The sequence below is a fragment of the Phenylobacterium sp. genome (assembly GCF_030697925.1).
Classification (GTDB): Bacteria; Pseudomonadota; Alphaproteobacteria; order Caulobacterales; family Caulobacteraceae; genus Phenylobacterium.
Genome location: NZ_JAUYOJ010000025.1, coordinates 1 through 48,996, shown reverse-complemented (window position 1 = coordinate 48,996; position 48,996 = coordinate 1). Strand labels below are relative to the sequence as shown.

Below are 48,996 nucleotides of genomic sequence, written 5' to 3'. Positions count from 1 at the left end.
GCCGGCCTGGACCGCGGCGCCCAGCGCCACGACCTCGTCCGGGTTCACGCCGGTGTGCGGCTCGCGGCCGAAGAACTCCTTCACCGTCTCCACGACCTTGGGCATGCGGGTCATGCCGCCGACCAGGATCACTTCGTCGATATCGGACTTCTTCATGCCCGCATCCTTCAGCGCCTGCTCGCAGGGGCCGACGGTCTTGGCGACCAGGTCCTCGACCAGCGCCTCCAGCTTGGAGCGCGACAGCTTGATGTTCAGGTGCAGCGGGCCCGAGGCGTTCATCGAGATGAAGGGCAGGTTCACTTCGTACTGGGCCGTGAAGGAGAGCTCCTTCTTGGCCTTCTCGCCTTCTTCCTTCAGGCGCTGCAGGGCCAGCTTGTCCTTGCGCAGGTCGACGCTGGTTTCCTTTTTGAACTCGTCGGCCAGGTAATCGACGATCCGCAGGTCGAAGTCCTCGCCGCCCAGGAAGGTGTCGCCGTTGGTCGATTTCACCTCGAAGACGCCGTCGCCGATCTCCAGGATCGAGACGTCGAAGGTGCCGCCGCCCAGGTCGTAGACGACGATCTTCTTGCCTTCGTTCTTCTCCAGCCCGTAGGCGAGCGCCGCGGCGGTGGGTTCGTTGATGATGCGCAGGACCTCAAGCCCGGCGATCTTGCCCGCGTCCTTGGTGGCCTGGCGCTGGGCGTCGTTGTAATAGGCCGGGCCCGTGTTGACTGCCTACTCGACCTTTTCGCCCAGGTGCTGCTCGGCGGCTTCCTTCATCTTCTGAAGGATGAAGGCCGAGACCTGCTGGGGCGAATAGTCCTTGCCCTGGGCCTTCACCCAGGCGTCGCCCGTGGGACCCTTGACGATCTCGTAGGGCACCATGTGCTTGTCTTTTTCGACCACCGGATCGTTGTAGTTGCGGCCGATCAGCCGCTTGATGGCGAAAAGGGTGTTGGACGGATTGGTCACGGCCTGGCGCTTGGCGGGCTGGCCGACGAGGCGTTCCCCGTCCTCCAGGAAGGCCACCACCGAGGGGGTGGTGCGTACGCCTTCGGCGTTCTCGATCACTTTGGGCGTTTTGCCGTCCATTATGGCCACGCACGAATTGGTCGTGCCCAGGTCGATGCCGATGATCTTGCTCATATCGAGTCTTGCTCGCTCCTGAATGGCGGACGTCGTCTGAAGGGCCTTCGGATGAAGCACCCCGTTTCTTCTCAACGTCCCCGGTTCGAATAAGGGCTCGGCCGGTTAACCCACGGGGAAACCGGCGTCGAGTCGCGATATGGGATCGCACGCGCCCCCTACAAGGGTAATGACCCTAATCAATACGGGGTCTTGATAGATCAATGTTCGGCCAAGCTTCTAGAATCCTTGCATAAGCTGGCGCGGAATGAGGCGCGGCCCCGCCTCGGCGCGCCAGGTAGGCATGCTGCACCACCATCGCCTGCTGCTCGATATTCAGCGTGGAAAATTCCCGACCGTCGGTCGGATCATAGTCATAGGCCGCCGGACCGTCCCCGCAGCGCAGTTTGGCCAGCGGCAGGTTGACCCCGGCCTGAGCCTGCCAGACGTGAACCAGCTCGTGGACCAGCACCGAGCGGATCCACAGCGGCGCTCGCGAGAAGTCGGCATAGGCGCCCATCGCCGGCCAGACCACCAGTCGCCCGTTGGGGACGAACGGCCGGTTCCAGATCGGGATGGCGAAGATGCGGATGCGGGCTGTGTCCAGGGCGGCGCCGAAAACCTCGTCCGAAAGCCGCCGCTCGCCGTCGGTCAGGGCTCGCCATCGCAGCGGCTTCATGAGCGAAATGCCGTCCATCGCCCCTATATGGACCCTGATGAGCCCTGCTTCGACCACCGGTTTCCGCCTGCTGCCCGGCGCCCTGGACCTGCCCGCCCAGCAAGCCCTGCTGGACGAAGTCATGGCCCGCGTCCAGGCCGCCCCCTTCGTCCTCCAGATGACCCCCGGCGGCAAGCCGATGAGCGTGGCCATGACCAGTTTCGGGGCGCTCGGCTGGACCACCGACCACTCCGGCTATCGCTACGAGCCACGCCATCCGGCCACCGGCGCGCCCTGGCCCGACATCCCCCAGGCCCTGCTCGACCTCTGGGCGGAACTCGCCGATCCGAGGACCCCGCCCGACGCTTGCCTGGTCAACTTCTACGACGCGCAGGCGCGGATGAGCCTGCACCAGGATCGCGACGAGGCCGACTTCGGCTTTCCGGTGCTCTCGGTCTCGCTGGGGGACACGGCGGTGTTCCGGGTCGGGGGTCTGAAGCGCGCCGATCCCACGCGTTCGGTGCGGCTGGCCTCGGGGGACGTTTGCCTGCTCGCCGGAGAGGCCCGGCTGATCCATCATGGGGTGGACCGCATCCTGCCCGGATCCTCACGGCTGATTCCGGGGGGAGGGCGGATCAATCTGACCCTGCGCCGCGCCGCGCCGGCCTGAGGCTGTCCGTGGCCCAACCCACCCCCAACACGCCTTTGACTCCGCCTCCCCGCCGGACGCAAATGGAGATGCTTACCGCAAGAGGTCACTGGTCATGGTCGTGCTCACCCCAACCCGGCCTGAAGGCGCCGAACCCGAGGATTTCCACCTCTCCCGCCGCGGGCTCGCCGCCGCGGTGCTGGCGAGCTACGCGCTCGCCGCCCGCTCGGCCCAGGCCGAACCCATTGTCACCGACGCCGCCGGTCTGATCACCGAGATGGTGATGGTCGAGACCCCCGACCGCGCCATTCCCGCCTTCGTCGCCCGCCCGGACGCCAAGGGCCGCTTCCCCGTTGTGGTGGTGATCCCCGAGGTCTTCGGCCTGCACGAATACGTCCGCGACATCTGCCGCCGGCTGGCCAAGCTGGGTTATGTGGCGATCTCGCCGGACCTTTTCGTGCGGCAGGGCGATCCGTCCAAGGCCGCCGACTTCGCCGAGGTGCGGAAGATCGTCGGCGACGCCTCCGAGGCCCAGATCATGGGCGACGTCGCCGCCACGCTCGCCTTCGTCAAGACCCAGAAATTCGCCGACAAGGGCAAGATCGCCATCACCGGCTTTTGCTGGGGCGGCGCCCTCGTCTGGCTGTCCTCGGCCCGGTTCAAGGACCTCAAGGCGGGCGCGGCCTGGTACGGCCGCCTGTCGGCCCCCAAGCCCGGCGAGTTCCTGGGAGAGCCCAACCGCACCTGGCCGCTGCAGGTCGTCGGCCAGCTCAACGCCCCGGTGATCGGCCTCTATGCCGGCAAGGACGGCGGCATACCGGTCAGCGACGTGGAGGCCATGCGCGCGGCCCTGGTCGCGGCCAAGAAGACCCGGTCCGACCTGGTGCTCTATCCGGACAGCCAGCACGGCTTCCACGCCGACTACCGCGCCAGCTACGACGCCACGGCCGCCGCCGACGCCTGGAACCGCATGCTGGCCCATTTCGCGGCCAACGGCGTCAAGCCGAAGAGCTATCGGGCGGGGTAGTCCGCACTCAGTAAGGCGGTTGTTCCGGCGGCGGCGGCAGGGCCTCGATCAGGTCGCCGACCTTGTCTTCCGGCGGCGGCGCCTTGGGCGCGGCGGCGGCCTTGGCGGCGGCGAGCGCCTTGGCCTCGGCTTCCAGCTTGGCCATCTCGGCGGCGCGGACTTCCTCGGTCTTCTCGGTGGTGTCCTCTTCGTCGGCCTTTTCCTCGGGCGGCGGGGGCGGCGGATCGGTGACCAGCAACTCGCCCACCGGCTGGGCGTCGGTGGCTTCGAGGGCCGAGGACGCGCCGCCCGCCGATTCGCCGGGCAGCCGCGGCTTGTCGGGCACGTTGCGAAGGCCCAGCGCGAAACCGCTGACGGCGCAGACGGCGATGATCACGGCCACGACCCGCAGGGCGCTTTGAGGCATGCTCCACATGGCCGCGAACCTAATCGGCTCTGGGCCCGTCCACAATCGGCGACAGCGCGATAGCCGAAAGTGGACGCCGGTTTCGGCGGCGGTCGCGCGCAAGGAAGCTGTGAAAACGCCGCAGCGGAATGGAAGCAGAGTAAACGCCTCTTAACCCTCTAGGCCCCAGATATGGCGTTTCCAGAACGGGGAGCGGCGGCATGGCGCGGATGGCGCGGAAAACGGGTTTGGAGTTGGGGCTGCACATCGCGGGCCTGGCCTGGACCCATCCGACCACCGCGCGGCTCCGGGGTGGGCTGATCGCCGCCGCCGGCCTGGCCTTCGCCGTCGCCCTGGTCACCTACAACGCCGCCGACCCCAGCCTGAACGCCGCCTCGGCCGTCGCCCCGCTCAACGCCCTGGGCGGACCCGGCGCCGCCGCCGCCGACGCCGGCATGCAGTCCCTGGGCCTGGCCGCCGGGGTCGCCGCCCTGCTGATGGTGCTGTTCGGCCTCTATCGCGCCGCCTCGCCCCAACCCGACCAGACCCGGGGCCTGGTGCGGCTGCGCGCCTTCGTGGGCGCCCTGGGGGTCCTGGCCCTGGCCGGCCTGCTCTCGGCCCCCGCCCCGCCGGCGGCGTGGCCGTTGGCCAAGGGTCTGGGCGGATTCTGGGGAGATGGCCTGCTGCGCGGCCTGGCCGGCGTCTTCGCCTACGCCCACGTGCCGCTCGGGACCGTGCTCTCGGCCGGCCTGCTGGCCGCCGCGGCCGCCACCGGCCTGGGCTACGCCATCGGCGTGCGCCGCGACGAGCTCGCAGCCGCCCTGCTTTGGATCCGCGAAGCCACCCAAAAACGCCCGGCCCCGCCGCCGGCCAAGGCCGAGGCCCGCCCCTCGGTGGCCCGCCGCGCCCGCGCCGCCAAGGGTGAGGGGATTGCCGCCTCGTCCCTGGCCGAGCCGCCTCCCCCGGCGCCCTCCGCCGGGCTGCCGACCGCGCCCGTCGCGATCAAGGCGCCCAAGGCCGGCCCCAAGGATTCCGGCCGCGAACAGCGCGAGGCCCAGGGCGCCTTCGACTTCGTCAAGCCGGGCGGTTTCGCCCTGCCGGAGCTGGCCATGCTGGCCAAGCCCAAGCCCCGCGCCTCGGCCTTCGACGAGGGGGCCTTGCGCCAGAACGCCCAGCTGCTGGAAAGCGTGCTGGCCGAGTTCGGGGTGCGCGGCGCCATCGACCAGATCCGTCCCGGCCCGGTGGTCACGCTCTATGAGCTGGTCCCGGCCGCCGGGGTGAAGTCGGCCCGGGTGGTGGCGCTCAGCGACGACATCGCCCGCTCCATGTCCGTCGCCGCCTGCCGCGTCAGCGTGGTGCCCGGCCGCAACGCCATCGGCATCGAGCTGCCCAATGCGCGGCGCGAGACCGTCTATCTCCGCGACCTGCTGGCCAGCGCAGAATACGAGCGCTCGACCCAGGCCCTGCCCATGGCGCTGGGCGAGAATATCGGCGGCGAGCCCTATATCGCCGACCTGTCGAAGATGCCCCACCTGCTGATCGCCGGCACCACCGGCTCCGGCAAGTCCGTGGGCGTCAACGCCATGATCCTGTCGATCCTCTATCGCCTGCCGCCCGAGCAGTGCCGGTTCATCATGATCGACCCGAAGATGCTGGAGCTCAGCGTCTATGACGGCATCCCGCACCTGCTGGCCCCGGTCGTCACCGACCCCAAGAAGGCCATCGTCGCGCTCAAGTGGACCGTGCGCGAGATGGAGGACCGCTATCGCCTGATGTCGAAGATCGGGGTGCGCAACGTCGCCTCCTACAACGAGCGCGCCAAGGAGGCTTCGGCCAAGGGCGAGCATTTCGAGCGCACCGTCCAGACCGGCTTCGACGACAACGGCCGGCCGATCTACGAGAGCGAGCGAATCGATCCCAAGCCCATGCCCTATCTGGTGGTGGTGATCGACGAGGTCGCCGACCTGATGATGGTGGCCGGCAAGGAGGTCGAGAGCGCCGTCCAGCGCCTGGCCCAAATGGCCCGCGCCGCCGGCATCCACCTGGTGATGGCCACCCAGCGTCCGTCGGTGGACGTGATCACCGGCACCATCAAGGCCAACTTCCCGACCCGGATCAGCTTCCAGGTCACCTCCAAGATCGACAGCCGCACCATCCTGGGCGAACAGGGCGGCGAGCAGCTGCTGGGCCAGGGCGACATGCTCTACATGGCCGGCGGCGGGCGCATCACCCGCCTGCATGGCCCGTTCGTCTCCGACGAGGAGGTGGAGTCGGTGGCCAAGTTCCTGCGCAGCCAGGGCGAGCCCCAGTACCTCGAGGACGTCACCGCCGGCGGCGACGAGGACGAGGACGGCGAAGGGGGCTTCGGCGAGGAGGGCGGCGGCTCGGGCGACGACCTCTACGACCGCGCCGTGGCCGTGGTCACCCGCGATCGCAAGGCCTCGACCAGCTATGTCCAGCGCCGCCTGCAGGTGGGCTACAACCGCGCCGCCTCGCTCATCGAGCGGATGGAGCAGGAAGGCGTGGTCAGCCCCGCCAACCACGCCGGCAAGCGCGAAGTGCTGGTGGGCGCGGCGCCCTAGAGGCGCGCTCATCCCTCCTCCTTGTGGGGAGGGACCGGTCGCGCAGCGACCAGGGTGGGGAAGTCCGGCCGTCTGGGTGGAAGCTTCAGAAAGCCCCACCCTCGATCCCTTCGGGATCTTCCCTCCCCACAAGGAGGAGGGAAAAATCGCTACTCCGCCGCCGCTCGCGCGCCGAGGCGCTGGTTGAGCGCCTCGTACTGGGCCCACAGTTCCTTGGGCAGGCGGTCGCCGAACTTGCGGTAGGCGTCCGGGATCAGCGAGGCCTCCTCGGCCCAGACCTCGGCGTCCACCGAGAGCAGGGTGGAGAGCGCCGCGTCGGCCAGGTTCAACCCCGACAGGTCCAGGCTCTCCTTGGTCGGCAGGCGGCCGATGGGGGTATCGACGGCCTCGGCCTCGCCCTCCAGCCGCTGGACGATCCACTTCAGCACCCGGCTGTTTTCGCCGTAGCCCGGCCACAGGAACTTGCCGTCGGCGCCCTTGCGGAACCAGTTCACGAAATAGATGCGCGGCAGCTTGGCGGCGTCGGCGCCGGCCCCGACCTTCAGCCAGTGGCCGAAATAGTCGCCCATGTTGTAGCCGCAGAACGGCAGCATGGCGAAGGGGTCGCGGCGCAGCTCGCCGACCTTGTTCTCCGCCGCCGCCGTGCCTTCCGAGGCGACGTTGGAGGCCAGGAACACCCCGTGCGCCCAGTCGAAGGCCTCGGTCACCAGCGGCACGGCGCTGGCCCGGCGACCGCCGAACAGGATGGCGGAGATCGGTACGCCGGCCGGATCGTCCCACTCGTCGGCGATCACCGGGCACTGGTCGGCCGGCACCGCGAAGCGGGCGTTGGGATGGGCCGCGGGCTCGCCGCCGGGGGTCCAGGCCTGGCCCTTCCAGTCGATGAGTCCCTCGGGCGGGGTGTCGGTCAGGCCTTCCCACCAGACGTCGCCGTCGGGGGTCAGGGCCACGTTGGTGAAGACGGTGTTGGCGTGCAGGGCCTCGACCGCGTTGTGGTTGGTGGCGTGCCCGGTGCCGGGAGCCACGCCGAAGAAGCCGGCCTCGGGATTGATGGCGTAGAGCCGGCCGTCGTCCCCGAACCGCATCCAGCAGATGTCGTCGCCGATCGTCTCGGCCTTCCAGCCGGGGATGGTGGGCTGCAGCATGGCCATGTTGGTCTTGCCGCAGGCGCTGGGGAAGGCGGCGGCCACGTAGCGGACCGCGCCGGCCGGCGAGGACAGCTTGAGGATCAGCATGTGCTCGGCCAGCCAGCCCTCGTCGCGGGCCATCACCGAGGCGATGCGCAGGGCGTAGCACTTCTTGCCCAGCAGGGCGTTGCCGCCATAGCCCGAGCCGTAGGACCAGATCTCGCGGGCCTCGGGGAAATGGACGATGTACTTGATGTCGTTGCAGGGCCAGGCGACGTCGGCCTGGCCTTCGGCGAGCGGCATCCCGACGGAATGCAGGGCCGGGACGAAGAAGCCGTCTTCGCCCAGCTCCTCCAGGGCGCCCTGGCCCATCCGGGTCATGACCCGCATCGAGATGGCGACATAGGCCGAATCCGTGATCTCGACACCCAGGGCGGAGATCTTCGAACCCAGCGGCCCCATGCAGAACGGGACCACGTACATGGTCCGGCCGCGCATGCAGCCTTCGAAGAGGTTCTCCAGATCGGCCCGCATCTCGTCGGGATCGAGCCAATTGTTGGTCGGACCCGCGTCGGCGGGGTCCTTGGAGCAGATGAAGGTGCGGCTCTCGACCCGGGCCACGTCCTTGGGGTCCGAAAGCGCCAGGAAGCTGTTGGGCCGCTTCTCGGTGTTGAGCGGTTTGAGCGTGCCCGCCTTCACCATTTCGGCGGTCAGCGCCGCCCACTCGGCGTCCGAGCCGTCGCACCAGTGGACCTTGTCCGGCTGGGTCATCGCCGCGACGCTGTTTACCCAGGCCAACAGGCCCGCATGCTTGGTCGGAGCCTGGTCGAGCCCCGGAATGGCCTTGCCCATCTAGGCTTCGCCCCTCTTATTCCCACGCCATCACAAGGGCCCACGGCCCGCCGAAGGGGGTGTCGCGGGCGGTGTCTGGCCGGTGATAAGTATGAATAATCGGGGGCACAAGCTTAACGCGGCAACTTACCCCGTCGGCGCGAAATGATACCGGTGTCACAGAGATCACTCGCCGGATGACGGGCAGTTTCACCAAGCTTCAGCATGTCGAAATCTGAGCCTGGGTGTCTGGGCGACTAGCCCGCCTCGGGCTCGAGCACCGCCTCGACCGTGCAGATCACGCCCTGCGGCGGGAAGGCGACATGGGCCGAACCGTTCAGTTCGCGGGCCAGGCCCCGTTCGATCAGCCGCGTCCCGAAGCCGCGCCGTGGCGGCGGCGTCACCGGCGGCCCGCCGGTCTCGGTCCAGGTCAACCGCAGGCGCCGCGAGCGCGGGCCGCACACCACGTCCCAAGCGATGCTCACCCGGCCCTCGGCCGTGCTGAGCGCCCCGTACTTGGCCGCGTTGGTGGCCAGTTCGTGCAGGGCCATGGAAATGGCGAGCGCCTCGCGCGGCGAGACCCCCACCTCGGGGCCTTGCCGCAGCACGCGCCGGTCGCGTCCGGCGAAGGGCTCCAGGGTGGCCGCGGCGATCTCGTCCAGGTCGGCGCCCTCCCAGGTCCGCCGGGTCAGGACGTCGTGGGCTCGCGACAGCGACAGGATCCGCGCCTCGAAGTCCACCCGCACGTCCTGCGGCGAAATCGCGCCGCGCAGGGTGTGGCTGGCGATCGACTGCACGGTGGCGAGCGTGTTCTTCACCCGGTGGTTCAGCTCGTTGACCAGCAGGCGCAGCCGAGCCTCGCCTCGCCGCCGCTCCAGGGCCTGCCAACCCTGGTCGACCACGGCGGCGACCAGGGCCTCGTCGTCATCCGTCCAGCGGCGCGGTCGCGCCATGTGGGCCGACACCGCGGCCACGATGCGCCCATCGCGCATCAGCGGGACCATCAGCACCGCGCGGACTTTGAGGGGGGCGAAGGCCGCGACGGCGTCGCGGGTCAGGCGATCGGCCGCCACGTCGGCCACCCGCAGGGTCCGCCCGGCCCGGACGGCCTCGGCGGCCTCGGCTCCGAAGTCGCTGAGCGCGTGACGCCCGGAGATCGGCGGCAAGCCATCGTGACGCCAACCGTCGTCGATCTCGAAATGCTCGCCGTCGGGATCGAACTCCTTGTAGCCGGCCCGGTCGGCGCCAAGCCGGTCGCTCAGAAGGGCCGAGGCGACGCGGCGGATCTCGCCGTCGCTCGCCGCCGCCCGCAGGCGTTCGGCCAGTTCGACCTGGAAGGTCAACCGCCGCTCCGCCCGCACCTTGGCCGTGGTCTCGGTGCAGGCGCAGAACAGGCCGCCGACCCCGCCGCTCTCATCGCGGATGGGGCTGTAGGAGAAGGTGTACCAGGTGTCCTCGGGATAGCCGTTGCGCAACATGATCAGATGCAGGTCTTCCGACCATGTGGCCCGGCCGGAGAGCGCCTCGCCGATCAGCGGGGCGATGTCGCCCCAAATCTCGCTCCAGATCGCCTCGAAGGGGTGGCCCAGGGCGTCGGGGTGCTTGATCCCCAGGAACGGGGCGTAGGCGTCGTTGTAGATGAAGACCAGGGACGGGCCCCAGGCCAGGAACATCGGGTGGGCGGAGTTCAGCATGATGCTGGCGGCGGTGCGCAGGCTCTGCGGCCAGCCGTTCCAGGGCCCAAGGGGCGACCGAGCCCAATCATAGGCGCGCACACGTGCGGCCATCTCCCCGCCGCCGGTCAGGAAGTCATCGGGCCGCGCCGCCGTCGCATGTGTCCCCGCCACGTCCATGCGGAGTCAACGCGTGAACCTTCAATGGGTTGATGCCCGCCGGTAACTCCGTCTCAAGACGGTCGGGCTCACTATCCAGGTCAATGACGAGCGGGGGGAACCGCAAGCGTGACCAATCTGCTGGACGAGGGGCTCGACGGGCTTGCGGCCGCCGTCCACCGGGGCGTCCCGATGCGGATGGTCATCGCCGTCGCGGTGGGCGCTCTGGGCGCCATGAGCCTGCCGGTCTGGTTCTGCGTGCTGTGGGGCGCGGGGATCATCGCTGGCGAGACCTGGTGTTATTTCGTCACCCGGCGGCAGTTCGCGGGCGAGCGGGCCGGAACGGCGCTGCGCCTCAACTACGTCGCCTGCCTGCTGATCGTGACCTGCTGGTGGATCGTGTTCGGCGCCGCCCTGTGGTCGTCCGGACGGGTGGAGAACGCCGCGGCCGCGGTCGCCGTCTGGCTGGCGGTGGTCTACCACGCCCAGACCCACGCCTATCAGTCGCGCATGGGGCTGGTGGCCGGCGGGGTGCTGCCCGGCGCCTTCATGCTGGCCATTCTGGCCTTCGCCCCCAATCCCCTGAACCTCGACCTCGTCTTCATCACCCCCTTCCTGGTGCTCGGGATGCTGTTCTCGGGCGACGGCGCCATGCAGATGCTCAAGGCGCGCGGCAGCTTCAACGAAGCCCAGCGCAAGCTCGCCGAGAGCGACGGTCAGTATCGGATGCTGGCCGATAACCTCACCGACGTGATCGCGCTCTCGACCCTGGATGGCCGGCGGATCTATCTGTCGCCCAGCATCGAGGGGGCCACCGGCTACACGGCCCAGGAGCTGTTCGAGACCCCCACCTACACCTACCTGCACCCCGACGACGCTGTGTGGCTGCCCAGGGCCATCGCCGACATGGCCGCCGGGCCGGGCAAGGTCACCCTGGAATACCGGATCGTCCGCCGGGACGGCGCGGCCATCTGGGTGGAAACCACCTTCTGCGTGGTGGTCAACGACGACCCCGAGGCGCCGCCGCAGGTGGTCTCGGTGTCGCGCAATATCGACGCCCGCAAGCAGATGGAGACCGAACTCAAGGAGGCCCGCCGCCGCGCCGAGCAGGCCGCCGCGGCCAAGTCCGACTTCCTGGCCAACATGACCCACGAGCTACGCACCCCGCTCAACGCCATCATCGGCTTCTCGGGCGTCCTGCGGGCCTCGCCGCGCCTGGCCGGTGACGATGTCCGCCATGTGAGCCTGATCCACGAGGCCAGCGGCTCGCTGCTGGAGCTGGTCAACAGCGTGCTCGACTTCTCCAAGCTGGAGGCCGGCGCCGTCGAGGTGGAGGCCCGGCCCTTCGATCCGGCCGCCCCCGTCCGCGCCATGGCCGCCCTGATGAGCGAGCAGGCCCAGGCCAAGGGCCTGACCCTCACCGTCAACACCGAGGGCCAGCTCCTGCCCCTGCTGGGCGACGCCGGCCGCATCCGCCAGGTGCTGCTGAACTTCGTCTCCAACGCCATCAAGTTCACCGCTCGGGGCGGGGTCGCCGTCACCGTGCGCCAGACCGCCGCGCCGGGTGATTGCGGTCGCCTGCGGATCGAGGTCGCCGACACCGGCATCGGCCTGCGCGACGACCAGATCGAGCACCTGTTCGAGCGCTTCACCCAGGCCGACGCCTCGGTCTCGCGCCAGTACGGCGGCACGGGCCTGGGCCTGGCCATCTGCAAGCGCACCATCGAGCTGATGGGCGGCGCGATCGGCGCCACCTCCACCCCGGGCGCGGGGTCGACTTTCTGGTTCGAGCTGGTCCTGCCGCGCACGGACGAGCCGGTGGTCGGAGAGCCCCAGATCCAGCCCGCCGAGACCCTGGAACGTCCGCTGCGCCTGCTGCTGGTGGAGGACGTGGCGGTGAACCGCGAGCTGATCCAGGCCCTGCTTGGCCCGTTCGGCCTGGAGATCGAGACCGCCGAGAACGGCCAGGAAGCGGTTGAGGCCATGGAACGCCGCGCCTTCGACATCGTGCTGATGGATGTCCAGATGCCGGTGATGGACGGGCTGACCGCCACCCGGGCGATCCGCGCCCTGCCCCTGCAGCGCGCCCGCTCGACCCCGATTATCGCCATGACCGCCAATGTCCTGCCCGAGCAGATCGACCGCTGCCACGAGGCCGGCATGGACGACCACCTGGGCAAGCCCATCGAACCGGCCAAGCTTCTGGAGGCCCTGGCCGTGTGGTCCGCGCCCCGCGAGGACGCCGATCCGGCGATCGAGCAGGCGGGCTGACGGAACGCGACCCTCGTCTCCGCCGTTGTTGCGCCCTATTGACGCCCGTAGCGCCCTTTAAGGCCTGCGCGCAGCGAACTTGGAGCGACCATGACCCAACTCTCCCGCCGCGCCCTGGCGATCGGCCTGGCGGCCCTGCCGCTGCCGGCCCTGGCCCAGCGGCCCGCCGCCGCCCCGCTGTCGGCCGCCGACAAGGCCCTGGTCGACCGCGCCACCGCCTATCTGCAAGGCCTGACCGAAGCCAAGGGCCGGTTCGTCCAGACCGACCCGCGCGGTGTCACGACCCGCGGCGAGCTCTATCTGAAGCGTCCCGGCAAGGCGCGGTTCGACTATGAGCCGCCGTCGGGCCTGCTGGTGGTGTCGGACGGAGGCAAGGTCTCCATCCACGACGCCCGCCTGAAGACCTTCGAGTCCTATCCGCTGATGGCCACGCCGCTATCGTTGTTCCTCGCCCGCCAAGTCCGTCTGGACCAGGGGGTGGTGATCAGCCGGGTGGCCCGCTTCGCCGACGGCTTCGCCATCACCGCGCGCGACGGCAAGAAACAGGCGGAGGGCCAGATCACGCTGACCTTCACCGACAAGCCCCTGCGGCTCGCCGGCTGGACGGTGACCGACGCCCAGGGCGCCTCCACCCGCATCCAGCTCACCGAACTGGCTCCCGCTCCGGGCCTGGCCCCGTCGCTCTTCGTGCTCAACGATCCCCGGCCGAAGAACGTCGGCCGTGCCAAAATGTGACACAATCACAACAGGCAATATCTTACGGGTTAGGTCTTGATTTTTCCAAGACCAAGTGTCATTAATACAACTATGAGGTTCGCGCGATCGCGGACCTGATCCGTGCCGGAACCTATCCCCTCCCGGCGGCGGCATGAGAGACAACTAACGCCCGGGCTTCTCCAGTGCCCGGGCGTTTCTTTTGCGCCCGAGCCCCACTAGACAGTCCTCATGCGCCTCCGACTCTGCACCTGGAACGTCAACTCCGTCCGCCTGCGCGCCGAACAGGTCGCCCGCTTCGTCGACGAGCAAGCGCCCGATGTCCTGTGCCTGCAGGAGATCAAGTGCCAGGAGGCCGAGTTCCCCCGGGCCATCTTCGAGGAGATGGGCCTGCCGCACATCAAGATCGCCGGCCAGAAGGGCTGGCACGGTGTGGCCATCGCCTCGCGCCTGCCCATCGAGGACGTCGCCCCACTGGACGTCTGCCGCGAGGGCCACGCCCGCTGCGTCTCCGGCAAGGTGGCCGGGGTCGAGGTGCAGAACTTCTACATCCCGGCCGGCGGCGACATCCCCGACCGCGAGGTCAACGCCAAGTTCGACCACAAGCTCGACTTCTATGAGAAGCTCAGCGCCGAGATGGCCCGCCGCGACCCCAAGGACCCCCTGGCCATCGTCGGCGACCTCAACGTCGCCCCTGGCGAGTTCGACGTCTGGAGCCACAAGCAGATGTCGAAGGTCGTCAGCCACACCCCCATCGAGCTGGAGGCCTTCGCCGCGCTGAAGGCCAGCCTCGGCTTCACCGACCTGGTGCGCGAGGCCGTGCCCGATCCGCAGAAGCTGTTCTCCTGGTGGAGCTATCGGGCGGCCGACTTCCGCGCCTCCAACCGCGGCCTGCGGCTGGACCACATCCTGATCTCGCCCGGCCTGCGCGAGGCGGCCTTCCGCCCAGGCGCCGCGGCGGCCCGGGTCCACGACGACGTCCGCGAATGGGAACGCCCCAGCGACCACGCCCCGGTCAGCGCGGACTTCGGGCTCTAGCGACCCGCCACCACGCACTTCGGGATTCCGCCCGGCGTGCTCACCGTCACCGGCTTGCCGACCCCGGTCTTGAAGTAGAATTCGCCCCGCTTGGTGGCGACCTTGAGCACGGCTGGGGCGGTGAACTGGCAGAGCGGCGCGAAACCGGTTCCGCCGCCGTCGCTCACCACGTTGCATTCCACGTGGCCGAAGCGGCGATCGAAGGTCACCTCGTTGAAGATGAAGGTCTTCTTCGGCTTCACCTCCAGGGCGTCGAACTCCGCCTTGGTCAGCGCCGGGCACGGCGGGCCGGTGGTGGCCGAGGGCGTGGTCGCCGCCTCGGATTCGGCGATCTTCCGCACCCGGTTCTGGTAGGAGGTGACGGCCACCACCGTCATCCCGATCACCAGGGCCCCGATCATCATCAGGGGAAAGGTCCGGGCTAGGGTCAGCCGGTGGAGCATTAGCGGCCCGCCTTGTCGAAGAACAGCTGTCTGCGGACAATGATGGGAGGACCGCTGTCAGGCTGAAACTTCAGATACAGCTTGTAAGTCTGCCCTGGGGTGGTGTCGCTGCGGGCGGGGCAGCCTACCGCGTCTTCACCCGCCACGACGCGATAGGCGATGATCCTGCCAATCCGTTCGCGGCCCTTGAAGACCCTTGTGACGCGTCCTGTCGCCAGTCCGATCAGCAATTCGGGCTGGTCCGGAACCGGCTGCAGTTCCTGGGTGAGCGCATCGACGGTCAGAACCATGTCCGCCGCTCGGAAAGCGTTGGGCTCAGTCCGCTTGGTCTCGACAATTGAGCATGCGTCGGCGCGGGTTGCCATTATAGCAACGGCGCCCGCCAGCAAGCACGCGCCGAGCCTCACGGCGCGAGCCGATACCCGCCCGCCTCGGTCAGCAGCAGCCGCGCATTGCCGGGATCGGGCTCGATCTTCTGGCGCAGGCGATAGACGTGGGTTTCCAGGGTGTGGGTGGTGACCCCGGCGTTATAGCCCCAGACCTCGGCCAGCAGCTCCTCGCGGCTCACCGGCTTTTCGCCAGCCCGGTAGAGGTACTTCAGGATGTTGGTCTCTTTTTCCGTCAGCCGGATCTTCTTCTGGTTGGCGTCGACGAGCATCTTGGCCGAGGGCCGGAACTCGTAGGCGCCCAGGTGGAAGACCGCCCCCTCCGACTGTTCGTGGCTGCGCAGCTGGGCGCGGATGCGGGCCAGCAGCACCTGGAACTTGAAGGGCTTGGTCACATAGTCGTTGGCCCCGGCCTCGAGCCCGGAGATCGTGTCGTCGTCCGTATCGGCCGCCGTCAGCATGATGATCGGGGCCGTCACGCCCTGGGCGCGCATCTGCCGGCAGGCCTCGCGGCCGTTCATGTCCGGTAAGTCTACGTCCAGCAGGATGAGGTCCGGGCGATTCTCGACCGCCGACTTCACGCCTTCGCTGGCGGTGGCGGCCTCGATGGCCGAGAATTCCTCGGAAAGTTGAAGCTGCTCGGCGATCGCGCCGCGCAGGTCTTCATTGTCGTCCACGACGAGTAAGGTCTTGCGTTGAGCCATGAGCCGGAACATGCACCGCATCGCCCCCGCGCGCCAACCTTTGGAAGCCCGGCAGACCATGATCTTCACGGCCATGTCAGATGGAACCTTCGATCTGGGCGGCCGAACGGCGCCCTGCGCGCTGGGCATGGGCGGGGTGATCGCCGCCAAGGACAAACGTGAGGGCGACGGCGCCTCGCCACTCGGAACCTGGGCCATCCGCCGCGTGCTCTATCGGCCGGATAAGGGCGAGGCCCCGGAAACCGGCCTGCCCACCAAGGCCCTGGCCCGCGACGACGGCTGGTGCGACGCCCCGCTTGACCCGGCCTACAACCGCGCGGTGAAGCTGCCCCACCCGGCCAGCGCCGAGCAGATGTGGCGCGACGACGACATCTACGACCTGGTCTGCGTGCTGGCCCACAATGACGACCCGCCGGTCCCCATGCTGGGCTCGGCGATCTTCCTGCACCTGGCCAAGCCCGGCTATCCCCCTACACAGGGCTGCGTCGCCCTGGCGCGGGAGGACCTGCTGGAACTGCTCGCCAAGGCCAAGCTGGGCGACTCCATCGCCATCATCAGGGCCTAGCCCGCGCCCCGAACAGGGCCGAGCCCACCCGCACGCTGGTGGCGCCGAAGCGCACGGCGGCCTCGAAGTCGTCGCTCATGCCCATGGAGAGCCTGGCCAGGCCGTTGCGCGCGGCGATCTTCGCCAGCAGGGCGAAGTGCGGACCGGGCGGCTCCTCGGCCGGCGGGATGCACATCAGCCCCTCGACCTCCAGGCCATGGGTCCTGCGGACCGCGGCGATGAAGGCGTCGGCCTCGCCGGGGACGACCCCGGCCTTCTGCGGCTCCTCGCCGGTGTTGACCTGCACATAGAGCCGGGGCGAGCGCCCCTGCTTCTGGACCTCAGCGGCCAGGGCGGCGGCCAGCTTCTCCCGGTCCAGGCTCTCGATCACGTCGAAGAAGGCCACCGCCTCCTTGGCCTTGTTGCTCTGCAGCGGCCCGATCAGCCGCAGCTCGATCCCCTCGCGCCGCTCGGCCCAGCGCTCCATGGCTTCCTGCACGCGGTTCTCGCCGAACACGGTCTGGCCGGCCGCCAGGATGGGCGCGACCTTCTCCCAGGGCTGTTGCTTGGAGACCGCGACCAGGGTGACATCGGACGGCTCGCGGCCCGACGCCTTCGCCGCGCGGGCGATCCGGTCTAGGACGTCGGCGAGGGCATCGGGAGAGACGGTCATTTCAGGCGGCTTCTGGACAGTGGCGCGGACGGCGGCAGCCTTAGGCGCGCGGGCGGCCTGGCGAAAGCCCTCCCTGCTGTTCTTCACCGACCCGGAGCGCACGCCTGACATCGAGGCCGCCATGCGCCGCCTGCCTCGGGGGTCGGCCGTGGTCTACCGGGCGTTCGGGGCGCCCGACGCCGAGCCCCGCGCCCGGCGGCTGCTGGTCCTCGCCCGAACGCGGGGGCTGAAACTGCTGATCGGCGCAGACGCGGCCCTGGCCCTGAGGATCAGGGCGGACGGGGTCCACCTGCCCGAGCGCCTGGCCGCGCGGGCCCGAGGCCTGAGACATAGGGGCCTGCTGGTGACGACCGCCGCCCACGCACTGCCGGCCGCGCGGCGCGCCCTGGCCTGGGGCGCGGACGCGGTGGTGGTCTCGGCGATCTTCCCCTCAGCCAGCCCCTCGGCCGGACCGCCCATGGGGCCGGTTCGGCTGGCGGGCCTGGTCCGCGCCACCGGCGGGCCGGTCTACGCCCTGGGCGGCGTCAATGACAAAACGGCCCGCAGGCTGCTGCCCACGGGCGTGGTCGGGATCGCGGCCGTGGAGGCCCTTAGAACTTGAAGGCGGTCTCGAGCCGGACCCGCGGCGCGGCGTCGACCGGTTGGGTCTTCTTGTATTCCGGGGTTTCCTGCTCGCCGAACGCCACCGCGCCGCCGACCCGAAGGCTAGGCGTCACGCGGAAATAGGCCCCCGCCTGGATATCGTTCAGCTGCATGTCGCGCTCGGCCCGTTGATTCAGGTTGAGCGTGACCCCCCAGCGCCCCTTGCGCGAATCCCACAGCGACTTGGTCCCTTGCGGGGTCGCGGTGGTCTCACTGCGCACGGTGAAATCGGCGGTCTTGCCCTTCGCCGCCTGGGCATGCGCCGCCGAGGCCCCGCTCGCGAGGAGCGCCGCACCGACCAACGAAATGACCAACCGCTTGGACATGACCACCTATATAGCCCCTAAGCCCCGGCCCCGCCATTACACAGCGGAACCGTTGGATCGATTAAAGTCGCGATGGACGCCAGGTCAACAGAATGCGGCCCCCGCGCCCGGTCTGTGGACAGATCGCCCGGCGCCTGTGGCGGCAGGGCAACGCGATTCCTGTTTGGCGGTTCCACGGGCGTTGTTATAGAGGCTCCTCCGGCTCGGGGGGCGGCGCCGCGGCGCTGATCCGACGCGGACTAACGACTGGGAGCACTATATGCCGTTTGTACGCGGTGAGTTTATGCGTGGCGTGACAACCGGAGTGCTGTTGCTCAGCCTCGTGGGCCTGACGGCCTGCTCGAGCCTAGGCGGCGGATCGCGCACTTTCCAAAGCCAGGAAGAAGGCGGCGGCTTCCGCCTGTTCGGCGGCGGCAAGAAGTCCAGCGGCCCGGCCGGCGGCGCCCCGACGATCGGCGTCAACGGCTATCTGTGGCGCGCCACCCTGGACACGCTCTCCTTCATGCCGCTGGCTTCGGCCGACCCTTACGGCGGCGTGGTCATCACCGACTGGTACGTCAATCCGGAAAAGCCGGACGAGCGCTTCAAGTGCACCGTCTACATCCTGGACTCGCGCCTGCGCGCCGACGGCCTGAACGTGGCGGTCTTCAAGCAGAACAAGGACGCGACCGGCAATTGGGTCGACGCGGCCTCGGCCGGCCAGACCGAGACAGACCTGGAAAACGCCATCCTTACCAAGGCCCGGCAGCTTCGGCTGTCCAACATCGGCTAACCACCCCCGCGAAATTCTCTTGGATTTCGCGAAAGGGTTTCTAAAGGCGACCATTTTCTTCGACGAACCGGCTACCACTTCGTCGGAAAATGGTCGGGGGCGCATTCGGGGACTCCAGTCAGGATGCGCTCTCCCACCCCGGGTCGGCGCGACATCGGCGCTGGCCGATTCCCTACTGATCTGAAGAGCCCGCATGGCCCGCTACAATCCGAAAGAGACCGAGCCGAAGTGGCGTAAGGCCTGGGCCGACGCCGACGTCTTCCGTGCGGGCCCGCCCGCCCCGGGCGTCCCCAAGTACTACGCGCTCGAGATGTTCCCCTATCCGTCGGGGAGCCTGCATATGGGCCATGTGCGCAACTACACGCTGGGCGACGCCAACGCCCGCTACAAGCGCGCCTGCGGCTTCAACGTCTTGCACCCCATGGGCTGGGACGGCTTCGGCCTGCCCGCCGAGAACGCCGCCATGGAGCGCGGCGTCGATCCCCGCGCCTGGACCTACGAGAACATCGCCAAGATGCGGACCGAGCTGCAGCAGCTGGGCCTGTCCATCGACTGGAGCCGCGAGTTCGCCACCTGCGACGCGGCCTATTACGGCCAGCAGCAGGCCTGGTTCCTGGACCTGATGGCCCGCGGCCTGGTCTATCGCCGCGAGGGCGTGGTCAACTGGGATCCGGTCGACCAGACCGTGCTGGCCAACGAACAGGTGGTGGACGGCCGCGGCTGGCGCTCCGGCGCGGTGGTCGAGAAGCGCAAGCTGAACCAGTGGTTCCTGCGCATCACCGACTATGCCGACCAGCTGCTGGACGGCCTGAAGACCCTGGACCGCTGGCCCGAGAAGGTCCGCCTGATGCAGGAGAACTGGATCGGCCGCTCCAAGGGCGCCCGGTTCGCGTTCCAGTTCGCCGGCGACCCGCCGGCCGGCTTCGAGGCCGGGCTGGAGGTCTACACCACCCGTCCCGACACCCTCTATGGCGCGAGCTTCGTGGGGATCGCGCCCGATCATCCGTTGGCGGAACAGCTGTCCGCCGACCCCAAGGTCGCCGCCTTCCTGGCTGAATGCCGCAAGGGCGGCGCCTCCGAGGCGGAGATCGAGACCGCCGAGAAGATCGGCTTCGACACCGGCCTGACGGTCGCCCACCCCTTCGACCCCGACTGGAAGCTGCCGGTCTGGATCGCCAACTTCATCCTGATGGACTATGGCACGGGCGCCATCTTCGGCTGCCCGGCGCATGACCAGCGTGACCTGGATTTCGCCCGTAAATACAAGCTGATGGTCAAGCCGGTGGTGCTTCCTCCGGGCGAGGATCCCGCCAGCTTCGACGTGGCCGACGAGGCCTATGTCGGGCCCGGGACCATCTTCAATTCGCACTTCCTGGACGGGCTGGAGATCGAGCCGGCCAAGGCCGCCGCCGTGGCCAAATTGGAAGCGCAGGGCCAGGGCCAGGGCGCGACCGTCTATCGCCTGCGCGACTGGGGCGTGGCCCGCCAGCGCGGCTGGGGCTGCCCGGTGCCGGTGGTCCACTGCGACAAGTGCGGGGTCGTCCCTGTACCGAGGGACCAGTTGCCGGTCGCCCTGCCCGAGGACCTGGACTTCTCCAAGCCGGGCAATGCGCTCACCCGCCACCCCACCTGGAAGCACACCACCTGCCCCGGCTGCGGCGGCGCGGCGACCCGCGAGACCGACACCCTCGACACCTTCGTGGACTCGTCCTGGTACTTCGCCCGCTTCACCGACCCGACGGCGGCCGAGCCGATCGACAAGGCCGCCGCCGACTACTGGATGCCGGTCGACCAGTATGTGGGCGGCATCGAGCACGCCGTCCTGCACCTGCTCTATGCCCGCTTCGTCAACCGCGCCCTGTCGGACGCCGGCATGCTGGAGGCCAAGGAGCCGTTCGAGGGCCTGTTCACCCAGGGCATGGTGACGCACGAGACCTATCGCCTGCAGAACGGCGACTGGGTCGAGCCCAAGGAACTGGAAATCCTCGTCGAGGGCCAGACCCGCCGCGCCCGGCGGATTCAGGACGGCCTGCCGGTGATCATCGGCGATATCGAGAAGATGTCGAAGTCCAAGCGCAACACCGTGGCCCCCGGCGACATCTTCGACGTCTACGGCGTCGACGCCGCGCGGCTGTTCGTCCTGTCGGACTCACCGCCCGAGCGCGACTCCATCTGGTCGGCGTCGGGCGTCGAAGGCGCCTGGCGGTTCGTCAACCGGGTCTGGAACGAGTTCGACAGCCAGCCCGGCGGGCCAGCGCCGGCCGCCTCCCCCGACCCCAAGGCCGACGAGCTGCGCGCCTTCACCCATCGCACCGTCAAGGCGGTGACCGAGGCGGTCGAGGGCTTCCGGTTCAATTCCGGCATCGCGCGGATGTACGAATTCCTCAATAAGCTCAAGGAGTTCCCCGCCGATGGCGCGAGCGTTCCGGTGCTGGCCGCGCGCCACGAGGCCCTGTCGGCCTTCGCCCGGCTGATCTCGCCCTTCACCCCGCACCTGGCCGAAGAGGCCTGGGCGCGGATCGGCGGGACCGGCATGGTGGTCGTCGCTCCCTGGCCCGATTTCGACCCGGCCCTGACGCAGGACGCCGTGCGCATCCTGCCGGTCCAGGTCAACGGCAAGCGGCGCGGTGAGATTTCCGTGGCCGCGGGGGCCGAACCGGCCGATGTGGAGAAGATCGTGCTTGACGATCCGGACATCGCGCGGCGCCTTGAGGGTCTCACGATCCGCAAGGTCATCGTGGTCAAGGATCGCATCGTCAACATCGTGGCCGGGTGAGCCAGACATGAACCGCGTCGTCTTCGCTGCCGCCCTCATGACCGCCGGCCTCGGCCTGGCCGGATGCGGGTTCACGCCGCTCTACGGCGCGCCTGGCGTCACCGCCCAGCTCACCGCCATCCAGGTGACCACCCCGCCGGGGCGCACGGGCCAACTGATCCGCGAGCACCTGGACGACGCGCTGGCCCGCGACAAGGGCGCCGCGCCCCGCTACCGCATGGACCTGCAGCTCTCGGAGACCCGCTATCCGCGCGGGGTCCGGGTCGACAACGTGGCCACCCGCTACGAATACGTGCTGACCGCGGCCTACACCCTCTCGGCCCTGCCCTCGGGCTCGCCGGTGAAAAACGGCGTCGCGCGGGTCGAGGTCACCTATGACAGCGCCGACCAGCCCTATGCCTCGGTCTCGGCCCAGCAGGACGCCCAGGACCGCGCCGCCGCCGAGGCCGCCCGCAAGATCGAGCTCGAACTCGCCGCCTGGCTGGCCACCCAGGCCAACAAGTCCTAGGCGCTCGAACATGACCCGGGACGCCCCAGCATCGTCCTCTCCCCGCTTGAGGGGAGAGGGTAGGGTGAGGGGGCGCGACGCGCAGCGGCGCAATCCGGTCCGGCCTCTAGCTCGACGCGGCCGAAACACCCCCCTCACCCTACCCTCTCCCCCCGGAAGACGGATGGAGAGGAGGACCTCTCAGCGCGGAGCCAAGACGTGATCCTCGCCAAGCGGCCGGATATCGAACGCTTCCTGGCTAGGCCGGACCCGCAAATCCGCGCGGTGCTGATCTATGGCCGCGACATCGGCGTGGTCCGCGACCGCGCCAAGGAACTGGCCCGCAAGGTCGCCGCCGATCCGGACGACCCCTTCAACGTGGCCCTGCTCACCGACGGCGACCTGGACGGCGACGGGGCGCGGCTGGAGAACGAGCTCGCCTCCCAGTCGCTGATGGGCGGCCGGCGCCTAGTGCGGCTGAAGTTCGCCACCGAAAAGGCCAGCCTCGACAAGCAGGTGGCCGAGGCGCTCATCGCCCATGCCGAGGGCAAGCTCAATCCGGACGCCTTCTTCCTGATCGAGGCCGGGGCGCTCGGCCGCGACTCCGCCCTTCGCAAGGCCGCCGAGAAGGCGCCCGGGGCCGCGGTCATCCCCTGTTACGAGGACGAGCCCGGCGACGTAGCCCGCCTGGTCCGCGAGACCCTCTCCAAGGACGGGGTCGGCCTCGACGCCCAGGCCCTGCAGCTGTTCGTCAGCCGCATGCCCAAGGAGCGCGGGGTGGCCCGCCAGGAGATCGAGCGGCTAGCTCTCTATCTCGAGCCCGGCAGCGGGCGCACCGCCTCGCCGAAGGACTTGGAGGACTTCCTGGGAGTCGAGCCCGAGGCCTCCCTCTCGGACGCCGCCGCCGACGCCTTCGGCGGCCGCCTGGCCGAGGCCCAGGCCGGCCTGCGCCGCGCCGCCGCCGAGGGCGAGGCCGGCCCCGCCGCCGTCCGCGCCATCGGCATGTATCTCGGCCGCATGCGCCGCACCCTCACCTTGGCCAAGAACGGCGCCGGTCTGCAGGAGGCCGCCAAGGCCAGTGGCGTGTTCTGGAAGCAGGAGCGCGAGTTCCTCCGCCAGGCCCGGTCCTGGACCCTGGACGACCTCGACCGTCTGCAGCCCGAGGTGCTCGCCGCCGACAAGGCCTGCAAGACCGCCGGCTCGCCGGACGGCCTGATCGCCGAGCGGCTGGCGCTGACGGTGGCGGGTCGGGCGCGACGGCTGGGGCTGTAGCGCGGCTTCGCCGCCCTCGCTTCGCTCGCCCTCACCCTACCCTCTCCCGCAAGCGGGAGAGGAAGACCACGAGCGCTGAACTTCCCTCTCCCACCTGTGGGAGAGGTGGCCCGAAGGGCCGGTGAGGGCGAGCGCAGCGAGGACGGCGAAGCCGTTTGATCTGCACGCGCCGGCCGCAAAAACCACCCTCGCAAAATTCGCTCTCTCGCGCACAGAAGACCGACCGTCCGTACTCGTATACGGCCCAATCGCCACAGGTCGAATTCCGAAAACGCGCCCTTATAAAACAAGGGCTTAGCGGAGGCCGAAAATCAGCCTCGGGTGGTCAGCCGGCGGCAGAGCTCGTCGAGCTGTTCCAGGGTCGCATACCTGATCCGCAGCTCCCCGACGCCGCCCCGATCGACGACCTCGACGTCGAGACCGAGCACATCGGAGAGGTCGCTCTCCAGGGCCAGGGTGTCGGTGTCCTTGGACGGTCTCGACTTCGGCTTGCCGGCGGCGGTCGGCTTGCGGACCAGGGCCTCGGCCTCGCGCACCGACAGACCACGGGCGACGATCTCGTGTGCCAGCCGCGCCGGGTCCTCGGCGGTGAGGATGGCCCGGGCATGGCCGGCGGAGAGCTTGCCTTCCAGCACGAGGTCGCGAACCGAGACCGGCAGGTTCATCAGGCGCAGGGTGTTGGCCACATGGCTGCGGCTCTTGCCGACGCTCTGGGCCACCTCGTCCTGGGTGTGGCCGAACCGGTCGACCAGCTGCTGATAGGCGGCGGCCTCTTCCATCGGGTTGAGATTGGCCCGCTGGACGTTCTCGATGACCGCGATCTCGAGCACCTGCCGGTCGTCCAGCTCGCGGATCAGGGCGGGCATGACCCGCAGGCCGGCCTTCTGGCTGGCCCGCCAGCGCCGCTCGCCGGCGACGATCTGGAAGCCGCCGGCCGCCCCGGGATCGGGCCGCACCAGGATCGGCTGCAGCACGCCCTTGCCGCGGATGGACTCGGCGAGTTCGTCGATCTCGGCGGGCGCGAACTGGGTGCGCGGCTGGTCGGGATTGGCGCGGATCAGTTCGATGGGGATCTCACGCACGCTGGCGGCTTCTCCGGTCCCCGTGGCGAGATTGGTCTCCTCGACGTCGCCCAGCAGGGCCGACAGGCCCCGGCCCAGTCCGCGTTTCTCGGCCATGCTCATTCCTTACGCGGCTTCCTTGGCGCGGCGGTCGCGCTCGCGCACCACCACCTCGCGGGCGAGTTTCAGATAGGCCTGCGAGCCCCGGCACTTCAAATCATAGACCAGCACAGGCTTGCCGAAGGACGGCGCCTCCGAGACCCGTACGTTCCGCGGGATGACGGTCTGGTAGACGGTGTCGCCGAAATGGCCGCGCACGTCGCGCGCCACCTGTTCCGACAGGCTGTTGCGGCGGTCGTACATGGTGAGCACCACCCCCTGGATATCGAGGGCGGGGTTCAGGCTGCCCTTGACCAGCTCCACCGTGCGCATCAGCTGGGTAAGGCCTTCCAGCGCGAAGAACTCGCATTGCAGGGGCACGAGCACGGCGTCGGCGGCGGCCATGGCGTTGACCGTCAGCAGGTTCAGGGACGGCGGGCAGTCGATCAGCACATAGGTGTAGGCCTTGGACGCCCGCACGGCTTCCAGCGCGTCGCGCAGCTTGAAGGAGCGCCGCGGCATCTGGCCGAGCTCCAGCTCGACCCCGGAGAGGTCCGGGTCGGATGGCGACAGGTCCAGGCCCGGGATCGCGGTCTTGAGCACCGACTCCTCCAGGGAGTGCTCGCCCATAAGCACGTCATAGAGGGTGACCTTGCGCAGGGCCCGGCCGATGCCCAGGCCCGTCGAGGCGTTGCCCTGCGGGTCGGAATCGATCAGCAGCACCCGCTCGCCGACGGCGGCGAGCGCCGTGCCCAGGTTGATGGCCGTGGTGGTCTTGCCCACCCCGCCCTTCTGGTTGGCGATCACCAGCACGCGCAGTTTTCGTTCAGCGGCCACGGCCGAGCCTCCTCACGCGCACGATCCGGCCTCTGGCATCGCTTAAGCTGGGCAAAACGTCCGCCTCGAAATCCCAATATCTCGTAGCGTCTTCGAGTTCGGACGCAACATCTTGGCCTTTGAGGAACAGCGCCACGGCGCCGCGCTTCAGGTAAGGCTGGCCATACCCCAACAGCCGGTGCAAGGGCGCGCAAGCCCGGGCGGTGACGATATCCACAGTCAGGGACAAGTCCTCCGCACGAGAATTGTGAACGGTGGCCGGCAGCTTCAGCCCGTCGACCACCTCGGTGAGGAATCGGCAGCGCTTGGCCAGGCTGTCGACCAGATGGACGTGGAAGCCGGGCCGGTCTTTTTGCAGGATCGCCAGGACGATACCGGGCAATCCTGCGCCCGTCCCGAGGTCGGCCCAGGTCAGGGCTTCGGGCGCCAGGGGCAGGATCTGGGCCGAGTCCCAGGCGTGCCGCGACCAGAAGACGTCCAGGGTCGCGGGGCCCACCAGGTTCATCCTCTGGTTCCAGTCGACCAGGTATGACCGGTATTGCTCGAGATCGGCCAGGGCGGCAGGACCGGCGCCACTGGCGGCCGCGAAGTCGGCGGCGTCGGCCACCTCGATCACCTGTGCGGGGTCAGGCCGCGTGGCGACGGACATGGGCCAACAAGGCTGTGAGCGCGCCGGGGGTGACGCCTTCGATGCGGGCCGCCTGGCCCAGGGTCAGCGGGCGGACAGCGCCCAGCTTCTCACGGACCTCGTTGGAGAGGCCGCCGACCAGGGCGTAGTCCAGCTCGGCGGGCAGACGCAGGTTCTCGTCTCGGCGGAAGGCCGCGGCGTCGGCCGCCTGGCGGTCCAGATAGCCCGCATAGGCGGCGTCGATCTCCACCTGCTCGCGGATTTCCGGGGCCCAGGCGGCGATCTCCGGCCAAATGACCGTCAGGTCCTCGAACCCGATGGTCGGATAGGCCAGGAGTTGGGTCAGGTCACGCACCACCCCATCGGCCTTGACCGGCAGGCCGGCCTTGGCGGCGACATTGGGGGTCAGGGCCAGTTCCGCGGCGCGGGCGCGGGCCTGGGCCAGGGCGGCGGACTTGGCCTTCCACGCTGTTTCACGTGAAACACCGACCACGCCCAGGGCCAGGCCGCGATCGGTCAGCCGCTGGTCGGCATTGTCCGCCCGCAGGGACAGACGGAACTCCGCCCGGCTGGTGAACATGCGGTAGGGCTCGGTGACCCCGCGGGTGACCAGGTCGTCGATCAGCACCCCGATATAGGCCTCGTCGCGGCCGAAGGCGGCGGCGTCCAGGCCCGAGGCTGCGCGGGCGGCGTTGAGGCCGGCCACCAGGCCCTGGGCGCCCGCCTCCTCATAGCCCGTCGTTCCGTTGATCTGGCCGGCGAGATAAAGGCCCGGCAGGCGCTTGACCTCCAAGGTCGGATAGAGCTCCCGGGGGTCCACATAGTCGTATTCGATGGCGTAGCCGTAGCGGCGCACCTGGACCTTCTCCAGGCCCGGAATGGTGCGCAGGAACAGGTCCTGGGTCTGTTCCGAGACCGAGGTGGAGATGCCGTTGGGATAGACCGTATCGTCGTCCAGGCCCTCCGGCTCCAGGAAGATCTGGTGGCTGTCCTTGTCGCCGAAGCGAACCACCTTGTCCTCGATGGACGGGCAATAGCGCGGACCGCGCCCATTGATCCGACCGCCATAGACCGCCGATTCCGTCAGCCGCTCGGCGATGATCTTGTGGGTCGCCGCGGTCGTGTAGGTCACCCCGCACTCGATCTGCGGCGTGGTGATCTTGGCGGTGAGGAAGGAGAACGGGATCGGCTCGGGGTCGGCGGCCTGCATCTCCAGTCCGTCCCAGGCGATGGTCGAACCGTCCAACCGCGCCGGCGTGCCGGTCTTCAGCCGGCCCATGGAGAGGCCGCTGGCGTATAGCCGGTCCGACAGGCCGATGGCCGGCGCGTCCCCCACCCGGCCGGCGGGGATCCGCATCTCGCCGCGATGGATCAGGCCCTTGAGGAAGGTCCCCGTGGTCAGCACCACGCGGCCGGCGCGGTACTCGGTCCCGGTCGCGCCCACGACGCCCAGCACCACCCCGTCCACGACGATCAGGTCTTCCACCGCCTCGGCCAGGATCTCCAGGTTCGGGGTCTGGGCGAGCTCGGCCTGCATGGCCTGGCGATAGAGCTTGCGGTCGATCTGGCTACGCGGCCCACGCACCGCCGCGCCCTTGGAACGGTTCAGCATGCGGAACTGGATGCCGGCCTGGTCGGCCAGCCGGCCCATCAGCCCGTCCAGGGCGTCGATCTCGCGGACCAGATGGCCCTTGCCCAGGCCGCCGATGGCCGGGTTGCAGCTCATCTCGCCAATGGTTTCCAGCTTGTGGGTCAGCAGCAGGGTGCGGGCGCCGAAGCGCGCCGAGGCCGCCGCGGCCTCACAGCCGGCGTGCCCTCCCCCGATGACGATGACGTCCCAAGCGCTCAAGCTTCGCATCCCGAAGAAAGACGCCCCCGGCGGACCGGGGGCGAGCGAGGCCTATATAGCGAAGGGCGGCCGATCTTTCACGTGAAAGGTTGGCAGGGGTAGTTGGTTGCTCCCCTTCTGGGGGAGCTGTCAGCGAAGCTGACTGAGGGGGACTTTGACCCTTGTGGGCTTCAGCCCCCTCCGTCACATCGCCAAAGAAGGCGACGCGCCACCTCCCCCAAACCGCGCTGCGCGCTGGGGGAGGACCTAAGCGCCCGCCGCATTTCACGTGAAACAGCTTATTTTCCAATGCAGAAGCTGGAAAACACCCGGTCGAGCACGTCCTCGGGATCGATGCGGCCGGTGATGCGGTCCAGGGCGCGGCCGGCCAGGCGTACGTCCTCGGCCGCCAGTTCGAGTTCGTCCTCATAGGCTTCGGCCCGCTGGAGCCGTTCCAACGCCTCGCCCAACAGTTCGCGGTGCCTCAGGCGGGTGGCGGTGGGCGGCTCGGCCCCGGCCAGGGCGTCCACTACCCGGCGCTCCAGGGCGACCTCCAGGGCGGCGATGTCGGTGGTTTCACGTGCGCTGAGCCGCAGGACGTCAATCCCCAGGGCGCGAGCCTCCACCAGGGCGTGACCGGTCTCCGCCCCCGCCGGCAGGTCGGCCTTGTTGATCAGGCAGATATCGTGCGAATGCAGGTCGCCGGGCGCGCTGGCCCTGGCGTCGCTGGCCCCGTCCACGACCCAAACCCGCAGGTCGGCCTCGTGGGCCCAGGCGCGGGCCCGGCGCACGCCCTCGGCCTCGATCTCGTCATGGGTGTCGCGCAGGCCCGCGGTGTCGGCCAGCAGGGCCTTGTAACCCGCGAACCGCATGGGAACCTCGATGATGTCCCGAGTGGTGCCCGGGGTGGCGGTGACGATGGCCGCCTCCCGACGCGCCAGGGCGTTGAGGATCGTGCTCTTGCCGGCGTTGGGCGCGCCGATCAGGGCGATCTTGAAGCCCTCCCGCACCCGTTCGCCCCGCCGGGTGTCGGCCAGGGCCTGTTCGAGCTCGGCGATCAGCCCGGCCAGGATCGGCTTGGCGCGGGCCGCAACGTCGGCCGGCACCTCCTCGTCCGGGAAGTCGACCGCCGCCTCGAACATGGCCAGGGCCTCGATCAGGGCCTCGCGCCAACGGGTCTGGGCCTGGCCCAGCGCGCCGCCCAGCTGGTCCAGGGCCTGGCGGCGTTGCGCCTCGGTCTCGGCCTCGATGAGATCGGCCACGCCCTCGGCCTGGGCCAGGTCCAGCTTGCCGTGCTCGAAAGCCCGGCGGGTGAATTCCCCGGGTTGGGCCAGGCGCAGGCCGAGAGCGCTCAAGGCCTCCAGCAACCCGGTCATCACGGCCGGCCCGCCATGCACGTGGAACTCGGCGCAATCCTCGCCGGTGTAGCTGTGGGGGCCGGCGAACCACAGGACCAGGGCCTGGTCGAGGATCGCACCCTCATGTGTCAGGGTTCGCAAGGACGCCTGGCGCGCGAGGGGGCGACGGCCGGCCAGGGCGTCCACCGCCCTGCCCGTCGCCGGGCCGGACAAACGCACGACGCCCACCGCCGCGCGGCCCGGGGCGGTGGCGGCGGCGAAGATCGTATCGCTCATTTCGGGCGGGTGTTCCCCATGCCCGCATCGACGGCGGCGGACATCAGCTTGCGGAACTGCTCCTGGGCGCCGACCCCAAAGGCGGTCCAGTTCTTCATCAGCTCATCGGGCGACAGCATGGCCATGTTGGAGGTCATGCGGCTCTGCATCTCCTCGACCAGCTTCTCGTTTAGGGCGGTGACGTCCGGCAGGCCCAAGAAGGCGCGGGCTTCCTGCGCAGAGCAGTCGACTTCGATCGTCATCTTCATCTCAAATCCTCCGGCGTCCTGACGACATTGTTATGGCCGGTGTCGGCGCCCGCGCGCTAGTAGCCCCCACGAGGGCTTCACGTGCAACGGGAGACGGCGATGGGTGAGACGATCACGATCAAGGGTGAAGACGGCGACTTCACCGCCTATCTGGCGCGACCGGCCAAGACCAGGGCTCCGGCCGTGGTGGTGATCCAGGAGATTTTCGGGGTCAACGCCGTCATGCGGGATATCTGCGACGGCCTGGCGGCGGAGGGCTTCCTGGCGGTCTGCCCGGATCTGTTCTGGCGGATCGAGCCCGGCATCGACATCACCGACAAGTCCGAGGCCGAGTGGAAGCGGGCCTTCGAGCTGTTCAACGCCTTCGACGTCGAGGCCGGGGTGGAGGACATCGCCGCCACCATCGATCAGGTCCGGGCCATGGCCGAGGTTAATGGCAAGGTCGGCGCGGTGGGCTTCTGCCTGGGCGGGCTGCTGGCCTTCCTGACAGCCGCGCGAACCGACTCCGACGCGTCCGTCTCCTACTATGGCGTGGGGATCGAAGGCCGGCTGGCCGAAGCCGAGAAGCTGGCCGATCCCCTGCTGATGCACATCGCCGAGGAAGACCAGTTCGTCCCCAAGGAGGCCCAGGCCCTGATCGTGACCACCTTGAAGAACCACCCCCAGATCCAGATCCACACCTATCCAGGCCGCGACCACGCCTTCGCCCGGGTGGGCGGCGAGCATTATGACGCGGCCGACGCCAAGCTGGCCGGAGGCCGCACCCTGGCTTTCTTCAAGCAGCACCTGGGAGACGGCCAATGAAGGCGATCCGCTTCGAGACCACCGGCGGCGCCGAGGTCCTGCAGGTCGTCGACCTGCCCACCCCCGAACCCAGGCCCGGAGAGATCCTGGTCCGCCACCAGGCCGTGGGGGTGAACTTCATCGACACCTACCACCGCTCCGGCCTCTATCCGGTCAAGCTGCCCTCGGGCCTCGGCATGGAGGCGGCCGGGGTCGTGGAGGCGCTCGGCGAGGGCGTGACCCGGTTCAAGGCCGGGGACCTGGTCGCCTATGCCGGCGGACCCATCGGGGCCTATTCGCAATTCCACGTGGTGAAGGCCGACCGGGCGGTGAAGCTGCCGCCGGGGGTCAGCGCCGAGACGGGGGCGGCGGCCCTGCTCAAGGGCATGACGGCGGAGTTCCTGCTGCGCCGGACCTATCCGGTGAAGGCCGGCGAAACCATCCTGATCCATGCCGCCGCCGGCGGGGTCGGCTCCATCGCCGTCCAGTGGGCCAAGCACCTGGGCGCCACGGTGATCGCCACCGCAGGCTCGGAGGCCAAGGCCCAGCGGGCCCGCGACCTGGGGGCCGACCACGTCATCCTCTATCGCGACCAGGACGTGGCCGCAGAGGTCCGCCGACTGACCGACGGCAAGGGTGTGCCGGTGGCCTATGACTCCGTCGGCGCGGCGACCTTCGAGGGGACGCTCGGCAGCCTGGCGCGGCGCGGCCTATTCGTCTCGTTCGGCAACGCCTCGGGACCCGTCCCGCCCTTCGCCCCCGCGCGGCTGGCGGCGGCCGGCTCGCTGTTCTTCACCCGGCCCACCATGGGCGACTACCAGGCCACCACGCCCGAGCTGGACGCCAGCGCCCAGGCCTTGTTCGAGGTCATCGTGTCCGGCGTGGTCAAGGTCGAGATCGGCCAGACCTTCCCGTTGGCGCAGGCCCGGGCCGCGCACGAGGCGCTCGAAGGCCGCGACACGGTTGGGGCGAGCCTGCTCATTCCGTAGGCTGATGTTTCACGTGGAAAAGCTGTAACTTCAGTTAGTTAGCTCCAGGGCTGTCGTCCCGGAAGCCGCGCAGCGGCTATCCGGGACCCATAAACATCGGATGGCGCCGATGGAGGGCATGGCCACGCCGCTTCCTGACGGCTCAGGCGCTTATGGGTCCCGGTATTGCCAAGCAACCCGGGATGACACGCGGTGGTCTGGCCAAGAAAAAGGGGCCCGCGTCGCCGCGGGCCCCTGCTTCGTTTCGGTCGGTCGGCGAACCCCTAGGTGTTCATCGACTGGAAGAAGTCCTCGTTGTTCTTCGAGGTGCGTAGCTTGTCGAGCAGGAACTCGATGGCGTCCTGTGCGCCCATCGGGTTGAGGATGCGCCGCAGGATGTAGGTCTTCTGCAGGTGCTCCTTCGGCGTGATCAGCTCTTCCTTGCGGGTGCCGGACTTCAGCACGTCGATGGCCGGGAAGATGCGCTTGTCGGCGACCTTGCGGTCGAGGATCAGCTCGGAGTTGCCGGTGCCCTTGAACTCTTCGAAGATGACTTCGTCCATCCGGCTGCCGGTGTCGATCAGGGCGGTGGCGATGATGGTCAGGGAGCCCCCCTCCTCGATATTCCGCGCCGCGCCGAAGAAGCGCTTCGGACGTTGCAGGGCGTTGGCGTCGACACCACCGGTCAGCACCTTGCCGGAGGACGGCACGACTGTGTTGTAGGCGCGGCCCAGCCGGGTGACCGAGTCCAGCAGGATGACCACGTCGCGCTTGTGCTCGACCAGGCGCTTGGCCTTCTCGATGACCATCTCGGCGACCTGGACGTGGCGGGTGGCCGGTTCGTCGAAGGTGGAGGAGATCACCTCGCCGCGCACGGTGCGCTGCATGTCGGTGACTTCTTCCGGGCGCTCGTCGATCAGCAGGACGATCAGGTAGCACTCAGGGTGATTGGCGGCGATCGACTTGGCGATGTTCTGCAGCATCACGGTCTTACCGACCCGGGGCGGCGCCACGATCAGGCAGCGCTGGCCCTTGCCGAGCGGAGCGACGATGTCGATCAGCCGGCCCGAGCGGTCCTTCAGGGTCGGATCCTCGATCTCCATCTTCAGCCGCTCGTCGGGATAGAGCGGGGTCAGGTTGTCGAACAGGACCTTGTGGCGGACGTTCTCGGGATTCTCGAAGTTGGTCAGGTCAACCTTGGTGAGCGCGAAATAGCGTTCGCCTTCGCGGGGCGCGCGGATGGCGCCGTCGACCGTGTCGCCGGTGCGCAGGCCGAACTTCCGAATCTGCGAGGGACTGACATAGATGTCGTCAGGACCCGGCAGGTAGTTGGCTTCCGGCGAGCGCAGGAACCCGAAGCCGTCTGACACCACTTCCAGGGTGCCCGAGCCGGAGATCTCGATCCCCTCCTCGGCCAGGGTCTTCAGGATCGCGAACATCATGTCCTGCTTGCGCATGGAGTTGGCGTTCTCGATCTCCATGGTCTCGGCGAAGGCCAGCAGGTCGACGGGCGACTTGTCCTTCAGCTCCTGCAACGACATGCGGGTGAGGCCCATGGCGGCGATGGCCGCGGAGACCTCGGAATTGTCGTCGTCGCCGTCCTCCTCCGCGGCCGCCTCGGCGGCGGCTTCGAGCTGGGCGTCCTCGATAGCGGACTCGGCTTCGACCTGGGTGTCGACGAGGTCGGTGGGGGTGTCTTCAGTCATGGGATTACTCTGGGGATTACTCTGATAGGTCCCCGCCGGCCGAACGGTTTTCGGGCGCGGGGAGAATCGTCGGGGGCGTTAGGGGGACGCCAGTTTATTTTCGAGGGCCGGGCCGATGCGGCTTTGACAAGCGCGCGGCGCACGGAGGTAGGGCGGGGCGCAGCTTCGGAAATCCGACGCCACGTGTGAGGAGCCGAACCACATAAGGGGCCCGGGGTCAAGCGTGGGTGCTAGATGAATAATCCCGAGACATACCGCTCCCATGCCCCTTCTCCCCTTGCGGGAGAAGGTGTCGGGCGAGCAGCCCGACGGATGAGGGGTCTCTCAGAACTCGCCGGTAAGCGTCCCAGCGACCTTCAATTCAGATCCCAGACGGATGGGGCTTTCGACCCCTCATCCGACCCCGCACTCGCGGGGCCACCTTCTCCCGCAAGGGGAGAAGGACGCTGACTATCGGCTCAGGAACTCGGTGGTCACGGCGATGACCATGACGATGGCGGCCAGGAACGGCAGCTCGTTGGTCATCTTCCAGAAGCGGGCTGGGCGCTTGTTCTCGCCGGCTGCGAACCGCTTCATGGACGCCCCCAGGAATTGGTGCCACCCGGTCAGGAATACAATACCTGCCAGCTTGGTGAGCATCCAAGGTTGCCCCAGGAAGTCCCAGCCGCCGCGGACCTGGGTGGCGTTGACGTAGGTCAGGGCCAGGCCGAACACCCAGGTGAGCGTCATCGCCGGGTCCATGATGATCCGGTAGAGCTTGCGCTCCATGGTCTGGAAGGTCTGGTCCATTTCCGAGCCGGGAATGGCGTCGGCGTGATAGGCGAAGAGCCTCGGCAGGTACATAATCCCGGCCATCCAGGCGATCACGGCCAGGATGTGCAGGCCCCTCAGCAGATCGTAGTTCACGCCGCCGCTCCCTCAGCCGTTCGACAGGCGCATTTGGCATAGTCTTGCGGACAGCGCCACGGGCCGTCCGGCTTGGCGCCGCTCGGCCGGGTCAGGGCATTCAGCGTCGCCGTGGTCAGGGCCGCGATGAAGCGCGGCGCGCTACCCAGCGCCGGGGCGCGGAGATAGGGGGCGCAGCCCACCTCGCGGGCCAGTTCGCCATATTCGTGGTCCAGCTCCACCAGGGTCTCCACATGCTCGGAGACGAAGGCGATCGGGCAGACCAGCACGCCCAGGCCTTCGGCGCCGGCCCGGCGAATCTCTTCGTCGGTCGAGGGGCCGATCCACTTCAGCGGCCCGACCCGGCTCTGATAGCAGACCTCCCAGTCGGTGAGCTCCGGCAGGCGGAAGGCCACGGCCTGGGCGGTGGCGCGGACCTGGGCCTGGTAGGGGTCGCCGCCGGCGATCACCTTTTCCGGCAGGCCGTGGGCGGAGAACAGCAGCCGGATGTCCGTCGGACTGCCCGCCGCCTCCCAGGTGGCGCGGATCGCCGCGGCGTGGGCGTCGGTGAGGCCAGGCGCCGTGGGGAAGCAGCAGACCGTGCGGCTCACCCCCGAACCGGCATAGGCGGCTTCCCAGTCCCTCAGGGACGAGGCCGTGGTGGTGGTGGAGAACTGCGGATAGAGCGGCAGCAGCACGATCTCATCGGGCGCGAAGGCGGCGACCTCTTTCGCGGTCTGGTCGGCAAAGGGTTTCCAGTAGCGCATGGCGATGAAGACCTTGGCCGTCAGGTCCGGCCGCGCCGCAGCCAGGCTGGCCTCCAGCGCTCTGGCCTGCGCGCGCGTCTCAGGCAGCAGGGGTGAGCCGCCACCCATCAGGGCGTAGTTGGCCTGGGCGGCTTTCTCCCGCCGTTTGGCGATCCACCAGGCCAGCGGGCCGCGCGCAGGCGCCGGCAGGTCGATGATCGCCGGGTCGCTGAACAGGTTCTGCAGGAACGGCCGAACCGTGGCCTGGTCGTCCGGGCCGCCGAGATTGAACAGAACGACGGCGAGTTTGGTCATGAGCCCACCGCTGTAGAGTCAAAGTCCCCCTCAGTCAGCTTCGCTGACAGCTCCCCCAGGAGGGGAGCATCAGGGTGGCGCATCGCCCCTTCGGCGACGTGACGGAGGGGGTCCTTCATCGCCCCGTCACCCGGCGGATGGTGCGTTCGATATGCTCGATGGGCGTGTCGGGCAGGACGCCGTGGCCGAGGTTGAAGATGTAGGGTCCGTCGTTCCACTGGGCGATCAGGGCGTCGACCCGGGCGTCCAGGGCCGGACCGCCGGCCCGCAGCAACAGGTTGTCCAAGGCCCCCTGGATGGTCTTGCCGCCCGCCTGGATCTTGCGGCCGAGAGCCGCGCTGGCCTGGGTGTCCAGGGCCACGGCCTGGACCGGGACCTTCTCGGCATAGGTCTCGACCAGGGCGCCGGCTCCGCGCGGGAAGCCGATGAACGGGGTGTCGATTCCCGCGGCGCGGACCTTCCCGATGATGGCGGCGTGCGGCTTGATGACGATCCGCTCGAAAACATCCTCTGCCAGGCCCTCGGCCCAGCTCTCGAACAGCTTCAGCACCTGGGCGCCGGATCTGGCCTGCATGACCAGGTAGCGCGCGGTGGACTCCACCAGTATGTCCAGCAGCCGGTCCAGCTTTTCCGGGTGCTGGTAGGCGTAGGTCCTGGCCCCGGAGCGGTCCGACCCCCTGCCCTCGATCATGTAGGTGGCCACGGTCCAGGGGCCGCCGGCGAAGCCGATCAGGGCGCGGTCGGGCTCCAGCTCGGCGCGGACCCGGGCCAGGGTCTCACCTATGGCGCTCAGGCGTTCCGTGGAGGCCTCGACCTGGTCGGCCAGGCTTTCCAGCGGCGGCAGCTCGCCCAGGCGCGGCCCCTCCCCGGCTTCGAACCAGACCTCCTGGCCGAGCGCTCGAGGGATCAGCAGGATGTCGGCGAAGACGATGGCCGCATCCAGCGGGAAGCGGCGCATGGGCTGAAGGGTCGCCTCGGCCGCCATCTCCGGATTGTGGCAGAAGGCGATGAAGTCGGTCGCCCGGGTGCGCAGCTCCCGGTACTCCGGCAGGGAACGACCGGCCTGACGCATGAACCACACCGGGGGCCGATCCAGGGTTTCGCCGGCGAGCGCGCGTAAGAGGCGCGGTTTTGAACCTTCTGACATGGGCGCCGTTAAACCGGCTTAGCGCGCCAGGCTCAAGGCCTGGGCTCGAGCCCGCCTGCCTTCTTCCTAATTAGAATCTTGAATCTAAGCGGAAGGGGTAGAAGCAGGGCCGTGGATCAATGGGGACAAGTCGCGCCCCGCACATGCCGCGAAGCCTTCACCCACAAGCCATGCGACGGTCTCAAGACGCTCACGGCCAAGCCTGTGGATTGCGGGGAGCGTCGTTAACCCCTCGTTAGGATTTACCTTTTGTTAACCGCTGCGCGGGCGCCGATCGGGGCCGAACACGGGTCGCTCGTTAATCCTTTGGTCATACCTTGGTAAGACTTCATTAACCTCCCAGGGCGTGGATCGGTCGGACTCAAACCGGGCCAGTTCTCCCGTCCGTCCACCGCGGCGCGGGCGCGGGGGCGGCTATCCCCAATTCCGTTCGCCTTCGCTAAGAAGGTATCGACTCTTTGATCCCCAGATTTCACCAAAGCCATATCGTCGCAGCCAGCCCCAGGATCCGATGACCTCCTCGCGCATCGCCACCTATTTCCATGTGCACCTGGTGTCGGACTCCACCGGCGAAACCCTCAACGCCATGGCGCGCGCCGTCTGCGCCCGGTTCGAGAACGTCCTGCCGATCGAGCACATCTACGCCCTGGTCCGCTCGCCCCGGCAGCTGGAACGGGCGCTGACCGACATCGAGGAGGCGCCCGGCGTCGTCATCCATACGATCGTCGATGACCAGCTGCGCACGGCGCTGGAGGAAGGGGTGCGGCGCATGGACATGCCCTGCATCGCCGCGCTCGACCCGCTGGTCTCGTCCATACAGCGCTATCTGGGCGCCTCGATCAGCCGTCGGGTGGGCGTGCAGCACGCGCTCGACAACGACTATTTCAACCGCATGGACGCCCTGAACTACGCCATCGGCCACGATGACGGCCAGGGCGGCCAGGATCTGGAACAGGCCGACGTGGTGCTGGTGGGGGTCTCGCGGACGTCGAAGACCCCGACCTGCATCTATCTGGCCCACCGCGGCGTGCGCGCGGCCAATGTGCCGCTGGTGCCGACGAGGCCGCCGCCGGAAAAGCTGTTCGAGCTGAAGAGCACCCTGGTGGTGGGCCTGACCATCTCGCCGGACCGGCTGATCCAGATCCGCCGCAACCGGTTGCTCAGTCTCAAGGAGGACCGGGAATCCTCCTATATCGACATCGAGGCGGTGCGCGAGGAGACGGTGAAGGCCAGACGGCTTTATGAGCGCCAGGGCTGGCCGGTGATCGACGTCACCCGCCGCAGCGTGGAGGAGACGGCCGCCGCGGTGCTGAACCTGTTGCACGGCGGCCACGGCCAGGTGGAAGTGCTCGGATGAGTGCGGAACCCATCATACTGGCCTCCAAGAGCGCCGCGCGCCGCGCCGTGCTGACCGGGGCCGGGGTGCCGTTCGAGGTCGCCGTGGCCGGGGTCGACGAGGAGGCCGTCAAGACCGCCATGCTGGCGCAAGGCGCGAGCCCGCGCGACGTGGCCGACGCCCTGGCCGAGCTGAAGGCCATCCGGGTGTCCCGCTCAAAGCCCGGCTTCGTGATCGGCTCGGACCAGACCCTGGAGTTCGAGGGCCGGCTCTACGACAAGGTCGAGACCACGGAGGCCGCCACCGAGCGGCTCAAGGCCATGCGGGGCAAGCCGCACAAGCTGCACTCGGCCGTGGTGGTGGCCAAGGACGGGGCGCCGATCTGGCGCGAAGTGGTCTCGGCGACCCTGACCATGCGCGACTTCTCCGACGACTTTCTCGCATCCTACCTGGCGGCCGAGGGCGACCAGGCTCTCGGCTCGGTGGGCTGCTACCGGCTGGAAGGCCTGGGCGCCCAGCTGTTCTCGAAGATCGAGGGCGACTATTTCGCCATCCTCGGCCTGCCCCTTATGGGGCTGCTGGACCTGTTCCGCCGGCACGGAGCGCTGAAGGCATGATCTCCGGCGCGACCTTGCTGGCCGGGGTGGTTGGAAACCCCATCGCCCACTCCATGAGCCCGATCCTGCACAACGCCTGGCTGGCGGCGGCGAGGATCGATGGGGCCTATGTCCCGTTCCGCGTGGCCGAGGGCCAGTTCGCGGGTTTCGTCGAGGGCCTGCGCGGGGGCTCGGTGCGGGGCCTCAACGTCACCATCCCCTTCAAGGAACTGGCGCTCAACCTCGCCGACCAGGCGCGCGATCGGGCGACCATGGCCGGCGCGGCCAATGTCCTGGTCTTCGAGGCGGACGGGACGATCGTCGCCGACAACACCGACGGCCTGGGCCTGCTGGCCGCCTTCGCAGAGCAGGCGCCGGGTTTCGATCCCAAGGCTGGACCCGTGGCGATCCTGGGCGCCGGCGGCGGGGCCCGGGGCGCTGTGGCGGCCTTCACGGCGGCCGGCTGTCCGGAGGTGCGCATCGTCAACCGAACCCAGGCCCGAGCCCAGGCGATCACCGATGTCCTGGGGGGCGAGGCCTTCGGCCTGCACCGGGCGGCGGCGGCCTTCGAAGGGGCGATCGCGGTGGTCAACGCCACCTCGGCGGGCCTGGCGGGCGAGGGCCAGCTGGACGCGCCGCTGGAGGCGACGCCCAAGACCTGCGTGGTGATGGACATGGTCTATAAGCCGCTGGTCACGCCGTTCCTGGCGCGGGCCAGGGCGCTGGACCGCCGCACGGTGGACGGCCTGGCCATGCTGATCGGCCAGGCGATCCCGTCCTTCGAGGCCTTCTATGGCCAAGCCCCGCCGGCCGATGTCGATGTCCGCGCCCTGGCGCTGAAGGTCCTGGAGGCGCGGTGATGCTGATCCTCGGCCTCACCGGCTCCATCGGCATGGGCAAGTCGACCACCGCGGCCATGTTCCGCGAGGCCGGAATCCCCGTCTACGACGCCGACGCGGCGGTGGCCGACCTCTATGTCCAGGGCGGCGCGGCCGTCGAACCCCTCGAGGCGGCGTTTCCCGGCGTCACCAGGGACGGGGCCGTCGACCGCGAGGCCCTGCGGACCCGGGTGCTGGGCGACGACGCGGCCATGGCCCGGCTGAATTCCATCGTCCACCCTCTGGTGGGCGCGGACCGGGTGCATTTCTTCAAGGCGGCGGAGACGGCGGGCGCCGATATGGTCGTGCTGGACATCCCGTTGCTCTACGAGACCGGCGGCCATGCCAATATGGACGCGGTGGTGGTGGTCTCCGCTCCGGCCGACCAGCAGCGCGAGCGGGTCCTGGCCCGACCGGGCATGACGCCCGAGCGGCTGGACGCCATCCTGTCACGCCAGATGGCTGACGCTGAGAAGCGCGCGCGGGCCCATTTCGTGGTCGACACTGGGCAGGGATTGGAGCCGGCGCGAGCCCAGGTGGCGGAGATCATCGCCATCATGCGCGATCCACAGAAGCGACCGACGCGACAACAGGCACCGCTTGAAGCCTCGGCCAAACGGGGCGATTGATCGGCCATGGCGCGTGAGATCGTCCTCGACACCGAAACCACGGGCTTCGAGCCTCATCTCGGCCACCGGCTCGTGGAGCTGGCCTGCCTGGAGATCGAGGACTTCGTCCCGACCGGCCGGACCTTCCACGTCTATATCGACCCCGAACGCGACATGCCGCCGGAGGCCCAGCGGGTCCACGGGCTGTCGGCGGAGTTCCTGCGCGGCAAGCCGAAGTTCGCCGACCTGGAGATCCACCACGCGTTCCTGGAATTCGTCGGCGAGGCCCCGATCATCGCCCACAACGCCGGCTTCGACCGCGCGTTCGTGAACCACGAGCTGACCGTCTGCGGCCGGGAGATCATCCCGGAACACCGCTGGGTCGACACCCTGGCCCTGGCGCGGACCCGGTTCCCGGGGATGCACAACTCGCTGGACGCGCTCTGCAAGCGCTTCAAGATCTCGCTGGCCGACCGCGAGAAGCACGGCGCCTTGATCGACGCCCGCCTGCTGGCGGCGGTCTATCTGGAACTGAAGGGTGGCCGCGAGCGGCGGCTGGAGCTGACCACCAGCCAGGCCCTGGCCCAGGCGGTCTCCATCGCCGCCCAGGGCGCCTATGGCGCGCGGCCAAGGCCCCTGGCCTTCCGCTCGACCGACGCCGAGCGCGAGCTGCACGCGGTCTTCATCCGCGAGGCGGTGAAGAGCGAGACGCTCTGGAAGAAGCACGGGCTGTAGCACCCTTTTCCCTCCCCTTTATGGGGAGGGCAGACCCCGGAGGGTCGAGGGTGGGGTTTTCTTGAACTTGGATAAGGCGGCCGGACCGCCCCACCCTGGCGGCTTCGCCGCCTGTCCCTCCCCATAAAGGGGAGGGAAAAGAATGCCTTAGGCGTTGCCCATGGCCGGGCCCTGGATCTCGCCGCCGGCCTTGCGCGCGGCGTAGACGCCGGCGAAGTCGATGGGGTCCAGCAGGAAGGGCGGATAGCCGCCGTCCGAGGTCACGTCGCCAATCACCCGGCGGGCGAAGGGAAACAGGAAGCGCGGGCATTCCACCAGCAGCACCGGCTCGATGTCGGCCGGGGCGACGCCGGTGATCTGGAAGACGCCACCGTACAGCAGCTCTACGTGGAACACCGGGCCGTCCTCGCGGGTGGCGCGGGCCGAGAGCTTCAGGTCCACCTCGAACAGGCCGTCCTCGCGGCCCCGCGCATTCATCTCGACGCCCATGTCGATCTGCGGCTGGCCGGCCGACTGGGTGCGCAGGGTCTCCGGCGCGCGCGGGTTCTCGAAGGACAGATCGCGGATGAACTGGGCCAGGATGCGGATGCCGGGCTCTTCGGTGTCGGCGCCGTTGGACTCGGGGGCCACGTCGGTATCGGTCATGTTCTGGAAAATCCGGTTATCGGACGTCCATTCACGTCCTGTTTGTGGCGCGGGCTGCTATCATGTGGCCTAAGCCGATGCAACGTCGCCCCTGACGGGGGCGTTGCGCTGTCCTATATTGAGCCTTTCCCGTTTCTACGAGCCCTAACCGTTGTCCAACGTTCTCGAGCTGATCATCTTCGCCGGCCTGGCTGCTGTGGTGCTGTACCAGCTGTATTCGGTGCTGGGCCGCCGTGTGGGCCGCCAGCCCGAGGACGCCGCCGCCGACAAGGCCGCGGTTCCGGGGGGTCCGGTGACCCCGGTGCTCGACGCCCCGGACGACGGGGTCGGGCTCACGGGACTGCCGGCGGTGAAGCACCGCGACCCCTCCTTCGACATCTCCCGGTTCCTGGCCGGGGCCAAGGGCGCCTACGAGATGATCGTGCGCGCCTTCGCCGCGGGCGACCGCGAAACGCTGAAGAACCTGCTGGCGCCCAACGTCATGTCCAGCTTCGAGGCCGGGATCGACGCGCGGGAGGCCAGCGGCGCCACCGAAACCGTCGAATTCCTGCACGCCCCGCGCGCCGACATGGAGCGCGCCGAACTGGTGGGCGACGCCGCCCGCATCACCGTGCGCTTCCTGGCCGAGTTCCGCAGCCGCTCCAAGGGCCCCGAGGGCGAGGCCGTGGACGACAAGCGCACCGCCGAGCTCTGGACCTTCGAGCGCAATCTCAAGAGCCGTGATCCCAACTGGATGCTGGTTCACGTCGACGCCGCCGAGGCGTAGGACCGCCCGTTTCCCGACTGGAGGGGTGATCTTGGCCCGCAGACTCACGCCCCGCGCGCCATGGAGCGTCCTCGCCGCGGCCTTGCTGACGCTGACCCTCGCCGCCTGCGCCACGCCGCGGTCCGGGCCGACGCCCGGTCCCCGCCCGTCGCCGGTCAGGCCCCTGCCCCCGCCGGCGCCGACCCCGCCGCCCGAACGGCTGGAGCGCTTCGAGGACCTGCCCGGCTGGGCGAACGACGATCACGCCGCGGCCTTCGACGCCTTCCGCGCCACCTGCGGGGTCGCCCGCGATCCGGCCCTGGCGGAGATTTGCCGCCGCGCCCGCGGCTTGCCGCCGCTCAGCGGCCTGGCCGCCCGCGCCTTCTTCGAGGACAGCTTCCGGCCTGAGTTGGTGGCTGGCGAGGGCGTGCTGACCGCCTATTTCTCGCCGGTCTACGAGGCCCGCGACCGGCCCGACGCGGAGTTTTCCGCTCCCCTGAGGCCCAAGCCCGCCGACCTGGTGACCTCCGGCCCCGGCGCCAAGGACGCCCTGAAGCGCGGGCCGGACGGCAAGCTCGCCCCCTATCCCAACCGCGCGGCCATCGAGGCGCAAGGCGGCGGCCCGGCGCTCGCCTGGATGCGGCCGGAGGAGAAGTTCTTCCTGCAGATCCAAGGCTCGGGGGTGCTGACCTATCCCGACGGGCGGCGGCTGAAGGCGGTGTTCGCCGCCACCAACGGCCTGCCCTTCGCCGGCATCGCCAATCCCATGCGCGACAAGGGGCTGCTCGCGGCCAACAACACCTCGGGCGAGGCGATCCGGGTCTGGCTGGCCAGCCATCGCGGTCCCGAAGCCCAGCAGGTCATGGCGCTCAATCCCCGCTATGTGTTCTTCACCCTGGCGCCGGACGACGGGCGCCAACCCGTGGGCGCGGCGGGGGTTCCGCTGCCGCCCGGCCGCGCCATCGCCGTCGATGTCAGCAGCAACACCCTGGGCGAACTGTTTTACATCGATGGCCAGGCGCCGACTCTCAGCGGCGCCTTCCCCAGCTATCGCCGCACGGCCATGGCGCTGGACGTCGGCGGGGCGATCAAGGGCCAGGTGCGCGCCGACCTCTATCTGGGCCAGGGTCCCGAGGCCGGGGTCGAGGCCGGGCGCGTGCGCCATACCCTGCGGATGCACCGGCTGGTCCCCAAGGTCGGTCCGGGACGGTGAAACGGCCCATCCGGCCCGACGAGCACAGGCTCTGGTCGATGGTGGCGGCCACGGTCCACCCCCTGCCCGGCCGCAAGCCGGCGCCGGCGCCGAAGGCGGCGACCGCGGCGAAAGCTCCGCCCAGGGCCACGGCCGATCCGCTTCCGCCTCCACAGTGGAACGGCGCGGCCTTCATGGTCGGCGAACTCGCGGGGCGCGGGCTTCCGCCGCGCGCGGGCAAGCCGGACGCCGAGGACAAGGGCATCGAGCCGCGCCGCAAGCATCGCATCGCCAGGGAGCGCGACCCCATCGGCGGACGGATCGACCTGCACGGCATGACCCAGGACCGGGCCCGAGCGGCGCTGGAGGCCTTCTTGCGCCGCAGCCATGACGACGGGGCCCGCGCCGTGCTGGTGATCACCGGCAAGGGCGTGCAGGGCGACGGCGTCCTGCGCCGCCGCACGCCGGAGTGGCTGGCCGATCCGGCCCTGCGCGACGTGGTGGCGGGGATTTCCGAGGCCCATCGCCGCCACGGCGGCGAAGGCGCGCTCTATGTGGCGCTCAAGCGCAAGGCGCGGGGCTGAAGCCATAGCGCCGCGGGGGCGTTATAGCTGACCTAGGAGGACACCCATGGCCAAGCCGATCACCGTCAGCATTCCCCACGACCTCGGCAAGGCCGAGGCCCGCAAGCGCGTCGAGGAGGGCATGGGACGGATCCTCCAGCAGTTCGGCGAGGGCGTGAAGATGACCCATGCCTGGGAAGGCGATCGGCTGAGCTTCGCGGCCAAGGTGGTGGGCCAGGCCGTGGCCGGCCGCCTGGACGTGCTGGAGGACGCCGTGAAGATGGAGGTCGACCTGCCGCCCTTCTTCGCCATGATCGCCGACAAGGTGAAGGGCCGGCTGAAGAAGGAAGGCCAGCTCATGCTGGAGAAGAAATAGCTCCAGTCAAACCCGGGCAAGATCGAACGATTTTGCTCAAAGACTTCTAGTTTCGACCATTTTCTTCGCCGAACCGGCTTCCACTTCGGCGGAAAATGGTCGGATCCGGCGGCGTAGCAGCTCGACGATCCAGACGGTGTAGGCGGCCAGCGCCACCTCCCCCAGCACCTCGTCCAGCCCACCGGCCGCCACCGGATCCTCCGGCAGCATGGGCGCCTGGAAGAGGGCCAGCATCAGATTGGCCGCCAGGTGCGCGCCGATGGCGAACTCCAGCCCGCCCAGCCGCAGGGCCGCCCAGGCGAAGGCCGCGCCGGCCAGCGCCCGCGCCGCCAGGGCCGAGGGGTCGAACTCCAAGTGGAACAGGGAGAACAGCACCCCGTTCAGGGCGACGATCACCCAGATATTGCGGGTGAAGGCGGCGGTCTGTTGCAGCACATAGCCGCGGAACACCACCTCCTCGGCCGCCGCGGCCACCAGCAGGCCCACCACCATGGCGCAGAAATAGCCGAGCTTCAGGTCGAGGCCGGCGGGCTCGAGGATCGGAAATTGCAGCTCGCCCCCGAAGGCCAGGGCGTCGATCGCCATCAGCACGGCCACGGCCGGCAGGGTCGCCGCGGCGCCCAGGACCAGCAGCGACTTGCGGAACCTCGGCGTGGCGACGACCCAGCTGGCCACGGGCCGGCCGAAGATCACCCGCGCGGCCAGCACCACCCCGGCCGCCAGCGATCCCAGCATGAGGGCGATCTGCAGGACATAGAGCGCCGAACGCTGCAGCCGCGGCCCGTCGGGCTCCGCCACCCCTAGGGCGAACAGGACGACCATGACCGGAAAGTTGATCAGCAGGCCCGCCACGGGCGCCGAGACCAGCATGATCGCCACCCGCGGCCAATCGCGGTCGCGCGGGGTCAGGGCATGAAGGAACGGGTAGGTCACGCCGGCGACTATGCGGCCGGGCCACGCCGCCGGTCGAGCCCGAAACCCTTTCGGCGCAACAATTTCGTCTGCCCGCCCCGTCGGCGGAACTGGGGTGTCGGGCCAGATGGTTCGCCTAATACGCGAATCCGCACTTGACCACGGGCCTCCGCGCGCGGGACCCTTGGGCCATGCGAGGGCTGGGCGACCTTAACTTGCCGGACCGGCTGGCCGACGTCGCGCCGCGATGGGTGGTCGAGGTCGCCTGCGCGGGTGTCTGCGTCGCCGGCGCGGCTGTCCTGCGCCTGATCGTCGAGCTATTCACGTCCCAGATCGCGCCCTTCGTCTTCGTCGGCCCGGCGGTTCTGGCCGCCACCCTGCTGGCCGGATGGCGCTCAGGGCTGGGCGTCCTGGCCGTGGCTCTGGTTGGCGTCTGGTACATGCTCCTGCCGCCGGAGCGGTTCGGTCCGTTGAGCGTCGACGACGGCGCGGCCCTGGTGCTGAACGCCTTTTCCGCCCTGCTGATGATCGGCCTGGCCCAGGTCTTCCGAGGCGCGGCCTCGGCGGCCGGCCATGAGCGCGCCACCAAGCTGGAGGTCCGCGACCTGCTGCTGCGAGAACTGAACCACCGGGTGAAGAACAACTTCCAGATGGTCGCCAGCCTGCTGGAGATGCAGCGCCGGCGCGCAGCCGATCCGGGCACCGAGACCGCGCTTGGCGACGCCCTGCGCCGGGTCCACGCCATGGGCCAGGCCCACGCCTATCTCTATTCCCCCAGCGACACGGTGGGCTCCATCGACCTGGCGGCCTATCTGCGCGAGCTGTGCGCGAACCTGGCCGACAGCCTGCTGCTCACCGGGGCGGTGCGGCTGACCTGCGACCTGGAGCCGGGCGACCTGAGCCGTGACCGCGCCGTGGCGCTCGGCCTGGTGGTCAACGAACTGGTCACCAACGCGGCCAAATACGCCTTTCCCGATGACCGCACGGGAGAGATCCTGGTGCGGCTGAAGCGGATCGAGGTCGGGCTGGAACTGATCGTGGCCGACGACGGGGTGGGCATGCCCCCCGACAACAAGATCAAGAGCACGGGCCTGGGGCGGCGGCTGGTGGAGAGCTTCGCTCGCCAGGGCGGCGCCATCCTGACCCGCGGCGAGGGACCGGGAACGCGCTACGTGCTGGTGCTTCCGGACTGATTGCGCAGCCTTAACTTGGCGCGGGCGCGGGTCTGGGCGAAAACCGAACCATGATCGCTGAACCCCCCGTTCGCCAGAACCTGGCGCCGCGCGAGCGGTTCGGTCGCCATCGCCATGAGCGGGCCTATGTCGCCCTGGTGCTGCGCGGCGGTTACCACGAGGCGGGCGAGGCCGGGCGGCGGCGGTTGGTTGCCGGCGACGTGGCGATCCATGAGATGTTCGACGGCCATCTGAACGCCGTGGCCCCGACCGGCGCGGTGGTGCTGAACCTCGAAGTGGGCGGCCTGGCCGGCGGATTCGCGACGATCGCCGATCCGGACGCCGTGGCGCGGCTGGCCGAACGCGACGCCATCGCCGCCGGCGCCCTGCTGCGGGCGAGCCTGGTCCCGATCACCCCCCAGGCGCTGGACTGGCCCGACCTGCTGGCCCGAGACCTGGCCGCCGATCCGGGCCTGGCCCTGGGCGACTGGGCCCGGGCCCAGGGCCTGGCGGCCGAAACCCTGTCGCGCGGCTTCGGCCGGGCCTTCGGGATCAGCCCCAAGCGGTTCCGCTACGAGGGCCGGGCGCGGACGGCCCTGCGCGCCGTGATCGCCGCCGCCGCCCCCCTGGCCGACCTGGCCCTGGAAGCCGGTTTCGCCGACCAGGCCCATATGAGCCGCGCGGTGAGCGACCTGACCGGCCACGCCCCGGGCGTCTGGCGACGCGGGTCAAGTGGATGCAAGACCGCCGCCTGAGCCAGCGCCAAGCTCGGCCCATGCTCAGACGAACCCTCCTGGCCACCTCCCTGGCCCTGCTCGCCGCGCCCACCCTGGCGCAAGCCTCGATCCACACCCGCTGGGTGGTGAAGAGCTCCGAAGGGCTGGACGCCATCGCCATCCTGGGCCCGCTCTCGGGCAAGCCCTTCTACGCCCGCTACTACGAGGCCGAGATGGCCGCCTTCAAGCCGCGGCTCTCGGCGGCGGTGATGGCGGCGCTGATGAGCCTGCACGCCGACAGCGATGCGGCGGGCGCCCTGCTCTGGCCCAACCTGACCCTGGTGTTTTCCGGAGGCCCGACGGGAACGCCCGGCGATCTGCTGGCGAGCCTGGACGACGCCGAGACCGTCCTGAAGCCGCCCTTCCAGGCCAGCGTCTACTGGGACGCCGCCGACTGGAACCGGTTCCTGGCCGGCCGCGACCGGCTGCGCACGGTGCTGACCGGCCTGCGCGACGCCGGCTTTTCCGAATTCCGCAGCGGCCTGGCCGAGGCGCCGGGCGCCAGGCGGATCGCCGAGCTCAGCCCGCTGCTGGCGCGGCTCGACATCATCGCTGAGCAGGAGCGGCTGCTGGGCCGCGGGCTCGACCCGCGGATCGAGATCGACCTCGCCTGGTTCTGCCGGCCGCACGGGGTCAAGGTGCAGGGCCACAGGTTCATCGCCCATGTAGGCGCCAGCGACCAGGTCATGGTGCTGACCGCCGCCCATGAGATCCTGCACCCGCCTTTCGACATGGCCGGGCCGACGGCCAAGGCCTGCCTGGCGGTGCTGGAGAAGGACGCCCTCTTCTCCCGCATCCTGGCGGAGAAGGACAAGGGCACGGGCTACAACCAGCTGGACGGCATCCTCAACGAGGACACCTGCCAGGCCCTGGACCAGATCATCCAGGAGCGGCTGGGCTATGTGGTGCGGCCGGCGGCGGAACGCTGGACCAGGAACGACCAGGGCATGCACGTCCTGGCCGCGGGTCTCTACGGTCTGCTGAAGGCCGACGGCTACGACCGGACGGGGGGCGATCTGGAGGCCTGGATGTCGGCGGCGGCCAGGAGCGGCAAGCTCGCCCCCGCCAGCCTCCACGCCGCGGCGGCCAGGGTGCTGGGCAAGCCCGCCGATCGGTTGTGGGTGACGCCGGTGAAGGGGTGATCTTTCCTCCCACATTCATGGGGGAGGGGGACCGCGCCGCAGGCGTGGTGGAGGGGGCGAGACCGGGCTCCGAGCTTGAGGCCGCCCCCTCCACCGCCTAACGGCGGTCCCCCTCCCCCGTAAACGGGTGAGGAAAAGGGCGTGACCCTCAGGTCGACTTCTTGCGCCAGGCTTTTTCCTCGAGGCCGGAGCGGCCCTCGCGGCTTTCCAGCCAGGCGGCGACCTCGTCCAGGCTGACGCCGGACCGGGCCAGCAGGACCAGCCAGTGATAGAGCAGGTCGGCGCTCTCGGCGGCCAGGCCGTCCTTGTCGCCCTGCATGGCGGCGATGACGGTCTCGAAAGCTTCCTCGCCGAACTTCTTGGCCGACCGGTCCGGACCCTCGGACAGCAGCTTGGCGGTGTAGGAACTGGCCGGGTCGCCGCCGCGGCGGCTCTCGATGGTGGCGGCCAGGCGGTCCAGGGTCTCAGAGAAACGGCTCATGCGGGCTCCACCATGCGGACCGGGATGGCGGCGGCGGCCATCGCCTGTTTGACCTCGGAAACCGAGACCTCGCCGAAATGGAAGATGGAGGCGGCGAGCACCGCGTCGGCGCCGCCCAATGTGACGGCCTCGACCATGTGCTGCGCGTTCCCGGCCCCGCCCGAGGCGATGACCGGCACGTTGACCGCGTTCGTCACCGCTTTCAACAGGTCGAGGTCGTAGCCGATCTTGGCGCCGTCGCGGTCCATGGAGGTCAGCAGAATCTCGCCCGCCCCGCGCTTCACAACGTCGGCCGCGTAGTCGACGACGTCGATGCCCGTGTCGTGGCGGCCGCCATAGGTGAACACCCGCCAGCCGTGATTGCGCCCGTGACCGGACACAGCGGGACCGTGCTTGGCGTCAATCGCCACGACCACGGCCTGGCTGCCGAAGGCGTCGGCGCAGGCGCTGATCAGGTCGCGGTTCTCCACCGCGGCGGTGTTGACGGAGATCTTGTCGGCCCCGGCCAGCAGCAGTCGCCGCGCGTCCTCCACCTGGCGGATGCCGCCGCCGACGCTGAGCGGCATGAAACAGACATCGGCGGTGCGGGCGATGACGTCGAGGATGGCGCCGCGTCGCTCGTGACTGGCGGTGATGTCCAGGAACATCAGCTCGTCGGCGCCGGCGGCGTCATAGGCCCGCGCCTGCTCGACGGGATCGCCGGCGTCGCGC

General features: G+C 69.3%; 49 protein-coding genes and 1 pseudogene. 26 read left to right on the top strand and 24 right to left on the bottom strand.

What is annotated here, in order from left to right:
- Together dnaK and Q8Q88_RS03265 are read right to left on the bottom strand one after the other, a co-directional pair.
- Window positions 1-1,125: pseudogene (dnaK, locus tag Q8Q88_RS03270) on the bottom strand (molecular chaperone DnaK); the annotation flags it as partial.
- 175 nt (window positions 1,126-1,300) lie between these two features.
- On the bottom strand, window positions 1,301-1,783 hold the full coding sequence (locus tag Q8Q88_RS03265) for a hypothetical protein (RefSeq protein ID WP_305673764.1): 483 nt from the start codon (window positions 1,781-1,783) through the stop codon (window positions 1,301-1,303).
- On the opposite strand from Q8Q88_RS03265, the gene Q8Q88_RS03260 reads away from it, so the two are divergent.
- Window positions 1,782-2,432, top strand: coding sequence for an alpha-ketoglutarate-dependent dioxygenase AlkB (locus Q8Q88_RS03260; protein WP_305673763.1), 651 nt, complete (start codon window positions 1,782-1,784; stop codon window positions 2,430-2,432). The two genes, Q8Q88_RS03265 and Q8Q88_RS03260, sit on opposite strands and share 2 nt — an antisense overlap.
- Before the next feature lie 94 nt (window positions 2,433-2,526).
- Complete coding sequence (locus tag Q8Q88_RS03255; RefSeq protein WP_305673762.1) at window positions 2,527-3,438, top strand: dienelactone hydrolase family protein; 912 nt, start codon at window positions 2,527-2,529, stop codon at window positions 3,436-3,438.
- A 7-nt stretch (window positions 3,439-3,445) separates the two neighbouring features.
- Here Q8Q88_RS03255 and Q8Q88_RS03250 read toward each other — a convergent pair whose 3' ends face one another.
- Entirely contained in the window at window positions 3,446-3,844 is a 399-nt protein-coding gene (locus Q8Q88_RS03250) for a hypothetical protein (protein ID WP_305673761.1), read from the bottom strand.
- A gap of 200 nt (window positions 3,845-4,044) precedes the next feature.
- Here Q8Q88_RS03250 and Q8Q88_RS03245 point away from each other — a divergent pair, with 200 nt between their 5' ends.
- Window positions 4,045-6,405, top strand: a complete 2,361-nt coding sequence (locus tag Q8Q88_RS03245) for a DNA translocase FtsK (RefSeq protein WP_305673760.1) — start codon at window positions 4,045-4,047, stop codon at window positions 6,403-6,405.
- Between the two features lie 149 nt (window positions 6,406-6,554).
- On the opposite strand, the gene Q8Q88_RS03240 is transcribed toward Q8Q88_RS03245, so the two are convergent.
- A complete protein-coding gene (locus Q8Q88_RS03240) occupies window positions 6,555-8,384 on the bottom strand; it encodes a phosphoenolpyruvate carboxykinase (GTP) (protein WP_305673759.1) in 1,830 nt (609 codons plus the stop codon).
- Window positions 8,385-8,620: 236 nt separating this feature from the next.
- A complete protein-coding gene (locus tag Q8Q88_RS03235) occupies window positions 8,621-10,216 on the bottom strand; it encodes a PAS domain-containing sensor histidine kinase (RefSeq protein WP_305673758.1) in 1,596 nt (531 codons plus the stop codon).
- 108 nt (window positions 10,217-10,324) lie between these two features.
- Between Q8Q88_RS03235 and Q8Q88_RS03230 the strand changes: the two genes are divergently transcribed.
- The 3 genes from Q8Q88_RS03230 (at window position 10,325) to xth (ending at window position 14,218) form a co-directional block, all read left to right on the top strand.
- Window positions 10,325-12,466 (top strand): ATP-binding protein, encoded by a 2,142-nt coding sequence (locus tag Q8Q88_RS03230; protein ID WP_305673757.1) that lies wholly within the window; start codon window positions 10,325-10,327, stop codon window positions 12,464-12,466.
- Between the two features lie 90 nt (window positions 12,467-12,556).
- Window positions 12,557-13,201, top strand: a complete 645-nt coding sequence (locus tag Q8Q88_RS03225) for an outer-membrane lipoprotein carrier protein LolA (protein WP_305673756.1) — start codon at window positions 12,557-12,559, stop codon at window positions 13,199-13,201.
- A 210-nt stretch (window positions 13,202-13,411) separates the two neighbouring features.
- A complete protein-coding gene (gene xth, locus Q8Q88_RS03220) occupies window positions 13,412-14,218 on the top strand; it encodes an exodeoxyribonuclease III (protein ID WP_305673755.1) in 807 nt (268 codons plus the stop codon).
- Here the strand turns inward: xth and Q8Q88_RS03215 are convergent.
- The 3 genes from Q8Q88_RS03215 to Q8Q88_RS03205 form a co-directional block, all read right to left on the bottom strand.
- Window positions 14,215-14,661: a hypothetical protein gene (locus Q8Q88_RS03215; protein ID WP_305673754.1), complete on the bottom strand. Its 447-nt coding sequence runs from the start codon at window positions 14,659-14,661 to the stop codon at window positions 14,215-14,217. The two genes, xth and Q8Q88_RS03215, sit on opposite strands and share 4 nt — an antisense overlap.
- Window positions 14,661-14,951, bottom strand: coding sequence for a hypothetical protein (locus Q8Q88_RS03210; protein WP_305673753.1), 291 nt, complete (start codon window positions 14,949-14,951; stop codon window positions 14,661-14,663). The genes Q8Q88_RS03215 and Q8Q88_RS03210 overlap by 1 nt, the downstream gene beginning before the upstream one ends.
- Window positions 14,952-15,064: 113 nt before the next feature.
- Window positions 15,065-15,751: a response regulator transcription factor gene (locus tag Q8Q88_RS03205; RefSeq protein WP_305673767.1), complete on the bottom strand. Its 687-nt coding sequence runs from the start codon at window positions 15,749-15,751 to the stop codon at window positions 15,065-15,067.
- 10 nt (window positions 15,752-15,761) lie between these two features.
- On the opposite strand from Q8Q88_RS03205, the gene Q8Q88_RS03200 reads away from it, so the two are divergent.
- A complete protein-coding gene (locus Q8Q88_RS03200) occupies window positions 15,762-16,316 on the top strand; it encodes a L,D-transpeptidase (RefSeq protein WP_371129804.1) in 555 nt (184 codons plus the stop codon).
- Here the strand turns inward: Q8Q88_RS03200 and Q8Q88_RS03195 are convergent.
- Window positions 16,306-16,968 (bottom strand): YggS family pyridoxal phosphate-dependent enzyme, encoded by a 663-nt coding sequence (locus tag Q8Q88_RS03195; protein WP_305673752.1) that lies wholly within the window; start codon window positions 16,966-16,968, stop codon window positions 16,306-16,308. The two genes, Q8Q88_RS03200 and Q8Q88_RS03195, sit on opposite strands and share 11 nt — an antisense overlap.
- A gap of 19 nt (window positions 16,969-16,987) precedes the next feature.
- Between Q8Q88_RS03195 and Q8Q88_RS03190 the strand changes: the two genes are divergently transcribed.
- Window positions 16,988-17,569 carry a thiamine phosphate synthase gene (locus tag Q8Q88_RS03190; RefSeq protein ID WP_305673751.1) on the top strand — a complete coding sequence of 194 codons (582 nt, stop codon included), beginning with the start codon at window positions 16,988-16,990 and terminating at the stop codon, window positions 17,567-17,569.
- Here Q8Q88_RS03190 and Q8Q88_RS03185 read toward each other — a convergent pair.
- On the bottom strand, window positions 17,559-17,936 hold the full coding sequence (locus Q8Q88_RS03185) for an NtrZ family periplasmic regulatory protein (RefSeq protein ID WP_305673750.1): 378 nt from the start codon (window positions 17,934-17,936) through the stop codon (window positions 17,559-17,561). The genes Q8Q88_RS03190 and Q8Q88_RS03185 overlap by 11 nt on opposite strands.
- Window positions 17,937-18,195: 259 nt before the next feature.
- Here Q8Q88_RS03185 and Q8Q88_RS03180 point away from each other — a divergent pair, with 259 nt between their 5' ends.
- From Q8Q88_RS03180 to holA, 4 genes are all read left to right on the top strand, one after another.
- Complete coding sequence (locus Q8Q88_RS03180) at window positions 18,196-18,708, top strand: DUF3576 domain-containing protein (protein WP_305673749.1); 513 nt, start codon at window positions 18,196-18,198, stop codon at window positions 18,706-18,708.
- Between the two features lie 193 nt (window positions 18,709-18,901).
- Complete coding sequence (gene leuS / locus Q8Q88_RS03175) at window positions 18,902-21,484, top strand: leucine--tRNA ligase (protein WP_305673748.1); 2,583 nt, start codon at window positions 18,902-18,904, stop codon at window positions 21,482-21,484.
- A 7-nt stretch (window positions 21,485-21,491) separates the two neighbouring features.
- Window positions 21,492-21,992 (top strand): LPS assembly lipoprotein LptE, encoded by a 501-nt coding sequence (gene lptE / locus Q8Q88_RS03170; protein ID WP_305673747.1) that lies wholly within the window; start codon window positions 21,492-21,494, stop codon window positions 21,990-21,992.
- Between the two features lie 198 nt (window positions 21,993-22,190).
- Window positions 22,191-23,243 (top strand): DNA polymerase III subunit delta, encoded by a 1,053-nt coding sequence (holA, locus tag Q8Q88_RS03165; RefSeq protein WP_305673746.1) that lies wholly within the window; start codon window positions 22,191-22,193, stop codon window positions 23,241-23,243.
- Between the two features lie 311 nt (window positions 23,244-23,554).
- Here the strand turns inward: holA and Q8Q88_RS03160 are convergent, their stop codons facing one another.
- From Q8Q88_RS03160 to Q8Q88_RS03135, 6 genes are all read right to left on the bottom strand, one after another.
- Window positions 23,555-24,421, bottom strand: coding sequence for a ParB/RepB/Spo0J family partition protein (locus tag Q8Q88_RS03160; protein ID WP_305673745.1), 867 nt, complete (start codon window positions 24,419-24,421; stop codon window positions 23,555-23,557).
- Between the two features lie 9 nt (window positions 24,422-24,430).
- A complete protein-coding gene (locus Q8Q88_RS03155; RefSeq protein ID WP_305673765.1) occupies window positions 24,431-25,222 on the bottom strand; it encodes a ParA family protein in 792 nt (263 codons plus the stop codon).
- Window positions 25,223-25,229: 7 nt separating this feature from the next.
- Window positions 25,230-25,889: a 16S rRNA (guanine(527)-N(7))-methyltransferase RsmG gene (gene rsmG, locus Q8Q88_RS03150; protein WP_371129803.1), complete on the bottom strand. Its 660-nt coding sequence runs from the start codon at window positions 25,887-25,889 to the stop codon at window positions 25,230-25,232.
- A complete protein-coding gene (gene mnmG, locus Q8Q88_RS03145; RefSeq protein ID WP_305673743.1) occupies window positions 25,867-27,726 on the bottom strand; it encodes a tRNA uridine-5-carboxymethylaminomethyl(34) synthesis enzyme MnmG in 1,860 nt (619 codons plus the stop codon). Before mnmG ends, rsmG begins: the two co-directional genes overlap by 23 nt.
- A gap of 269 nt (window positions 27,727-27,995) precedes the next feature.
- Window positions 27,996-29,330: a tRNA uridine-5-carboxymethylaminomethyl(34) synthesis GTPase MnmE gene (gene mnmE, locus Q8Q88_RS03140; protein WP_305673742.1), complete on the bottom strand. Its 1,335-nt coding sequence runs from the start codon at window positions 29,328-29,330 to the stop codon at window positions 27,996-27,998.
- Complete coding sequence (locus Q8Q88_RS03135) at window positions 29,327-29,578, bottom strand: DUF6489 family protein (protein WP_254835179.1); 252 nt, start codon at window positions 29,576-29,578, stop codon at window positions 29,327-29,329. Before Q8Q88_RS03135 ends, mnmE begins: the two co-directional genes overlap by 4 nt.
- 99 nt (window positions 29,579-29,677) lie before the next feature.
- Here Q8Q88_RS03135 and Q8Q88_RS03130 point away from each other — a divergent pair, with 99 nt between their 5' ends.
- Together Q8Q88_RS03130 and Q8Q88_RS03125 are read left to right on the top strand one after the other, a co-directional pair.
- A complete protein-coding gene (locus Q8Q88_RS03130; RefSeq protein WP_305673741.1) occupies window positions 29,678-30,382 on the top strand; it encodes a dienelactone hydrolase family protein in 705 nt (234 codons plus the stop codon).
- Window positions 30,379-31,350 carry a quinone oxidoreductase gene (locus Q8Q88_RS03125; protein ID WP_305673740.1) on the top strand — a complete coding sequence of 324 codons (972 nt, stop codon included), beginning with the start codon at window positions 30,379-30,381 and terminating at the stop codon, window positions 31,348-31,350. The genes Q8Q88_RS03130 and Q8Q88_RS03125 overlap by 4 nt, the downstream gene beginning before the upstream one ends.
- Window positions 31,351-31,613: 263 nt before the next feature.
- On the opposite strand, the gene rho is transcribed toward Q8Q88_RS03125, so the two are convergent.
- The 4 genes from rho to hemE all read right to left on the bottom strand — a co-directional run bounded on the left by rho (window position 31,614) and on the right by hemE (window position 36,128).
- On the bottom strand, window positions 31,614-33,035 hold the full coding sequence (gene rho / locus Q8Q88_RS03120; protein ID WP_305673739.1) for a transcription termination factor Rho: 1,422 nt from the start codon (window positions 33,033-33,035) through the stop codon (window positions 31,614-31,616).
- 450 nt (window positions 33,036-33,485) lie between these two features.
- Window positions 33,486-33,941 carry a CopD family protein gene (locus tag Q8Q88_RS03115; protein WP_305673738.1) on the bottom strand — a complete coding sequence of 152 codons (456 nt, stop codon included), beginning with the start codon at window positions 33,939-33,941 and terminating at the stop codon, window positions 33,486-33,488.
- Complete coding sequence (hemH, locus tag Q8Q88_RS03110; RefSeq protein ID WP_305673737.1) at window positions 33,938-34,981, bottom strand: ferrochelatase; 1,044 nt, start codon at window positions 34,979-34,981, stop codon at window positions 33,938-33,940. The genes Q8Q88_RS03115 and hemH overlap by 4 nt, the downstream gene beginning before the upstream one ends.
- A 115-nt stretch (window positions 34,982-35,096) precedes the next feature.
- Window positions 35,097-36,128: a uroporphyrinogen decarboxylase gene (hemE, locus tag Q8Q88_RS03105; RefSeq protein ID WP_305673736.1), complete on the bottom strand. Its 1,032-nt coding sequence runs from the start codon at window positions 36,126-36,128 to the stop codon at window positions 35,097-35,099.
- A 511-nt stretch (window positions 36,129-36,639) separates the two neighbouring features.
- On the opposite strand from hemE, the gene Q8Q88_RS03100 reads away from it, so the two are divergent.
- From Q8Q88_RS03100 to dnaQ, 5 genes are read left to right on the top strand one after another with little or no spacing between them, the layout of a single operon-like run.
- Window positions 36,640-37,485, top strand: coding sequence for a pyruvate, water dikinase regulatory protein (locus Q8Q88_RS03100; RefSeq protein ID WP_305673735.1), 846 nt, complete (start codon window positions 36,640-36,642; stop codon window positions 37,483-37,485).
- Window positions 37,482-38,081, top strand: a complete 600-nt coding sequence (locus Q8Q88_RS03095) for a nucleoside triphosphate pyrophosphatase (protein ID WP_305673734.1) — start codon at window positions 37,482-37,484, stop codon at window positions 38,079-38,081. Before Q8Q88_RS03100 ends, Q8Q88_RS03095 begins: the two co-directional genes overlap by 4 nt.
- Window positions 38,078-38,920, top strand: coding sequence for a shikimate dehydrogenase (gene aroE / locus Q8Q88_RS03090; RefSeq protein WP_305673733.1), 843 nt, complete (start codon window positions 38,078-38,080; stop codon window positions 38,918-38,920). Before Q8Q88_RS03095 ends, aroE begins: the two co-directional genes overlap by 4 nt.
- Complete coding sequence (coaE, locus tag Q8Q88_RS03085) at window positions 38,920-39,567, top strand: dephospho-CoA kinase (protein ID WP_305673732.1); 648 nt, start codon at window positions 38,920-38,922, stop codon at window positions 39,565-39,567. Before aroE ends, coaE begins: the two co-directional genes overlap by 1 nt.
- Window positions 39,568-39,573: 6 nt before the next feature.
- On the top strand, window positions 39,574-40,281 hold the full coding sequence (gene dnaQ, locus Q8Q88_RS03080; RefSeq protein ID WP_305673731.1) for a DNA polymerase III subunit epsilon: 708 nt from the start codon (window positions 39,574-39,576) through the stop codon (window positions 40,279-40,281).
- A 147-nt stretch (window positions 40,282-40,428) separates the two neighbouring features.
- Here the strand turns inward: dnaQ and secB are convergent, their stop codons facing one another.
- A complete protein-coding gene (secB, locus tag Q8Q88_RS03075; RefSeq protein WP_305673730.1) occupies window positions 40,429-40,926 on the bottom strand; it encodes a protein-export chaperone SecB in 498 nt (165 codons plus the stop codon).
- A 151-nt stretch (window positions 40,927-41,077) separates the two neighbouring features.
- On the opposite strand from secB, the gene timA reads away from it, so the two are divergent.
- From timA to Q8Q88_RS03055, 4 genes are read left to right on the top strand one after another with little or no spacing between them, the layout of a single operon-like run.
- Window positions 41,078-41,692, top strand: coding sequence for a TIM44-related membrane protein TimA (gene timA, locus Q8Q88_RS03070; protein ID WP_305673729.1), 615 nt, complete (start codon window positions 41,078-41,080; stop codon window positions 41,690-41,692).
- Between the two features lie 31 nt (window positions 41,693-41,723).
- Window positions 41,724-42,884 (top strand): MltA domain-containing protein, encoded by a 1,161-nt coding sequence (locus Q8Q88_RS03065; RefSeq protein WP_305673728.1) that lies wholly within the window; start codon window positions 41,724-41,726, stop codon window positions 42,882-42,884.
- A complete protein-coding gene (locus tag Q8Q88_RS03060; protein ID WP_305673727.1) occupies window positions 42,881-43,447 on the top strand; it encodes a Smr/MutS family protein in 567 nt (188 codons plus the stop codon). Before Q8Q88_RS03065 ends, Q8Q88_RS03060 begins: the two co-directional genes overlap by 4 nt.
- 46 nt (window positions 43,448-43,493) lie before the next feature.
- On the top strand, window positions 43,494-43,802 hold the full coding sequence (locus Q8Q88_RS03055) for a polyhydroxyalkanoic acid system family protein (protein ID WP_305673726.1): 309 nt from the start codon (window positions 43,494-43,496) through the stop codon (window positions 43,800-43,802).
- A gap of 36 nt (window positions 43,803-43,838) precedes the next feature.
- On the opposite strand, the gene Q8Q88_RS03050 is transcribed toward Q8Q88_RS03055, so the two are convergent.
- Window positions 43,839-44,735, bottom strand: coding sequence for a CPBP family intramembrane glutamic endopeptidase (locus tag Q8Q88_RS03050; protein ID WP_305673725.1), 897 nt, complete (start codon window positions 44,733-44,735; stop codon window positions 43,839-43,841).
- 194 nt (window positions 44,736-44,929) lie between these two features.
- On the opposite strand from Q8Q88_RS03050, the gene Q8Q88_RS03045 reads away from it, so the two are divergent.
- The 3 genes from Q8Q88_RS03045 to Q8Q88_RS03035 are packed head-to-tail and all read left to right on the top strand — an operon-like array spanning window position 44,930 to window position 47,804.
- A complete protein-coding gene (locus tag Q8Q88_RS03045; RefSeq protein ID WP_305673724.1) occupies window positions 44,930-45,907 on the top strand; it encodes a sensor histidine kinase in 978 nt (325 codons plus the stop codon).
- Window positions 45,908-45,957: 50 nt separating this feature from the next.
- Window positions 45,958-46,641: an AraC family transcriptional regulator gene (locus Q8Q88_RS03040; protein WP_305673723.1), complete on the top strand. Its 684-nt coding sequence runs from the start codon at window positions 45,958-45,960 to the stop codon at window positions 46,639-46,641.
- Between the two features lie 20 nt (window positions 46,642-46,661).
- Window positions 46,662-47,804: a hypothetical protein gene (locus Q8Q88_RS03035; RefSeq protein ID WP_305673722.1), complete on the top strand. Its 1,143-nt coding sequence runs from the start codon at window positions 46,662-46,664 to the stop codon at window positions 47,802-47,804.
- A gap of 148 nt (window positions 47,805-47,952) precedes the next feature.
- Here the strand turns inward: Q8Q88_RS03035 and Q8Q88_RS03030 are convergent, their stop codons facing one another.
- The gene (locus Q8Q88_RS03030) at window positions 47,953-48,285 is read right to left on the bottom strand and encodes a phosphoribosyl-ATP diphosphatase (protein ID WP_305673721.1); all 333 of its coding nucleotides are present in this window, start codon (window positions 48,283-48,285) and stop codon (window positions 47,953-47,955) included.
- A partial coding sequence (gene hisF, locus Q8Q88_RS03025; RefSeq protein ID WP_305673720.1) for an imidazole glycerol phosphate synthase subunit HisF occupies window positions 48,282-48,996 on the bottom strand: 715 nt, incomplete at its 5' end. The genes Q8Q88_RS03030 and hisF, both read right to left, overlap by 4 nt.

Excerpts from the sequence above, each read along its gene's own strand:
- Q8Q88_RS03260 (WP_305673763.1), top strand. The coding sequence starts at position 1,782 with ATGAGCGAAATGCCGTCCATCGCCCCTATATGGACCCTGATGAGCCCT.
- Q8Q88_RS03265 (WP_305673764.1), bottom strand. The coding sequence starts at position 1,783 with ATGAAGCCGCTGCGATGGCGAGCCCTGACCGACGGCGAGCGGCGGCTT.
- Q8Q88_RS03255 (WP_305673762.1), top strand. The coding sequence starts at position 2,527 with ATGGTCGTGCTCACCCCAACCCGGCCTGAAGGCGCCGAACCCGAGGAT.
- Q8Q88_RS03250 (WP_305673761.1), bottom strand. The coding sequence starts at position 3,844 with ATGCCTCAAAGCGCCCTGCGGGTCGTGGCCGTGATCATCGCCGTCTGC.
- Q8Q88_RS03245 (WP_305673760.1), top strand. The coding sequence starts at position 4,045 with ATGGCGCGGATGGCGCGGAAAACGGGTTTGGAGTTGGGGCTGCACATC.
- Q8Q88_RS03240 (WP_305673759.1), bottom strand. The coding sequence starts at position 8,384 with ATGGGCAAGGCCATTCCGGGGCTCGACCAGGCTCCGACCAAGCATGCG.
- Q8Q88_RS03235 (WP_305673758.1), bottom strand. The coding sequence starts at position 10,216 with ATGGACGTGGCGGGGACACATGCGACGGCGGCGCGGCCCGATGACTTC.
- Q8Q88_RS03225 (WP_305673756.1), top strand. The coding sequence starts at position 12,557 with ATGACCCAACTCTCCCGCCGCGCCCTGGCGATCGGCCTGGCGGCCCTG.
- xth (WP_305673755.1), top strand. The coding sequence starts at position 13,412 with ATGCGCCTCCGACTCTGCACCTGGAACGTCAACTCCGTCCGCCTGCGC.
- Q8Q88_RS03215 (WP_305673754.1), bottom strand. The coding sequence starts at position 14,661 with ATGCTCCACCGGCTGACCCTAGCCCGGACCTTTCCCCTGATGATGATC.
- Q8Q88_RS03210 (WP_305673753.1), bottom strand. The coding sequence starts at position 14,951 with ATGGTTCTGACCGTCGATGCGCTCACCCAGGAACTGCAGCCGGTTCCG.
- Q8Q88_RS03205 (WP_305673767.1), bottom strand. The coding sequence starts at position 15,751 with ATGGCTCAACGCAAGACCTTACTCGTCGTGGACGACAATGAAGACCTG.
- Q8Q88_RS03200 (WP_371129804.1), top strand. The coding sequence starts at position 15,762 with ATGCACCGCATCGCCCCCGCGCGCCAACCTTTGGAAGCCCGGCAGACC.
- Q8Q88_RS03195 (WP_305673752.1), bottom strand. The coding sequence starts at position 16,968 with ATGACCGTCTCTCCCGATGCCCTCGCCGACGTCCTAGACCGGATCGCC.
- Q8Q88_RS03185 (WP_305673750.1), bottom strand. The coding sequence starts at position 17,936 with ATGTCCAAGCGGTTGGTCATTTCGTTGGTCGGTGCGGCGCTCCTCGCG.
- Q8Q88_RS03180 (WP_305673749.1), top strand. The coding sequence starts at position 18,196 with ATGCCGTTTGTACGCGGTGAGTTTATGCGTGGCGTGACAACCGGAGTG.
- leuS (WP_305673748.1), top strand. The coding sequence starts at position 18,902 with ATGGCCCGCTACAATCCGAAAGAGACCGAGCCGAAGTGGCGTAAGGCC.
- lptE (WP_305673747.1), top strand. The coding sequence starts at position 21,492 with ATGAACCGCGTCGTCTTCGCTGCCGCCCTCATGACCGCCGGCCTCGGC.
- Q8Q88_RS03160 (WP_305673745.1), bottom strand. The coding sequence starts at position 24,421 with ATGGCCGAGAAACGCGGACTGGGCCGGGGCCTGTCGGCCCTGCTGGGC.
- rsmG (WP_371129803.1), bottom strand. The coding sequence starts at position 25,889 with ATGTCCGTCGCCACGCGGCCTGACCCCGCACAGGTGATCGAGGTGGCC.
- mnmG (WP_305673743.1), bottom strand. The coding sequence starts at position 27,726 with ATGCGAAGCTTGAGCGCTTGGGACGTCATCGTCATCGGGGGAGGGCAC.
- mnmE (WP_305673742.1), bottom strand. The coding sequence starts at position 29,330 with ATGAGCGATACGATCTTCGCCGCCGCCACCGCCCCGGGCCGCGCGGCG.
- Q8Q88_RS03135 (WP_254835179.1), bottom strand. The coding sequence starts at position 29,578 with ATGAAGATGACGATCGAAGTCGACTGCTCTGCGCAGGAAGCCCGCGCC.
- Q8Q88_RS03130 (WP_305673741.1), top strand. The coding sequence starts at position 29,678 with ATGGGTGAGACGATCACGATCAAGGGTGAAGACGGCGACTTCACCGCC.
- Q8Q88_RS03125 (WP_305673740.1), top strand. The coding sequence starts at position 30,379 with ATGAAGGCGATCCGCTTCGAGACCACCGGCGGCGCCGAGGTCCTGCAG.
- rho (WP_305673739.1), bottom strand. The coding sequence starts at position 33,035 with ATGACTGAAGACACCCCCACCGACCTCGTCGACACCCAGGTCGAAGCC.
- hemH (WP_305673737.1), bottom strand. The coding sequence starts at position 34,981 with ATGACCAAACTCGCCGTCGTTCTGTTCAATCTCGGCGGCCCGGACGAC.
- hemE (WP_305673736.1), bottom strand. The coding sequence starts at position 36,128 with ATGTCAGAAGGTTCAAAACCGCGCCTCTTACGCGCGCTCGCCGGCGAA.
- Q8Q88_RS03100 (WP_305673735.1), top strand. The coding sequence starts at position 36,640 with ATGACCTCCTCGCGCATCGCCACCTATTTCCATGTGCACCTGGTGTCG.
- Q8Q88_RS03095 (WP_305673734.1), top strand. The coding sequence starts at position 37,482 with ATGAGTGCGGAACCCATCATACTGGCCTCCAAGAGCGCCGCGCGCCGC.
- aroE (WP_305673733.1), top strand. The coding sequence starts at position 38,078 with ATGATCTCCGGCGCGACCTTGCTGGCCGGGGTGGTTGGAAACCCCATC.
- coaE (WP_305673732.1), top strand. The coding sequence starts at position 38,920 with ATGCTGATCCTCGGCCTCACCGGCTCCATCGGCATGGGCAAGTCGACC.
- dnaQ (WP_305673731.1), top strand. The coding sequence starts at position 39,574 with ATGGCGCGTGAGATCGTCCTCGACACCGAAACCACGGGCTTCGAGCCT.
- secB (WP_305673730.1), bottom strand. The coding sequence starts at position 40,926 with ATGACCGATACCGACGTGGCCCCCGAGTCCAACGGCGCCGACACCGAA.
- Q8Q88_RS03055 (WP_305673726.1), top strand. The coding sequence starts at position 43,494 with ATGGCCAAGCCGATCACCGTCAGCATTCCCCACGACCTCGGCAAGGCC.
- Q8Q88_RS03040 (WP_305673723.1), top strand. The coding sequence starts at position 45,958 with ATGATCGCTGAACCCCCCGTTCGCCAGAACCTGGCGCCGCGCGAGCGG.
- Q8Q88_RS03035 (WP_305673722.1), top strand. The coding sequence starts at position 46,662 with ATGCTCAGACGAACCCTCCTGGCCACCTCCCTGGCCCTGCTCGCCGCG.
- Q8Q88_RS03030 (WP_305673721.1), bottom strand. The coding sequence starts at position 48,285 with ATGAGCCGTTTCTCTGAGACCCTGGACCGCCTGGCCGCCACCATCGAG.